This window comes from Microbacterium sp. (assembly GCF_026393345.1).
GTDB lineage: Bacteria > Actinomycetota > Actinomycetes > Actinomycetales > Microbacteriaceae > Microbacterium.
Window position 1 is genome coordinate 1 of the sequence record NZ_JAPLAI010000035.1, and the last position, 56,250, is coordinate 56,250.

53 protein-coding genes, 1 tRNA gene and 1 pseudogene (1 of these 55 only partly in view) are annotated in these 56,250 nt (G+C 70.4%); 19 read left to right on the plus strand and 36 right to left on the minus strand.

Annotation, left to right across the window (positions count from 1 at the left end; genetic code table 11):
* Window positions 1-91 precede the first annotated feature (91 nt).
* Window positions 92-957, minus strand: a pseudogene (locus tag NT132_RS04835) (extracellular solute-binding protein); the annotation flags it as partial.
* A gap of 16 nt (window positions 958-973) precedes the next feature.
* Window positions 974-2,014, minus strand: coding sequence for a LacI family DNA-binding transcriptional regulator (locus NT132_RS04840; protein ID WP_297785642.1), 1,041 nt, complete (start codon window positions 2,012-2,014; stop codon window positions 974-976).
* 173 nt (window positions 2,015-2,187) lie between these two features.
* Here NT132_RS04840 and NT132_RS04845 point away from each other — a divergent pair, with 173 nt between their 5' ends.
* Window positions 2,188-3,612 (plus strand): NAD(P)/FAD-dependent oxidoreductase, encoded by a 1,425-nt coding sequence (locus NT132_RS04845; RefSeq protein WP_297785644.1) that lies wholly within the window; start codon window positions 2,188-2,190, stop codon window positions 3,610-3,612.
* Between the two features lie 18 nt (window positions 3,613-3,630).
* On the opposite strand, the gene purH is transcribed toward NT132_RS04845, so the two are convergent.
* The 5 genes from purH to NT132_RS04870 are packed head-to-tail and all read right to left on the minus strand — an operon-like array spanning window position 3,631 to window position 9,253.
* Window positions 3,631-5,235 carry a bifunctional phosphoribosylaminoimidazolecarboxamide formyltransferase/IMP cyclohydrolase gene (gene purH / locus NT132_RS04850; protein WP_297785646.1) on the minus strand — a complete coding sequence of 535 codons (1,605 nt, stop codon included), beginning with the start codon at window positions 5,233-5,235 and terminating at the stop codon, window positions 3,631-3,633.
* Between the two features lie 26 nt (window positions 5,236-5,261).
* Complete coding sequence (purN, locus tag NT132_RS04855; protein ID WP_297785649.1) at window positions 5,262-5,855, minus strand: phosphoribosylglycinamide formyltransferase; 594 nt, start codon at window positions 5,853-5,855, stop codon at window positions 5,262-5,264.
* A 4-nt stretch (window positions 5,856-5,859) separates the two neighbouring features.
* Window positions 5,860-7,089 (minus strand): DUF6350 family protein, encoded by a 1,230-nt coding sequence (locus NT132_RS04860; RefSeq protein WP_297785652.1) that lies wholly within the window; start codon window positions 7,087-7,089, stop codon window positions 5,860-5,862.
* Between the two features lie 50 nt (window positions 7,090-7,139).
* Entirely contained in the window at window positions 7,140-8,705 is a 1,566-nt protein-coding gene (locus NT132_RS04865; RefSeq protein ID WP_297785655.1) for a polysaccharide deacetylase family protein, read from the minus strand.
* Window positions 8,702-9,253, minus strand: a complete 552-nt coding sequence (locus NT132_RS04870) for a hypothetical protein (RefSeq protein WP_297785658.1) — start codon at window positions 9,251-9,253, stop codon at window positions 8,702-8,704. The genes NT132_RS04865 and NT132_RS04870 overlap by 4 nt, the downstream gene beginning before the upstream one ends.
* A gap of 150 nt (window positions 9,254-9,403) precedes the next feature.
* On the opposite strand from NT132_RS04870, the gene NT132_RS04875 reads away from it, so the two are divergent.
* The gene (locus NT132_RS04875; protein ID WP_297785661.1) at window positions 9,404-10,840 is read left to right on the plus strand and encodes an NCS2 family permease; all 1,437 of its coding nucleotides are present in this window, start codon (window positions 9,404-9,406) and stop codon (window positions 10,838-10,840) included.
* A gap of 15 nt (window positions 10,841-10,855) precedes the next feature.
* Here the strand turns inward: NT132_RS04875 and NT132_RS04880 are convergent, their stop codons facing one another.
* From NT132_RS04880 to NT132_RS04895, 4 genes are all read right to left on the minus strand, one after another.
* Entirely contained in the window at window positions 10,856-11,296 is a 441-nt protein-coding gene (locus NT132_RS04880; protein WP_297785664.1) for a nitroreductase family deazaflavin-dependent oxidoreductase, read from the minus strand.
* Between the two features lie 83 nt (window positions 11,297-11,379).
* Entirely contained in the window at window positions 11,380-12,282 is a 903-nt protein-coding gene (gene sucD, locus NT132_RS04885; protein ID WP_297785667.1) for a succinate--CoA ligase subunit alpha, read from the minus strand.
* A 35-nt stretch (window positions 12,283-12,317) separates the two neighbouring features.
* A complete protein-coding gene (gene sucC, locus NT132_RS04890) occupies window positions 12,318-13,484 on the minus strand; it encodes an ADP-forming succinate--CoA ligase subunit beta (RefSeq protein WP_297785670.1) in 1,167 nt (388 codons plus the stop codon).
* Window positions 13,485-13,566: 82 nt separating this feature from the next.
* A complete protein-coding gene (locus NT132_RS04895; protein WP_297785672.1) occupies window positions 13,567-15,120 on the minus strand; it encodes an FAD-dependent oxidoreductase in 1,554 nt (517 codons plus the stop codon).
* 94 nt (window positions 15,121-15,214) lie between these two features.
* On the opposite strand from NT132_RS04895, the gene NT132_RS04900 reads away from it, so the two are divergent.
* The 4 genes from NT132_RS04900 (at window position 15,215) to NT132_RS04915 (ending at window position 19,505) form a co-directional block, all read left to right on the plus strand.
* On the plus strand, window positions 15,215-15,883 hold the full coding sequence (locus NT132_RS04900; protein WP_297785674.1) for a TetR/AcrR family transcriptional regulator: 669 nt from the start codon (window positions 15,215-15,217) through the stop codon (window positions 15,881-15,883).
* 106 nt (window positions 15,884-15,989) lie between these two features.
* Window positions 15,990-17,222, plus strand: a complete 1,233-nt coding sequence (locus NT132_RS04905) for an acyl-CoA dehydrogenase family protein (protein ID WP_297785677.1) — start codon at window positions 15,990-15,992, stop codon at window positions 17,220-17,222.
* A 91-nt stretch (window positions 17,223-17,313) separates the two neighbouring features.
* A complete protein-coding gene (locus tag NT132_RS04910) occupies window positions 17,314-18,465 on the plus strand; it encodes an AI-2E family transporter (protein WP_297785680.1) in 1,152 nt (383 codons plus the stop codon).
* An 8-nt stretch (window positions 18,466-18,473) separates the two neighbouring features.
* Window positions 18,474-19,505 (plus strand): ATP-dependent DNA ligase, encoded by a 1,032-nt coding sequence (locus NT132_RS04915; RefSeq protein WP_297785684.1) that lies wholly within the window; start codon window positions 18,474-18,476, stop codon window positions 19,503-19,505.
* 11 nt (window positions 19,506-19,516) lie between these two features.
* Here the strand turns inward: NT132_RS04915 and ligD are convergent, their stop codons facing one another.
* From ligD to NT132_RS04940, 5 genes are all read right to left on the minus strand, one after another.
* Window positions 19,517-20,536 carry a non-homologous end-joining DNA ligase gene (ligD, locus tag NT132_RS04920; RefSeq protein ID WP_297785687.1) on the minus strand — a complete coding sequence of 340 codons (1,020 nt, stop codon included), beginning with the start codon at window positions 20,534-20,536 and terminating at the stop codon, window positions 19,517-19,519.
* Window positions 20,537-20,602: 66 nt separating this feature from the next.
* The gene (locus NT132_RS04925) at window positions 20,603-21,592 is read right to left on the minus strand and encodes an SseB family protein (RefSeq protein ID WP_297785690.1); all 990 of its coding nucleotides are present in this window, start codon (window positions 21,590-21,592) and stop codon (window positions 20,603-20,605) included.
* A 51-nt stretch (window positions 21,593-21,643) separates the two neighbouring features.
* Complete coding sequence (locus NT132_RS04930) at window positions 21,644-24,100, minus strand: ATP-dependent helicase (protein WP_297785693.1); 2,457 nt, start codon at window positions 24,098-24,100, stop codon at window positions 21,644-21,646.
* Between the two features lie 55 nt (window positions 24,101-24,155).
* Window positions 24,156-25,586, minus strand: a complete 1,431-nt coding sequence (locus tag NT132_RS04935; RefSeq protein ID WP_297785696.1) for an HNH endonuclease signature motif containing protein — start codon at window positions 25,584-25,586, stop codon at window positions 24,156-24,158.
* A gap of 212 nt (window positions 25,587-25,798) precedes the next feature.
* The gene (locus NT132_RS04940; protein ID WP_297785699.1) at window positions 25,799-26,728 is read right to left on the minus strand and encodes a hypothetical protein; all 930 of its coding nucleotides are present in this window, start codon (window positions 26,726-26,728) and stop codon (window positions 25,799-25,801) included.
* Between the two features lie 158 nt (window positions 26,729-26,886).
* Here NT132_RS04940 and NT132_RS04945 point away from each other — a divergent pair.
* Together NT132_RS04945 and NT132_RS04950 are read left to right on the plus strand one after the other, a co-directional pair.
* Window positions 26,887-26,959 (plus strand) — tRNA-Met (locus NT132_RS04945).
* A 53-nt stretch (window positions 26,960-27,012) separates the two neighbouring features.
* On the plus strand, window positions 27,013-27,546 hold the full coding sequence (locus NT132_RS04950; protein ID WP_297785702.1) for a hypothetical protein: 534 nt from the start codon (window positions 27,013-27,015) through the stop codon (window positions 27,544-27,546).
* A gap of 16 nt (window positions 27,547-27,562) precedes the next feature.
* Here NT132_RS04950 and NT132_RS04955 read toward each other — a convergent pair whose 3' ends face one another.
* The gene (locus tag NT132_RS04955; RefSeq protein ID WP_297785705.1) at window positions 27,563-28,228 is read right to left on the minus strand and encodes a response regulator transcription factor; all 666 of its coding nucleotides are present in this window, start codon (window positions 28,226-28,228) and stop codon (window positions 27,563-27,565) included.
* Window positions 28,225-29,403: a histidine kinase gene (locus NT132_RS04960; protein WP_297785707.1), complete on the minus strand. Its 1,179-nt coding sequence runs from the start codon at window positions 29,401-29,403 to the stop codon at window positions 28,225-28,227. Before NT132_RS04960 ends, NT132_RS04955 begins: the two co-directional genes overlap by 4 nt.
* A 153-nt stretch (window positions 29,404-29,556) precedes the next feature.
* On the opposite strand from NT132_RS04960, the gene NT132_RS04965 reads away from it, so the two are divergent.
* The 3 genes from NT132_RS04965 to NT132_RS04975 are packed head-to-tail and all read left to right on the plus strand — an operon-like array spanning window position 29,557 to window position 32,048.
* Entirely contained in the window at window positions 29,557-30,273 is a 717-nt protein-coding gene (locus NT132_RS04965) for an ABC transporter ATP-binding protein (protein ID WP_297785710.1), read from the plus strand.
* On the plus strand, window positions 30,270-31,571 hold the full coding sequence (locus tag NT132_RS04970) for an ABC transporter permease (protein ID WP_297785713.1): 1,302 nt from the start codon (window positions 30,270-30,272) through the stop codon (window positions 31,569-31,571). Before NT132_RS04965 ends, NT132_RS04970 begins: the two co-directional genes overlap by 4 nt.
* Before the next feature lie 36 nt (window positions 31,572-31,607).
* Complete coding sequence (locus tag NT132_RS04975; RefSeq protein ID WP_297785716.1) at window positions 31,608-32,048, plus strand: DUF6069 family protein; 441 nt, start codon at window positions 31,608-31,610, stop codon at window positions 32,046-32,048.
* An 8-nt stretch (window positions 32,049-32,056) separates the two neighbouring features.
* Here the strand turns inward: NT132_RS04975 and NT132_RS04980 are convergent, their stop codons facing one another.
* Window positions 32,057-32,326 (minus strand): thioredoxin family protein, encoded by a 270-nt coding sequence (locus NT132_RS04980; protein WP_297785719.1) that lies wholly within the window; start codon window positions 32,324-32,326, stop codon window positions 32,057-32,059.
* Between the two features lie 22 nt (window positions 32,327-32,348).
* Window positions 32,349-33,008 (minus strand): NAD(P)H-dependent oxidoreductase, encoded by a 660-nt coding sequence (locus tag NT132_RS04985; RefSeq protein WP_297785722.1) that lies wholly within the window; start codon window positions 33,006-33,008, stop codon window positions 32,349-32,351.
* 79 nt (window positions 33,009-33,087) lie between these two features.
* Here NT132_RS04985 and NT132_RS04990 point away from each other — a divergent pair, with 79 nt between their 5' ends.
* Both NT132_RS04990 and NT132_RS04995 read left to right on the plus strand, forming a co-directional pair.
* Window positions 33,088-33,429, plus strand: a complete 342-nt coding sequence (locus NT132_RS04990) for a helix-turn-helix domain-containing protein (protein ID WP_297785725.1) — start codon at window positions 33,088-33,090, stop codon at window positions 33,427-33,429.
* 87 nt (window positions 33,430-33,516) lie between these two features.
* The gene (locus tag NT132_RS04995; RefSeq protein ID WP_297785728.1) at window positions 33,517-34,107 is read left to right on the plus strand and encodes a hypothetical protein; all 591 of its coding nucleotides are present in this window, start codon (window positions 33,517-33,519) and stop codon (window positions 34,105-34,107) included.
* A 7-nt stretch (window positions 34,108-34,114) separates the two neighbouring features.
* On the opposite strand, the gene NT132_RS05000 is transcribed toward NT132_RS04995, so the two are convergent.
* On the minus strand, window positions 34,115-34,516 hold the full coding sequence (locus NT132_RS05000) for a nitroreductase/quinone reductase family protein (RefSeq protein ID WP_297785733.1): 402 nt from the start codon (window positions 34,514-34,516) through the stop codon (window positions 34,115-34,117).
* 125 nt (window positions 34,517-34,641) lie between these two features.
* Here NT132_RS05000 and NT132_RS05005 point away from each other — a divergent pair, with 125 nt between their 5' ends.
* The gene (locus NT132_RS05005) at window positions 34,642-35,700 is read left to right on the plus strand and encodes an iron-containing redox enzyme family protein (RefSeq protein WP_297785737.1); all 1,059 of its coding nucleotides are present in this window, start codon (window positions 34,642-34,644) and stop codon (window positions 35,698-35,700) included.
* A gap of 35 nt (window positions 35,701-35,735) precedes the next feature.
* Complete coding sequence (locus tag NT132_RS05010) at window positions 35,736-35,942, plus strand: CDGSH iron-sulfur domain-containing protein (RefSeq protein WP_297785740.1); 207 nt, start codon at window positions 35,736-35,738, stop codon at window positions 35,940-35,942.
* Between the two features lie 4 nt (window positions 35,943-35,946).
* On the opposite strand, the gene NT132_RS05015 is transcribed toward NT132_RS05010, so the two are convergent.
* The 5 genes from NT132_RS05015 to NT132_RS05035 form a co-directional block, all read right to left on the minus strand.
* A complete protein-coding gene (locus NT132_RS05015; RefSeq protein WP_297785743.1) occupies window positions 35,947-36,570 on the minus strand; it encodes an NAD(P)H-dependent oxidoreductase in 624 nt (207 codons plus the stop codon).
* A gap of 58 nt (window positions 36,571-36,628) precedes the next feature.
* On the minus strand, window positions 36,629-37,711 hold the full coding sequence (locus tag NT132_RS05020; RefSeq protein ID WP_297785746.1) for an ABC transporter permease: 1,083 nt from the start codon (window positions 37,709-37,711) through the stop codon (window positions 36,629-36,631).
* Window positions 37,708-38,622, minus strand: a complete 915-nt coding sequence (locus NT132_RS05025) for an ABC transporter ATP-binding protein (RefSeq protein ID WP_297785749.1) — start codon at window positions 38,620-38,622, stop codon at window positions 37,708-37,710. Before NT132_RS05025 ends, NT132_RS05020 begins: the two co-directional genes overlap by 4 nt.
* 55 nt (window positions 38,623-38,677) lie before the next feature.
* A complete protein-coding gene (locus NT132_RS05030; RefSeq protein ID WP_297785752.1) occupies window positions 38,678-40,405 on the minus strand; it encodes a sodium:proton antiporter in 1,728 nt (575 codons plus the stop codon).
* Between the two features lie 86 nt (window positions 40,406-40,491).
* Complete coding sequence (locus NT132_RS05035) at window positions 40,492-41,478, minus strand: glycerophosphodiester phosphodiesterase family protein (protein WP_297785755.1); 987 nt, start codon at window positions 41,476-41,478, stop codon at window positions 40,492-40,494.
* Between the two features lie 161 nt (window positions 41,479-41,639).
* On the opposite strand from NT132_RS05035, the gene NT132_RS05040 reads away from it, so the two are divergent.
* Window positions 41,640-42,524 carry a Bax inhibitor-1/YccA family protein gene (locus tag NT132_RS05040; RefSeq protein WP_297785758.1) on the plus strand — a complete coding sequence of 295 codons (885 nt, stop codon included), beginning with the start codon at window positions 41,640-41,642 and terminating at the stop codon, window positions 42,522-42,524.
* A 71-nt stretch (window positions 42,525-42,595) separates the two neighbouring features.
* On the opposite strand, the gene NT132_RS05045 is transcribed toward NT132_RS05040, so the two are convergent.
* The 7 genes from NT132_RS05045 to NT132_RS05075 all read right to left on the minus strand — a co-directional run bounded on the left by NT132_RS05045 (window position 42,596) and on the right by NT132_RS05075 (window position 49,021).
* Window positions 42,596-44,017, minus strand: coding sequence for a glycosyltransferase (locus NT132_RS05045; protein ID WP_297785761.1), 1,422 nt, complete (start codon window positions 44,015-44,017; stop codon window positions 42,596-42,598).
* Window positions 44,014-44,295, minus strand: a complete 282-nt coding sequence (locus tag NT132_RS05050) for a hypothetical protein (protein WP_297785764.1) — start codon at window positions 44,293-44,295, stop codon at window positions 44,014-44,016. Before NT132_RS05050 ends, NT132_RS05045 begins: the two co-directional genes overlap by 4 nt.
* Complete coding sequence (gene guaA / locus NT132_RS05055) at window positions 44,292-45,872, minus strand: glutamine-hydrolyzing GMP synthase (RefSeq protein WP_297785767.1); 1,581 nt, start codon at window positions 45,870-45,872, stop codon at window positions 44,292-44,294. The genes NT132_RS05050 and guaA overlap by 4 nt, the downstream gene beginning before the upstream one ends.
* Before the next feature lie 22 nt (window positions 45,873-45,894).
* Window positions 45,895-46,362 carry a DUF3817 domain-containing protein gene (locus tag NT132_RS05060; RefSeq protein ID WP_297785769.1) on the minus strand — a complete coding sequence of 156 codons (468 nt, stop codon included), beginning with the start codon at window positions 46,360-46,362 and terminating at the stop codon, window positions 45,895-45,897.
* 52 nt (window positions 46,363-46,414) lie between these two features.
* Window positions 46,415-47,182, minus strand: coding sequence for an SURF1 family protein (locus NT132_RS05065; protein WP_297785871.1), 768 nt, complete (start codon window positions 47,180-47,182; stop codon window positions 46,415-46,417).
* Window positions 47,183-47,247: 65 nt separating this feature from the next.
* Entirely contained in the window at window positions 47,248-48,363 is a 1,116-nt protein-coding gene (locus NT132_RS05070; RefSeq protein WP_297785874.1) for a GuaB3 family IMP dehydrogenase-related protein, read from the minus strand.
* 37 nt (window positions 48,364-48,400) lie between these two features.
* Window positions 48,401-49,021, minus strand: coding sequence for a TetR/AcrR family transcriptional regulator (locus tag NT132_RS05075; RefSeq protein WP_297785772.1), 621 nt, complete (start codon window positions 49,019-49,021; stop codon window positions 48,401-48,403).
* Window positions 49,022-49,096: 75 nt separating this feature from the next.
* Between NT132_RS05075 and NT132_RS05080 the strand changes: the two genes are divergently transcribed.
* Window positions 49,097-50,548, plus strand: a complete 1,452-nt coding sequence (locus NT132_RS05080; RefSeq protein ID WP_297785775.1) for a DHA2 family efflux MFS transporter permease subunit — start codon at window positions 49,097-49,099, stop codon at window positions 50,546-50,548.
* Here the strand turns inward: NT132_RS05080 and NT132_RS05085 are convergent.
* The 3 genes from NT132_RS05085 to guaB form a co-directional block, all read right to left on the minus strand.
* Window positions 50,484-51,281: a TMEM175 family protein gene (locus NT132_RS05085; protein ID WP_297785778.1), complete on the minus strand. Its 798-nt coding sequence runs from the start codon at window positions 51,279-51,281 to the stop codon at window positions 50,484-50,486. The two genes, NT132_RS05080 and NT132_RS05085, sit on opposite strands and share 65 nt — an antisense overlap.
* A gap of 60 nt (window positions 51,282-51,341) precedes the next feature.
* Entirely contained in the window at window positions 51,342-52,205 is an 864-nt protein-coding gene (locus NT132_RS05090) for a DUF559 domain-containing protein (protein WP_297785781.1), read from the minus strand.
* A 295-nt stretch (window positions 52,206-52,500) separates the two neighbouring features.
* A complete protein-coding gene (guaB, locus tag NT132_RS05095) occupies window positions 52,501-54,003 on the minus strand; it encodes an IMP dehydrogenase (RefSeq protein WP_297785784.1) in 1,503 nt (500 codons plus the stop codon).
* A gap of 315 nt (window positions 54,004-54,318) precedes the next feature.
* Here guaB and NT132_RS05100 point away from each other — a divergent pair, with 315 nt between their 5' ends.
* Both NT132_RS05100 and NT132_RS05105 read left to right on the plus strand, forming a co-directional pair.
* Window positions 54,319-55,542, plus strand: a complete 1,224-nt coding sequence (locus NT132_RS05100; protein WP_297785876.1) for a branched-chain amino acid ABC transporter permease — start codon at window positions 54,319-54,321, stop codon at window positions 55,540-55,542.
* A gap of 4 nt (window positions 55,543-55,546) precedes the next feature.
* Window positions 55,547-56,250: the 5' portion of a branched-chain amino acid ABC transporter permease gene (locus tag NT132_RS05105; protein WP_297785787.1), read on the plus strand. Its footprint extends 277 nt past the window's final position; only the first 704 of its 981 coding nucleotides appear in the window; the start codon lies at window positions 55,547-55,549; the stop codon falls past the right edge of the window.

Consider the following 56,250-nt stretch of genomic DNA (forward strand, 5'->3'; position numbering starts at 1 on the left):
GTCAACGACCCGCTGGCCGACTGAGCATCGTCGCGGTCATCGCGCGAGCGGGAAGTCCGTCCCAATACGCCCGACTCCCAGCCACTCGGCGGTCCCCCACTACGGCTATAGCGCGAGTTCCAACTCCGCAACATGCCAGTCGGCGGCGTACGCGTCGGCGAACGCATCCCCCTGATAGGTCTCGTTCCCGGCGAGGCCCTCGTCGTAGAGGGTGTGCCAGAAGTCGGCCACGGCCTTGCCGTTCTCGTCGTCGAAGGTGGCCTTGCCGTCTTCGACGAGCTGGGTGCCGCCGCTCTGCGCGGCATACAGCGGATAGAAGTCGAACCAGGGCTGGAAGAACTCGCTGGTGGGGGCCGGGTTGATCGCGTAGGGGGCGACGCCGGCTTCGCTGAGAGTGCGCGCGGTGGCGAGGAACTCGTCGTAGGTCGACAGCGACGGGTTCTCCGGGTCGAGGCCGGCCTGCGCGAAGAGCGTCTTGTTGTAGAAGATCATCACCGGGTTCGATTTCCAGGGCAGCTGGTAGAAGTCGCCGTCCTCCGACCGGTACTGCTCGGCGAGGTCGCCGCTGCGTTCGGTGATGTAGTCATCGCCGTCCTCGAAGTCGGACAGGTCGACGAGACCGCCCTGCTTCTGGAACTGCGGCACCGCCGCCGGCGAGGTGTTGAACACCAGGCACGGGGCGTTCCCCGCGGCGATCGCGGCGCCGATCGTCTCCTCGCTGGAGGCACCGGCGGGGATCTCCTGCGCCGTGATCTTCTCGTCCGGATGGTCGGCGTTCCATGCGTCGACCATCTGGGAGCCCCAGGCGATCTCGGCGTCGTTGTTGGAGTACCAGATCGTGATCTCGCCGTGGGCGTCGAGATCGGCGGATCCGCCGGACCCGCCCCCGGAACAGGAGGTGAGCGCCAGCACACCGGCGGCGGCGAGGGCGGGAAGGGCGAGTATGCGTCGTTGCATGGGTGTTCTCCTTGGATCAGCCGCGGTCAGCGGCTCGGGGGGATGCGGGTCCGGTGGACTCGCGGATGCTCAGCGTGGGCTGAGGAAGATCGATGTGGGTGACCTCGCCGCCGTCGAGCCGGGCGAGGAGGGCGCGGGCGGCGAGCGTGCCCCACTGCCGGCTGTCGGTCGCGACGCTGGTGAGGGCGGGGTTCAGGTGACGGCCGAGCTCGGTGTCGTCGTACCCGGTCAGCGAGAGGTCCGTCGGCACGCGCAGGCCCCGGCGCGTCGCGACGCCCATGCCGGCGATGGCCATCTGGTCATTGGCGTAGACGATGCCGGTGGGACGGTCGGCGGTCTCGATCAGCTCTGCGGTCGCACGGGCACCGTCCGCGGCCGTGAAGTCCGTCGTGATCACCCGCGCGCGCACCCCGGCCGAGCTCGCGGCCTGCTCGAACGCCTCGCGGCGGCGGCGGGCGTGCAGCATCCCGTCGGGACCCGCGATGTGCGCAATGTCCCGGTGGCCGAGGGAGACCAGGTGGTCGACGGCGAGCCGGATGCCGACGCCGTCGTCGACCGCGACGGAGGAGAACGGGCTGGGGGCATCCGGCACCCCCAGGGTGACGGCTTCCAGTCCCAGCTCCGCGAGCAGGGGGAGACGGTCATCGTCGCGGCGGAGGTCGGCGAGCAGGGCACCGTCGATCCGGTTGTCGGCGACGAGGCGTCGATAGGCCGCCGCCTCATCGCCGCCGGGTGAGGCGACCGCGAGGACGAGCACCTGCCCGGTGACGGCGAACTCGTCTTCAATGCCCGCGATGAAGGACGGAAAGAAAGGGTCGGCGGCGATCACGTCGGCGCTGCGACCGAGGACCAGCCCGCAGGCGTAGGAGCGGCCGGTGCTGAGCGCGCGACCCCGCAGGTCGGGCGTCCACCCGAGGGCGTCGGCGGCGGCGAGGATCCGCTCGCGCGACTCTGCCGACACCCCGGCCCGCCCGTTGAGCGCGAACGACACCAGCCCCTTGCTGACGCCGGCCTCACGGGCGACGTCGGAGATCGTGACGCGAGCGCGTGGCGGCATGTCGACTCCTACGTATGGGCGGCGTCCGTGCCGTCCTAAACCGGTTCAGGCAACCTAAACCGGTTCAGACGCATTCGTCAAGCCCTTGTTCCCCGACACGCGACCCGGCGCAAGGGCTCGGACCACCGGATGCGGCGGGGCTAGCGTGGCAGCAACGACCCGGAAGGCGGACCATGACCGAACACGAGTACGACCTCATCGTCATCGGCGCGGGACCCGTCGGGGAGAACGTGGCCGACCGGGCCGTGCAGGGGGGCCTGCGGACCGTCATCGTCGAGAGCGAGCTCGTCGGCGGCGAGTGCTCCTACTGGGCGTGCATGCCGTCGAAGGGGCTGCTGCGCGCGGGTGCGGTGCTCCGCGCGGCGCGCGACGTGGACGGCGCGCGGCAGGCGGTCACCGGCGGCGTGGACGTCGCCGGTGTGCTCCGCCGTCGCGATACCCTCACCCACGACTGGAACGACGCGTCACAGGTGGAATGGCTCGAGGGCGCGGGGATCGAGCTGATCCGCGGCCACGGGCGGCTGAGCGGCCCGAAGCGCGTGGAGGTGACCGCGAGCGATGGCACCGTCACCACCCTCATGGCGAGGCATGCGGTGGCCGTCTGCACCGGGAGCGCGGCGCTCCTTCCCGACACCCCGGGGCTCGCGGCCATCGAGCCGTGGACGAGCCGCGAGGCCACGAGTGTGCAGCAGGTCCCGGCCTCGCTCGCGGTCATCGGCGGCGGTGTCGTGGCGAGCGAGATGGCGACGGCGTTCCTCGATCTCGGCACCGAGGTCACCGTGATCGCCCGCAGCGGCCTCCTCGGCGGACAGGAACCGTTCGCCGGCGAGCGGGTCGCCGCATCCCTGACCGAACGCGGCGCGCGCGTGTTCACCGGCACCGGTGTCACCGCCGCGCGGCGTACCGACGACGGCGCAGAGCTCGAGCTGTCGGACGGCACCACCGTGACCGCCGAGCGGGTGCTCGTCGCCACCGGCCGCATCCCCCGCACCACCGACCTCGGGCTCGACACCGTGGGCCTGGCGGCCGGCGACTGGCTGGAGGTCGACGACACCCTGCTCGTCCGCGGAACCGACTGGCTGTACGCGGTCGGCGACGTGAACCACCGGGCGCTCCTCACGCATCAGGGCAAGTACCAGGCGCGGGCCGCGGGCGACGTGATCGCCGCCCGCGCCGCGGGCACGGCGGTCGACGACACCCCCTGGGGGATGCACGTCGCCACCGCCGACCACGCCGCGGTTCCCCAGGTGACGTTCACCGATCCGGAGGTCGCGTCGGTGGGACTCACCGAGGCGGCCGCCGAGAAGGCCGGCCGCCGCATCCGGGTGATCGACTACGACCTCGGCTGGGTGGCGGGCTCGTCCACCCACGCCGACCACTACGCCGGCGCCGCGCGGGCGGTCGTCGACGAAGAACGCGGGGTGCTCATCGGCGTGACCTTCGTGGGCCCGGATGTGGCGGAGATGCTGCACGCGGCGACCATCGCGATCGTCGGCGAGGTGCCGCTGACCCGCCTCTGGCATGCGGTCCCCGCGTACCCGACGATCAGCGAGGTGTGGCTGCGGTTCCTGGAGGAGTACGGGCGCCCGCCAGCCTGACGGGCGCCCCGCGCGACTTCAGTGGTAGAAGTGGCGGTCGCCGGTGAAGTACATCGTCACGCCGGCCTCGCGGGCGGCCGCGATGACCTCGTCGTCGCGCACCGATCCCCCGGGCTGGATGATCGCGGAGACCCCGGCATCCAGCAGCACCTGGGGTCCGTCGGCGAACGGGAAGAACGCGTCGGATGCGGCGACCGATCCGGCCGCGCGATCCCCGGCGCGCTCCACCGCCAGGCGGCACGAGTCGACCCGGTTCACCTGGCCCATACCGATCCCCACCGTGGCGGAGTTCTTGGCGAGGACGATGGCGTTCGACTTCACGGCGCGGCAGGTCTTCCACGCGAACGAGAGGTTCGAGAGTTGCTCGTCGGACGGGCGTTCGCCGGCGACGAGCTGCCAGGTGTCCACGAGCGATTCGATCTCGTTGGGGAACCGGTCGGCGTCCTGCAGCAGCAGGCCACCCGAGACGAGGCGCACGTCCATGGGCTCCTGCTGCCAGTCGGTCGGTAGCTGCAGCACGCGCAGGTTCTTCTTCAGCCGGAAGACCTCCAGCGCCTCCGGCTCGAAGTCGGGGGCGACGATGACCTCGGTGAAGATGTCGCGGAGGTTCTCCGCCATCTTCAGGGTCACGGTCCGGTTCGCCGCGATCACGCCGCCGAACGCCGACACCGGGTCGCATTCGTGCGCACGCAGGTGCGCGCTGGCAATCGGATCGAGCGCGTTCGGGGCACCGACGGCGATCCCGCACGGGTTGGCGTGCTTGATGATCGCCACGGCCGGCTTCACCAGGTCGAACGCCGCACGCAGCGCGGCATCCGCATCCACGTAGTTGTTGTACGACATCTCCTTGCCCTGCAGTTGCGTGGCCTGGGCGATGCCGTGCCCGCCGGAGCGGGTGTAGATGGCGGCGCGCTGGTGCGAGTTCTCGCCGTAGCGGAGCGTGGCGAGACGCTCCGCGTTGATCGTGAGATGCGCGGGGAGGTCCTCTTCCACGAGGGTGCCCTCGGCGAACCAGGTGGCGACCGCGCGGTCGTACTGGGCGGTGTGCGCGAAGGCGCGAGCGGCGAGTTCCTTGCGCTGCGTCAGGGTGGTGCCGTCGGCGCCGAGCGCGTCGATGATCGCCGGGTAGCTCTCCGGCGAAACGACGATCGCGACGTTGGCGTAGTTCTTCGCCGAGGCGCGCACCATCGCGGGACCGCCGATGTCGATCTGCTCGACCACCGCGTCGCCCTCGGCGCCGGAGGCGACGGTCTCGACGAACGGGTACAGGTTCACGATCACGAGCTCGAACGGCTGGATCGACAGTTCGGCGAGCTGACGCTCGTGGTCCTCGAGCCGCAGGTCGGCGAGGAGGCCCGCGTGCACGCTCGGATGCAGCGTCTTCACCCGGCCGTCGAGCGACTCCGGGAAACCGGTGACCGTGGCGACATCGGTGACGGCGTGACCGGCCGCACGAATGGTCGCCGCGGTCGAGCCGGTCGAAACGATCTCGACGCCGGCGCCTGCCAGCGCCTCGGCGAGACGCAACAGGTCGGTCTTATCGCTCACGGAGACCAGCGCGCGCCGGATCGGCACGACGTCGCGGTCGCGGTACAGGGACGGATCGTGGCTGGGCCCGGCCATGGGGACCTCCTCGGATGGGGTGCGGATCAGGATGCGGCGGCTGCCGTCAGGTCGAGCTCACCGGTCGCGATTCGTCGCACGACGTCGATGAGCAGACGACGTTCGACCGGCTTGATGCGATCGTGCAGGCGCGTTTCGTCGTCGCCGGGCTCGATCGGGACGCGTTCCTGCGCAAGCAGCGGACCGGAGTCGACGCCGTCGTCGACGACGATGACGCTGGCACCGGTCTGCGGTACCCCGGCGGCGAGCGCGTCGCGCACCGCATGGGCACCGGGGAATTCGGGCAGGTACGCGGGGTGGGTGTTCACGAGGTGAGGCGACCATGCGGCGACCACGGCGGGAGGCACGAGCCGCATGAGTCCGCTGAGCACCACGAGGTCGGGCTGCCAGACGGCGAGTTGCGCGTTCAGTTCATCGCCCCACGCCTCGCGCTCGGCGGCCCCCCGCCACGGCACGACGAAACTCGGGATACCGAACTCCTCGGCGTGGGCGAGACCGGACGCCTCGCGATCCGACCCGACGACGATCACCCGCGCGGGGTATCCGGGGTCCGCGGCGGCCTCCAGCAGAGCCCGCAGATTGGAGCCGGCGCCGGAGATCAGAACGGCGACCGTAAGCACCCGGTCAGTCTAGCTGCGACCGGCCCACCGCATCCGTCCCTGTGCGGGACCGGGGCGCGAGCAGCAGGATGCCGGCGCCCAGGGCAACCTCGATCCCCACCGCGAGCGCGACAGCCCCCGGGGCGGGACCGACCTCGGCGAGCCGACCGGGGCCGAGGGAGCCGGAACCGAGGATGCACAGCAGCGCGACGATGCCGGCGGCCGCGGCCGCGATGCCGAGGGTGAGGGTGACCTGCACGCCGGCGGACTCGGCCTGGCGGGGTAGCCGCGAGCGGACGATCCAGCCGGCGAGCGCACCGGCGGCGACCGGGAGCAGCACGAGCACGTACAGCCACGGCGACGTCGATTCCGGGAGGGCGCCGAGCAGCGGGATGCCGGGCACCACGCCGAGCTGCGTCCCGGCGGCGGAGACCGCGGTGCCGGTACCGAGGGCGAAGCCGGGGCCGGCGACGAACGCGACCGCCCAGATGACGAGGACCGGCAGGTAGAGCAGTTGTGTGATCCCGAGGAGGACGACGCCCGCGAAGTCGAGGTTCGCTGCCTGCGAGAGGGCGACGATCTGCCCGCCGCGGAGCACTACGGCGAGCGTGGCGACGAGCGCGCCGGCAGCGACCACCCCGGTGACGGCGACCGCGGCGCCGCGCGCCAGCAGACCGGGCACCTCGGGCCACGCCCCGCGGGCACGGTCCAGCCTCCGGGCGAGCGCGTCGAGGGGGCCGTCGTCGCCGTCGCTCCACGCCGTCGTCACGGCGCCGGCGAGCAGGCCTACCGCGTAGAACAGCGCCGGAAACAGTACCGCCTGCCACAGATGCACGGCGGCGATCCCGCTCCGGCCGGTGACACCCACGGCCACCGCGAGAAGGGCGAACACGAGGGCGCCGGAGACGACGCCCGACACCCAGGCGCCGGCGCGCGCTGCGCGCACACCGGAGCGCGACGCGAACAACGCCGTGAACGCGCCGAACGCCAGCGGGGCGAGCGAGACGACGAACTGCGCCAGCGACGGGTCGATGCCGGTGGCGGCGAGGTACGCATCGGGGAGCGTCAGATGCAGCGGCACCGCATGGCCGAGCTGCCAGACCGCGGCGGCGGTCGGCCACAGTCCCGACCAGTCATCAGCTCCGAAGGCAACGAACCAGAGCACCATGAGCGGCGCGAACGCGGCGGCGACACCGACGGCCGCGGCGACGAGTGCGTCGAGCGCGGAGAGGAGGAGGACGAGGACGCGTTGCATGCCCCATCGACCCTACCCACGCTCACGGCGCCCCCTGGACGGCGCGCGGGTCAGCGGGCGCTCCGCCAGGTGCCCTGGGTCGGCAGCGTGCCGTCGAAGAGCTGCTCGAGGTTGACCAGGGTGAAGCCGCGGTCGGCGAGGCCGTCGTAGACCGTGCCGACGGTGCGCACAGTGTTCGGCTGGATGTCGTGCTGCAGCACGATCGATCCCGGTCTCGGCCGGTCGACGGCGCGGCGGACGAGCTCGTCGTCGGCGGAACCCTGCCAGTCGAACGTGTCGACGTCCCACAGGATCGCCGCCATCCCCGCCGCGGACAGCACCTGGGGGGTGGAGTCACCGTACGGCGGACGGAACACGGTGGGCGCCTGCCCGGTCGCGAGTCCGATCGCCGAGGTCGTGTCGCCCACCTGCTTCGCAACCTCCGCGCGGGTCAGCTCCGACAGATGGGGGTGGCTCCAGGTGTGATTCTCCACGAGGTTCCCCTCGGCGAGGGCCCGGGTCATCACGGCGGCATAGCCCGCGGCCTTCTGCCCCATGGCGAAGAAGGTGACGGATGCGTGGTGCGCCGCGGCCGCGTCGAGGATCGCGGGGGTGCCGTCGCTCGGGCCGTCGTCGTAGGTCATCGCCACGCACGGCAGCAGGTCGCAGTCGACGGTCTCGAAGCCGGCCGCGACCGGAGCGGGTGCCTGGAAGGGGGCGGATGCGGATGCCACCAGCTGCGCGCCGAACTCGGTGAGCAGCGGCGCCGACACCGCGGGCGGCACCGCGATCGTCATCGGCTCGTTCGTCGCGGGGATGCCCAGCTGCTCGAGCTCCGGCGCCGTGAACCCCGCGGGGAGGGTGACCCGGAGCGACCCGTCGGCGGCCGGCACGGTCTCCGCGAGTGCCGCCGTGACCAGAGCGAGCTCTTCGGGGCTTGGCGGCCGGACGGCGACGAGGCTCAGCGCGCCCGCCGAGCGGCGGATCGCCTCAACGGTGTCGTCCCACAGCGTCGCGGATGCCGCATCCGTCCACAGCTGGGTCGCCGTCACCGTCCGCCCGGAGGCAGTGTCGGCGTAGAGCAAAGTCTGCGTGTCGGCGCCGACGGCCTCGGGCGTGCCCGTGACCACCCGGATCCGCTCGCCGACGACAGTGCCCGCCGCCGACACGATGTCGCAGGCGACGGCAGTGCCGGTGCCGGCGGCCGGTCCGATCGCGGGGTCGGCGAGGATCTCACTCGCCGGTCGCAGGGTCGAGCCGCGCACGCAGGAGCGGGCGCCGAGCCCGGCACCCTGCGGGAACACCGCCGGCGCGTATGCGACGCCGATCGCCGCACCGCGCGCGGCGACCGCGTCACGGACGATCCGGGCGGTCGCCTCACCGAGCGCGGAGTCGCCGGGCAGCCGCATCCATCGCGCCTGGACCCCGACGGTGTCGTTGCGGATCCGCTCGCCCACGAGGTTCGTGGCGACCGTGGCATTGAGGGGTTCGGGCGCGGGGACGACCGTCACGGGCGCGTCCTCCCAGGCCGGCGGCGTCCAGCCGGGATCGAGCTCGGGCGCGCAGCCGGTGAGCAGGGCGAGGCCCACGATCGCCCCGGCGACGACGTGCAGCCTGCGGGTGCCGGGGGACGTCACGGCACGACCGGCGGCAGCGCGGTGCCGTTGATGAGCTGCGCGAGCACGCGTGTGTACGGCCGTACATCGCCGTCCTCCGCGTGCGCGGTGAAGACGACGGCGGGGGACGAGCCGGCGTCACCGACGGCCACGGTGAGGGTATCCCCGATCGTCCGCAGATGCACCGCTTCCAGACCGCTGCCGAGCGTCTCGGTGGCACGGACGCCCCTCGGCTCCCGCGCCGCCAGCGCCGCATCCGGAGTGAGCCGTTCCAGGCTGATCGTCACGGCGAGTCCGCCGTCGGGGCTGAGGAGCACCACCGCGGTGTCGTCGAACGGCGGGTGCTGCACCGCCCATCCTGCCGGAACCGTAACCGCCGCCTCCCCCACCGCGACGACCTGGTCGCGGGTGGCGACGTCGGTCGTCAGGTTCGCCGCGACCCGCGGGATCACGGTGAACCATGCCACCGCTGCGATGACGGCGATCACCGCCACCGCCACCGCGGTGATCGCCAGCGCCGTGCGCCACCGGGTCTTCGCCCGCGTGACGGAAATGACCGTCTGTCCCACGTGTCCCACTCCCCCGGGCCTCGCCCCCTCGCAGGACCCGTCGGGAGTCTAGGCGCGCCTCGGCCTGTCGCCGCTGACCGCGGGCCGGAGATAACCCGCGTGTCGGGGCGCCCTCGGGAGCAGGTACCGTTTTCTGAGGGGAGGAGAACCATGCACCCTGATACATCCGTCCGACCGGGCGCCATCGACCGCTTCTTCGAGATCAGCCGCCGCGGGTCCACCGTCGGGGCGGAGGTCCGGGGAGGCCTGGTGACCTTCGTCGCGATGGCCTACATCGTGGTGCTGAACCCGATCATCCTCTCCGGCACCGCAGACATCGCCGGGGGCGAACTCGGGTTCGGCCAGGTCGCCGCGACGACCGCCCTGACCGCGGGCGTCATGACGATCCTCTTCGGCCTGGTCACCCGCCTCCCGTTCGCGTTCGCGGCGGGGCTCGGCATCAACTCGTTCCTCGCGGTCAGCGTGATCGGCGAGGTCACCTGGCCCGAGGCGATGGGCCTCGTCGTCGTCAACGGCCTGCTGATCGTGCTGCTGGCGGCGACGGGCCTGCGCCGCCTCATCTTCGATGCCGTGCCGATGGCACTGAAGACCGCGATCTCGGTCGGGATCGGCCTGTTCATCGCGTTCATCGGCTTCGTCGACGGCGGGTTCGTCACCTCCACCGGGTCTTCCTCCCCGCCGGTCGGGCTCGGCGTGGCCGGCTCCATCGCAACCGTCCCGACGCTGCTGTTCACCCTCACGCTGCTGCTCATCGCCGTCCTCATGGCGCTCCGGGTCCGCGGCGGCATCCTGATCGGCCTGGTGGTCGGGACGATCGCCGCGATCGTGGTCGAGGCGATCTGGCGCCTGGGCGCCCAGGCCGGTGACGACGGGAACCCGCAGGGATGGAGCCTCACGGTGCCCGCGTTGCCGAGCCAGTGGATCAGCATCCCCGATCTGAGCCTCGTCGGGCAGGTGAGCTTCGGTTCGTTCGAGCGGATCGGCGTGCTCGCGGCGACCATGCTCGTCTTCACGCTGCTGTTCACGAACTTCTTCGACGCGATGGGCACCATGACCGGGCTCTCCCGTGAGGCGGATCTCGCGGATGCGGAGGGCAACTTCCCGCGGCTGCGCTCGGCGCTGATCGTCGAGGGGGTCGGCGCGGTCGTCGGTGGCGCCACCTCCTCCTCCTCCAACACCGTGTTCGTGGAGTCCGGGGCGGGCATCGGCGAGGGCGCGCGCACGGGTCTCGCAAACGTCGTCACGGGCGTGCTGTTCCTCGCGGCGATGTTCCTGTCGCCGCTGACCACCATCGTCCCCACCGAGATCGCCGCGGCGGCCCTGGTGATCGTGGGCGCGCTGATGATGGCACAGATCCGTCACATCGATCTGACCGACCTGCCGACCCTCATCCCGGTGTTCCTCACGATCACCGTGATGCCGATGACCTACTCGATCGCCAATGGCATCGGCGCGGGGTTCATCAGCTGGGTGCTGGTGCGGGCCTTCACCGGCGACATCCGCAAGATCAGCCCGCTGCTGTGGATCGTCGCGGCCGGTTTTGTGGTGTTCTTCGCCCGCGGCCCGCTGGAGCTGCTCTTCAGCTGAGCCGGCAGCGGCGGGTCAGGCGTCCTGCGGCTCCAGCAGGAAGACGGCGATCTGCCGGTCGGTGCGGGTCTGGTAGTCCGCGTAGGACGGCCAGACGGCGACGGCACGGTCCCACCACAGCGTGCGCTCCTCGCCGCTCAGCTCACGGGCGGTGTAGTCGCGCCTGACGTCGCGGTCTTGCAGCTCGACCTGCGGGTGGCGGCGGATGTTGGCGCCCCAGGCGGGTTCGTCCGGCGACCCGCCCTTGGAGGCCAGCACGGCGTAGCGGCCGTCGTGCTCGACGCGCATCAGCGCGGTCTTCCGCAGCGCCCCGGTCTTGGCGCCGACCGTGGTCAGCACGATGATCGGCACCCCGTGGAACGTGTTCGCCTCGGTCCCGCCCGACGCCTCGAAAGCATCGGCCTGGGTGCGGGCCCATTCGGCGGTGGACGGCAGATACTCCCCTGACAGCGGCATCCCGCCACGCTACCGCGCCGGGGACGACGACGGCGGATGCCGGAGCTCACGAGGAGCCCGGCATCCGCCGTCGTGGGGGTGCGTCAGAGCGACGCGATGATCTCGCGCATCAGGGTCGCGGTCTCGGACGGGGTCTTCCCGACCTTGACGCCGGCGGCCTCGAGGGCCTCCTTCTTCGCCTGCGCGGTACCGGCGGAGCCGGACACGATCGCACCGGCGTGACCCATGGTCTTGCCCTCGGGGGCGGTGAAGCCCGCGACGTAGCCGACGACCGGCTTGGTGACGTGCGCCTTGATGTAGTCGGCCGCACGCTCTTCGGCGTCGCCACCGATCTCACCGATCATGACGATGGCCTTCGTCTCCGGGTCTGCCTCGAACGCCGCCAGGGCGTCGATGTGGGTGGTGCCGATGATCGGGTCGCCGCCGATGCCGATGGCGGTCGAGAAGCCGAGGTCGCGCAGCTCGAACATCATCTGGTAGGTCAGGGTGCCTGACTTCGACACAAGGCCGATCGGGCCCTTGCCGGTGATGTTCGCCGGCGTGATGCCGAGGAGCGCCTCACCGGGGGTGATGATGCCGGGGCAGTTCGGCCCGATGATGCGGGTCTTGTTGCCCTTCTCGATGGCGTAGGCCCAGGCCTCGGCGGTGTCGCCGACCGGGACGCCCTCGGTGATGACCACGAGCAGCGGGATCTCGCTGTCGATGGCCTCGACCATGGCGTCCTTGGTGAAGGCAGGCGGCACGAACGCGATCGACGCGTTGGCGCCGGTCTTCTCGATCGCCTCGGCGACCGAGCCGAACACGGGGAGTTCGACGGTGTTGCCGTCCGCATCCACGTGCGAGACGGTCGTGCCGGCCTTGCGCGCGTTCACGCCGCCGACGACGTTCGTGCCGGCCTTCAGCATGAGTGCCGTGTGCTTTGTGCCTTCGCCGCCGGTGATGCCCTGGACGATGACCTTGGAGTCTTTGTTGAGATAGATCGACATGTCCTGTGTTCCTTACCGAATCCGGATGCGGCGAGTCAGGCGTTCGCCAGCTCGGCGGCCTTGTCAGCGCCCTCGTCCATACCGGCGGCGAGGGTAACGAGCGGGTGGTTGGCGCCGGCGAGGATCGCGCGGCCCTCATCGACCTGGTTGCCGTCGAGGCGGACGACGAGCGGCTTCGTGGCCGTGTCGCCCAGGATCTCGAGGGCCTTCACGATGCCCTCCGCAACCGCGACGCAGGAGGTGATGCCGCCGAAGACGTTCACGAACACGCTCTTGACCTGCTCATCGCCGAGGATGACGTCAAGGCCCGCGGCCATGACAGTCGCCGAGGCGCCGCCACCGATGTCGAGGAAGTTCGCGGGCTTGACGCCGCCGTGGTTCTCGCCGGCGTAGGCGACGACGTCGAGCGTCGACATGACGAGCCCGGCGCCGTTGCCGATGATGCCGACCTGGCCATCGAGCTTGACGTAGTTGAGGCCCGATGCCTTGGCCTTGGCCTCCAGCGGGTCCGCCGCGTCCTTGTCCTCGAGCGCTTCATGCTCGGGGTGGCGCACCTCGGAGGCGTTGTCGTCGAGCGTGACTTTGCCGTCGAGGGCGACGATGTCGCCGGACGCGGTCTGCACGAGCGGGTTGACCTCGACGAGGGTGGCACCCTCGCCCTTGTAGACGTCGTAGAGCTTGACGAAGACGTCGGCGACCTTCTCGACGAGGTCCTCGTCGAACTTGCCGGCGCGGGCGATCTCGATCGCCTTCTCCTTGTCGATGCCGCGGAGGGCGTTCACCTCGACGCGGGCGAGCGCCTCGGGACGCTCGACCGCGAGCTCCTCGATCTCCATGCCGCCCTCGACCGAGGCCAGGGAGAGGTAGGAGCGGTTGGCGCGGTCCAGCAGCACCGAGAAGTAGAACTCGCGCTCGATCTGGGCGCCCTGGGCGACCATGACGCGCTTGACGATGTGTCCCTTGATGTCGAGACCAAGGATCGCCTTGGCTGCCTCGTACGCCTCATCGGGGGTCTTGGCGACCTTGACGCCGCCGGCCTTGCCGCGTCCGCCGGTCTTGACCTGAGCCTTCACGACCACGACGCCGCCGATCTTCTCGGCCGCTGCCTTCACCTCCTCGGGGGTGTCGGCGACGATGCCGGCAAGCACCGGCACCTCGTACTTCTCGAACAGATCACGGGCCTGGTACTCGTAAAGATCCACAGTGCAGTCCTTCGGTGGGGCGAATGTGGTGTGGTGACGCGGAAAAACGTCTCGACGTCGAGATAAATCGACCTCGTCAAGCCTACCCCTCCGACGGAGGGGAATCCGCCGACGGCGCCTCCGCGAGGACCGCGAGGTCGGATACCGCGGGGCCTTCCAGGCGAGTTCCGTCGGGCGCGAAACGTGAGGCGTGCAGGGGACAGTCCCAGGTGCACTCGCCGTCGTTCCATCGGAGCACGCCGCCCAGGTGTGGGCAGACCGCGGAGACCGCGCGGGTGCGTCCCCCCACGGTGGAGACGCCGATGGGGCGACCCGCCCGCGACCCGACGGTGCCCTCGCCGTCGGCGGGCTTCGGTACCGGGGCCGGATGCGTGAGGGCATCGCCCCACCCCTGCGCCGCGGCGACGCCGACCTTGGCGTTCTCGGTGGCCCCGCGCGCGAGGTCGGACGGCGCCGTCATGCGCGTGCCGAGGGCGCGTGCCCACGTGGGCAGGTCGGCGACCGCCACACCCTGGATCTCGGCGGCGATCCGAAGCGCCGCAGCTGGCCCGTTCGTCAGCCCCCATTTGGCGTAGCCGGTGGCGAACCGGATGCGGCCGCCGCCGCGGGGCATCGTCCCGATGAAGGGCACGAGGTTGTGCGATTCGTAGTCCTGGGCCGACCAGCGGAAGCTCTCGCGAGCGCCGGGGTAGTACGACTGCGTCCATGCGACGAGGTCCTCATACTGCGCGCGTTCGGACTCCGCCCGCCCCACCGGGTGGCCGTTGCCGCCGACGACCAGCCGGGTGGTGCCGACCGCGCCGTCGTCGGCGCTCACGGGGCGCACGGAGCGGCTCGGTGCGTCGACCGAGAGGAACATGCCTCCCGGCACCTCGCCGGTGGGCACCTCGAACGAGACCACGTAGGAACGCTGTGCGGAGAGCTTCGCGAAGTACAGCCCGCGATCGGCGATCGGTGTGCCGGTGGCCAGCACGATGTGGTCGGCGAACACCGACCCGGCGGCGGTCACGACGTGGGGGGACGGCAGCACCGCGGTGCGCGTGACCCGCGTCCGGGTGTGGAGGGTCCCGCCGGCGGCGAGGAACGTCTCGGCGAGCGCGGTCGCCAGTGTGTCCGGATCGAGCGCGATCTGGTCGTCGAGCGCGATCGCCCCGGCGACGGGGAACGGCACCGCATCCCGCTCGGCGGCTCGCGCCATCCTCACATCCAGCCCCGCCTCCCTGGCCGCGGTGAACTCATCGCGCACGCGACCCATGCCGGCGTCCGTGTGGGCGTAACTGAAAGCCGTGCGGCGCACGAACGGCACCCCCGCCGTCTCGGCGAACTCGCGCACCAGTTCCTGCCCGTCGCGGTTGGCGTCGACGTAGGCGTGGACGAGCGATGCCGGATGATGCGCGCGGATGCTCGACAGGCGCGAGCCCTGCAGCAGCGAGACCTTGCCCGTGTTCGCCCCGGTAGCGAGCGCCGCCACGTCGCCGGCGTCGATCACGGCCACATCGCGGCCGTCCTGGGCGAGCAGCATCGCGGTGAACAGGCCGGTGATTCCGGCGCCGACGACCACGACCTCGTGACGTGCGCCGTCTCGCAGCGGGCTGGACGCGACCGGACGATGATCGGCTCTCCACAGTGACGTCATGGCGGCAGTCAAGCGGTGACCGCCCACCCCCGCCCGGGGCTTGACAGCTCGGCGGCATCGGAGCAGCCCGGCGGATGAGTAGGCTGCTGTCGTCATGAGCGAGACACCGTCCCCGTCCGCCGCGCGCACCGGCATCGTCGCCGCGGCGCTCGATCTGTTCGCCCGCCAGGGGTTCGAGGCGACGACAGTCGACCAGATCGCGCAGGCCGCGGGCATCTCCCGGTCGACCTTCTTCCGCCAGTCCGGCGGCAAAGACGACGTCGTCTTCGCCGATCACGAGCTGCTGCTCGAGCAGCTGCGCGAGTTTCTCGACGCCCCGCATCCGAACCCGTGGGAGGCGGTGTGCGAGGCGTCGCTGCAGGTGTTCCGGCACTTCGCCGCCGACCCCGAGCTGGCCCGCCGCCGTTACGCCGTGGTGCGCCAGGTACCGGCGCTCCGTGAACGCGAGATCGTCACCGTGTTCCGCTACGAGCGCCTGTTCGACGAGTATCTGCGTCGCGCGCTGCCGGGTCTGGATCCGCTGGATGCGGTCGGATTCGCCGCCCTCGTCACCGCCGTGCACAACCACGTGCTGCGCCAGCTCCTGCGCAGCCCCAAGCGCGTACCGGTGTCGGTCCTGCGCAAGGCTCTCGACCAGGTGAGGGACCGGTTCGGCGTGGGCACCGCCTCTGCGCCCGCGGCGGACGACATCGTCGTCGCCGTGTTCCCCCGCCGCATGCCGCCCGCCGAGATCGCCCGGCGGCTCCAGGACGAGCTCGACTGAGCCTTCACCCCCGCTGGGACGCGGTGTCACAAGTGGCGGCACCGGATGCCGCGGAGATACCCTGAGCACGGCGCACGGTTGCGCCGATCCCCGACACAGGAGCGACATGAGCGACGAGGCGACGTATCCCGGTGAGCGCGTGAAGGCGTATGACGTCACGACGCGCCGCGACACGGACTACTACGCCGTCTTCGCCGACATCCCGGATGCGGACCGCGCCGTGTGGGAGCGCGCCAAGGGCTACGTCGACGAGGTCGGCGACCGGATGGTCGCGGCCTGGGATGCGGCCGAATACCCGCTGGATCTCGCCACGCGCCTCGGCGAACTGGATCTGCTCAACGACGGCATCGACCACCCCGACCTCACCCTGTTTTCGCCGCTGGCCGCGGGCCTGGTGAACATGGAGGTCTCCCGCGGCGATGGCTCGCTCGGGACCGTTATCGCGGTGCAGGGGGGCCTGGCACTTCGCACCCTCGCGCTGTTCGGTAGCCCGGAGCAGCAGGCACAGTGGCTGCGGCCGCTGGCTCGCGCCGAGGTGCTCGGTTCCTTCGCCCTCACCGAACCCGACCACGGCTCCGACTCGGTGTCGCTCGAGACCGTCGCCCGCCGCGAGGGCGACGAGTGGGTGATCCGCGGCACCAAGAAGTGGATCGGCAACGGCGCCTCCGGTGGCATCACCTTCGTGTGGGCCCGGGTCGACGACCCGGATGCCCCGGAGCACGGCGCCGTGCGGTGCTTCCTGGTCGAGCAGTCCACCCCGGGGTACACCGGCACGGTCATCACCGGGAAGGCGTCGCTGCGCGGCATCTTCCAGGCGCACATCGTGTTCGACGACGTGCGTGTGCCCGCGGATGCGGTCCTCCCGGGGACCCGCAGTTTCAAGGACGCGTCGACCGTGCTTTACTCCACCCGATCCGGCGTGGCGTGGTCAGCGCTCGGGCACGCGACCGCCTGCTACGAGGCGTCGCTGGCGTATTCCCAGCAGCGCATACAGTTCGGCAAGCCGCTCGCGCGGTTCCAGATGGTGCAGGAGCGCCTGACCCAGATGCTCGAGGAGCTGACGGCGATGCAGCTGTACTGCCGTTGGATGGCCGATCTGGAATCGGCGGGTGCGCTGAAGCCCACACAGGCATCACTCGCGAAGTATCACAACACCCGCGCCGCCCGCCGGATCGCGGCGGCCGCGCGGGATCTCCTCGGCGGCAACGGCATCCTGCTCGAGAACCGGGTCATGCAGCACATGGCCGACATCGAGGCGATCCACACCTACGAGGGCACGGAGAGCGTGCAGGCCCTGCTCATCGGCCGGGACATCACCGGCATGAGCGCCTTCGCCTGAGCCCGCGCAGGCGGTGCGCGATGCGGCTACCCCGGGGCCACCGCATCCGCAACCCTGGCCCGGTGTGCCCGCGCGGCAGTACGGTCGCAGCATGGGATTGTTCCGCCGCGGGCCACAGCAGATCGAGCTGACCACCAAAGACGTCGAGCTCACGGCCAAACGGGCGCCGTGGAGCCTGTGGTCCGATACGTTCGGACAGCTCGCCATCCGCGCCGTGCAGCTGATCGTCGTCGTCGCGGTGGCCGGGGCGATCATCTTCGCGATCCAGTCGCTCACGCTCGTGACCATCCCGCTCGTGATCGCGCTGATCCTCGCCTCCGCGTTCGCCCCTGTCATGCGCTGGATGCGGCGGCACGGGGTGCCGTCGGTTGTCGCGACGCTGCTCACTCTGCTCGCCGTCGTGGTGCTGCTGGGCGCTGCCTCGTGGCTCATCGTGTGGGCGGTCGAGAATCAGTGGGACGACCTTTACGCGCAGGCGGAGGACGGCGTCACGGAACTGCTCGCCTGGCTGCAATCGCTCGGTTTCTCCCCTGACCAGAAGCAGATCGACGAGTGGATCGCGTCCGCGCAGGAGTTCGTGACCAGTTCGCAGTTCGGTTCCGGGGCGCTGGCCGGAGTCAGCGCGGTGGCGAACTTCGTGACCGGGTTCGTGCTGCTCGTGACGATCCTCTTCTTCTTCCTCAAGGACGGTCCGCAGATGTGGGAGTTCCTGCTGCGCCCGTTCCGCGGCTCCCACTACCGCCGTGGCCGGCGGATCGGCGACAAGACGGTCACGGTGCTCGGCTCCTACGTCCGCGGCACCGCGACCGTCGCATTCGTCGACGCGGTCGGTATCCTCATCGGTCTGCTCATCCTGCAGGTGCCGCTCGCCATCCCGCTGGCCGTCCTGGTGTTCGTGCTCGCGTTCATCCCCATCGTCGGTGCGACCCTCGCCGGCATCCTGGCGGCCCTGGTCGCCCTCGTCGCCAACGGCTGGGTCAATGCCCTGTTCGTCGTCGGCGTCGTAGTGCTCGTGAATCAGCTGGAGGGCAACTTCCTGCAGCCCGTCCTCATGGGCCGGTCGATGAAGCTGCACCCGTTCGTCATCCTCGTCGCGTTGACGGTGGGGACGGTTCTCGGCGGCATCATCGGTGCGATCCTGGCGGTGCCGATCACGGCGGCCGCGTGGGGTGTGGTGCAGGTGTGGGACGGTACCGACACCCCCGCCCGCTGGGCACGCCAGAAGCGCCCCGAGCACGTCTAGGAGCGCAGATGCGTTACGAGATCCCCGCGCCGATGCTGGCGAAGTCCGTACCCGCCGTACCGACCGAAGCCGGTTACCTGTACGAGCCGAAGTGGGACGGTTTCCGGGTGCTGGCCGCGTGGGACGGCGACAGCGTGGAGCTCGGCTCGCGCGGCGCGAAGCCGTTGACCCGCTACTTTCCGGAACTCGTCGCGGCGCTCCCGGAGGTCCTCCCCGGCCCGTGCCTCATCGACGGTGAGATCGTCGTGGCCCGCGGCGAGCCGGGGGCGGAGCGCCTGGATTGGGAGGCGCTGAGTTCCCGCATCCACCCCGCCGCATCTCGGGTCGCGCTCCTCGCGGCCGAGACGCCGGCGATGCTCATCGCCTTCGACCTGCTCGCCGAGGGCGACGACCTGCTGCAGGACGTGCCGTTCGGCGAGCGCCGGGCCCGGCTGGAACGGCTTCTGGCAGGCGTGCCGCATCCGGTGCACCTGACCCGCACGACGGCGGACGCAACTCTCGCCGAGCGGTGGCTCGCGGAGTTCGAGGGGGCGGGACTCGACGGCGTCGTCACGAAGCGGACGGATGCGGTCTACTCCCCCGGCGCGCGCACGATGCTGAAGATCAAGCACGTGCGCACGGCCGATGTGGTGCTGCTCGGCTATCGGGTTCACAAGAGCGGGCAGGGGGTCGGCTCGCTGCTGCTGGGCCTCTACGACGCGCAGGGTGTGCTGCGGAATGTGGGCGGGGTGTCGGCGTTCAGCAACGCCCGGCGGCTGTCGCTCGTGGAGGAGCTCGACCCGTGGGTGGAACGGGATGCGGCGGGGGTGGCGGTGACCGGTGAGACCGACCGGTCGCGCTTCTCGGGCTCGAAGGACGTGTCGTTCGTCCGGCTGCGGCCGGAGCGGGTGCTCGAGGTGCGGTACGACCAGCTCGAGGGCAGCCGGTTCCGCCACACCGTCCAGTTCGAGCGGTGGCGGCCCGACCGCGAGCCGCAGTCCTGCACCTTCGCGCAGCTGGAGCAGCCGGTCGCGTACGACCTGGGCGACGTGTTGGGCTGAGGCGGGCGGGGTCAGTCGTGCCGGCCCCGGCTTGGCTGCACCCGCGGCGGTTCGCCGGGCATCTTCGGGAATTCCGGTGGGAACGGCATCTCACCGAGGCCGTTCGAAAGGTCCCGTTCCCACCACTCCAGCAGGGTGCCGATGCGACCCGGTTCGGCGCCGAAGGTCTCCCACGGGTCGCCGACCGCATCCAGTCGTTCCGGGATCGACCGCACCGTGAAGGCGGTGGGGTCGACCTCGGGCAGTTCATCCCAGGTGATCGGTGTCGACACGGTCGCGGTCGGGAGGGCGCGCGGGCTGTAGGCGCCGGCCATGGTGCGGTCACGGTTCGTCTGGTTGAAGTCGACGAAGATGCGCTCGCCCCGCTCCTCCTTCCACCACGCGGTGGTGACCTTGTCGGGCAGGCGCCGCTCGAGTTCACGGCCCGCGGCGATAGCCGCGTGGCGGACGTCGAGGAACTCGTGCGTCGGCTCGATCGGGCAGAACAGATGGATGCCGCGGTTGCCGCTCGTCTTGATCCACGAGGTGAGGCCGGCCTCGGCGAGCACGTCGCGCATCACCGGTGCGACCGCGGCGGCCTCGGCGAACGCGGTGCCGGGCTGCGGGTCGAGGTCGATGCGCAGTTCCACCGGGTTGTCGGTGTCGGCGGTGCGGGAGGCCCAGGGGTGGAACACGATCGTGTTCATCTGCACCGCCCAGACCGCGGAGCCCGGCTCGGTGAGGACGAGTTGCGGATGCCGCCGCCCACTGTTGTAGGTGACCGTCACCGCCTCGACGAAGTCCGGGGCGCCCTTCGGCGGGTTCTTGGAGAAGAAGCTCTCACCGCCGACGCCGTCGGGGAACCGCTCGAGTGACACCGGTCGGTCGCCGTTGGCGCGCAGGAACGGCTCGGACACGGCGATCATGTACTCGGCCAGCTCGCGCTTGGTGATCCCGAGTTCGGGCCACAGCACCCGGCTCGGACTCGACAGGCCGATCTCGCGATCGCCGTGTGGGCCGGGGACGGTGAGGGTGATGCGCTCGGACGCCATGGCCTCACCCTAGGGTCGGCGCCGCCGCATCCTCCACCCCTTGCGCTGAGGGCAGGCGCCGCGAGCTCAGGCGAGGGCGATGAGCGGGGCGAGGTCCTCGCGGGAGAGCCGCATCCACGGGCCACGCGGGTTGACGATCAGGCCGAGGAGTCCCTCGTCCCCCGCGAGCGCCTTGGCGAGCTGGTCGGGACCGATGCGGACCGACTGGTCACCGCGGCCGAGGACGTGCAGTTCGAGCGGGTGCGAGAAGACCTCGAGCATCCGGTCGCCCTCGGGGGTGCGGACCTCGGAGACCCCGATCTTTCCGTCCTCGTTACGGCGCGCGGCCACCCACACCGGCGAGGTGGTGAGTGCCTGCACGAGCGCGGTGATCGCCGCATCCGACCGCTCCCCCACGAGCGCGGACTTCACGGCCTGCGTCTCGTCGAGGTCGGTAAGCGCCTTCTCGAGCAGGGCGCGCGGGAGCACGGCCGCCGCCGGTCCCGACGCATGGTCGAGCGCCAGGCCGCCGAAATCGCCGTCGACGACGTGTCGCAGCACCTGCAGGACGGGCAGCGCGACGGCCGAGGTCGCCGCGTCGCCGTCGGCGCGGACCGCGGCCTGGATCGCTTCGCCGCCGGAAAAGGCGAGCACGTACTTCTTGTCGGCGATCGTCGCGACAGCCATCGGCAGCCCCTGGTTCGCGGCGAGGAGCTCCCGCGCATCACCGCGTACCCGCACATACACGCGGCCCTGCAGCAACTGCCGGGCGACGTTGAGGATCTCGGCCGGTTCCGGCTTCGGGGGCAGCACGCCCAGCGCATCGGCGAGCAGCGTGTTCTCGGGCAGCCCGGGAACCTGCCGACGCGGCGTCGGCGTGGCCGCGGGAGACGGCGACGGGGTCGGTGCCGGCTCCTCCGCCAGGGATGCGGGCTTGTCGGGCGAGCCGTAGGTGGTCACCGAGATGGCGACGTCGGGAACACTCTCCGCGGGGGCTTCCGGCCCCGGAGACTCCTCGACCGGCGCCTCGACGGCGGGCTCGGCGGACTTCTTCGGGCGACGCGAGAACAAAGCCATCGGTCCAGCCTACGCGGGACCCCGCGCACCGAAAGTCGAGTCGGCGTCGCGCTACAGCTTCTCGATCGGGGCGATCTTGATGAGGAGCTTCTTCGCTCCGGCGGAGTCGAAGCGCACGTGCGCGACCCGCTTGGCACCCTCGCCGGTCACCGCATCCACGCGGCCCTCGCCGAAGTCCTCGTGCCGGATGCGGTCGCCCACGGTGAGCTCCATCTCGCTGTTGTCGCGCACCTTGGCGGGGATCCGGTTCGGGAACCGGTCGAGCGAGGTGGACTTCGGCTTCAGTGCGGGGATCTCCTCGCGACGCCCGCCCCAGCCACCGCCGCTGCCACCACTACCGCTGCCGCCGCGCCGGGCGTTCAGAGCACGCGACTGCGTCCCGCCGCGCGAGTTCACATCGCCCGGCGACTGCCGCCAGTCGATGAGCTCGGCCGGGATCTCCTGCAGGAAGCGGCTCGGCATGGCGACCGTGACCTCGCCGAACTGAGCACGGGTCATCGCGAGCGACAGGTAGAGGCGCTTGCGCGCGCGGGTCACGCCGACGTAGAACAACCGCCGCTCCTCGGAGGGGCCGCCCGGTTCGTTCGCCGAGATGCGGTGCGGGATGAGGTCTTCCTCCACGCCGGTGAGGAACACGGCGTCGAACTCCAAGCCCTTTGCGGTGTGCATCGTCATGAGCGACACCGAGCCGGATGCGTCGTCGAGGTCGTCCGCATCCGCGACCAGGGTGACCTCGGTGAGGAAGTCGATGATCGTGCCCTCGGGGTTGTTCCGCGCGAACTCGCGGGTGACCGCGATGAGCTCGTCGAGGTTTTCGAGGCGTGCTTCGTCTTGCGGGTCGCGGCTCGCACGGAGGGCGTCCATGTAGCCGGTCTTCTGCAGCAGCAGGCTGAGCCCCTCGGCGACGGCGGTGGGCGGCGCGAGTTCGCCGGAGGCGGGGAGCATCAGCGCGGTCGCCTCGACCAGCACCGCGTCGAGCTGCGCGATCGCGGCCTGGATCTTCGGGCCGACCCCGAGCGCAGCGGGGTTCGCGAGCGCATCACGGAAGGTGATGGCGTTGTCTTCGGCGTAGCGGGCGATCGCCGTCTCGGTCACGTCGCCGATGCCGCGGCGGGGCCGGTTCAGGATGCGGCGCACGGCCATCTCGTCGGCGGGGTTCGCGACCGCGACGAGGTAGGCGAGGGCGTCCTTGATCTCGGCGCGCTCGTAGAACTTCGTGCCGCCCATGATCTTGTACGGCAGCGCGGAGCGGATGAAGATCTCTTCCAGCGCACGGGACTGCGAGTTGGTGCGGTAGAACACGGCGATGTCGGAGTAGGCCATGCCGGCCCGGTGCAGTGCGTCGATCTCGTCGGCGACGAACTGCGCCTCATCGTGCTGCGAATAGCCGGTGAAGCCGATGATGGGGTCGCCCGCGCCGACATCGGTCCACAGCTTCTTGTCCTTGCGGTCGAAGTTGTTGCTGATGACCGCATTCGCGGCGGAGAGGATGTTCTGCGTCGACCGGTAGTTCTGCTCGAGCAGCACCACCTTCGCGCCGGGGAAGTCGCGCTCGAACTCGCTGATGTTGCGGATGTCGGCGCCGCGGAAGGCGTAGATCGACTGGTCCGAGTCGCCGACGACGGTGAGGGACGCGCCCTCGAGCTCGGGCGCGGCGTCGGCCTCGAAGATCATCATGCCGCCGGACGAGAACCCCTCGCCGCCGCTGCCGGTCACCGGCCGGGTGAGCTCGTGGATGAGGGCGTACTGGGCATGGTTGGTGTCCTGGTACTCGTCCACGAGAATGTGGCGGAAGCGGCGCCGATACACGTCGGCGATGTGCGGGAACGCGCGGAACAGGTAGACGGTCTGCGCGATGAGGTCGTCGAAGTCGAAGGCGTTCGATTTCTGCAGGTTCCGCTGGTAGTCGCCGAAGATCTGCACGAAGATGCGCTCGGCGGGGTCGCTCATATTCGCGGAGCGGGCGTAGGTCTCGGCGTCGCTGAGTTCGTTCTTGAGCTTGGAGATGCGACCCTGCACGGCCGCGGGGGTGAGGCCGTACGCATCCCCCTCGTGTTCCTTCACGAGCCGCTTGATGAGCGCGCGCGAGTCGCCCGAGTCGTAGATCGTGAACGCCGAGGTGAAGCCGAACTGCTGCGCCTCGCGGCGGAGGATGCGCACGCACGCGGAGTGGAACGTCGAGATCCACATACCGCGGGCACTGTCGCCGACCAGCTGCGTGACGCGTTCGCGCATCTCGCCGGCGGCTTTGTTCGTGAATGTGATCGAGAGGATCTGGCTCGGCCACGCCTCGCGACTGCGCAGCAGCGACGCGATGCGGTGCGTCAGCACGCGGGTCTTGCCGGATCCGGCGCCAGCGACGATGAGAAGCGCGGGGCCACGGTAGACCACCGCCTCACGCTGGGGCGGGTTCAGACCTGCGAGGAGGTCGTCGTCGGGACGCGCGTCTGCGGGGACGACAACGGGAACGGATGCCGCGGCGCGCGCGGCCGGGGAGGCCTCGGTCATGTCTCATCAAGTCTAGGTCGGGCCGCCGACACGGGCGACGGCCCCTGCGGCGTCGTCAGAAGGGTGCCCGATCGTCCGCGCCATTTCGCGCCGGGACGAAGTGCACCGTCGGGACGGGTGGGGTGTCGATGTAGATGCGGCCGAGCGGTGAGGTCCATTCGAGGATGCCGCCGCCGAGTTGCCTGACCCGCCAGGGAGTGAACTGTTTCATCGTGTGGTGGCGGTCGCAGAGGGATGCTTCGTTGTCGATGTGGGTGGGGCCGCCGAGGTGGTGGTCGACGGTGTGGTCGACGTCGCATCTGATCGCAGGCAGCCGACACCCCGGCCAGCGACAATGTCGGTCGCGGGCTTTGATGAACAGCCGTTGCGAGGCGCACGCGAGCCGCGCATCGCTGTGGAGCACGGTGCCGGTGATCGGGTCGGTGATCACCCGGATCCAGTGCCGTCCTGCGGCTGCGGTGCTGTCTGCGAGCCGACGGGCGGTGTCGGCGTCGATGGGGGAGCGCCCGACGAGGTCGACGGGAGCGTCGTCGGCTCCGAGGAGGGTGGTTGCGGCGACGACGACCTGGACCGTCGCGCGGATCGCGCCGAGGGTTCCCGGGCCGTCATCGGTGCGGGTGGGGTCGGCGGTGACGGCGGAGGTCAGCAGCATGTCGGCGAAGATGTCGAACTGCATCTGCGGGATCGTCCGCCCATCCGACGCCAGTAGCGCATCCTCGACGCTCGCTCCTTCGTCCGAACCCGCAGCCACACCTTCTGCGACGGAACTGGCCGCGGCGATGCCGAACGAGGCGCCCGCATTCGCGGCCTTCGTCCTCGCCTTCGCTTGCGCGCGGGCGTCTGCCAGAGCGCGGGCCTGCTGATGGGTGCGGTCGACGATCGCCTCGATGAGTAGGGTCGGTCCGATCACCGTCAGACCCGACATGCCGTCGGAGAGCGCGTAGGCGCGCAGGCTCCGCTGTTCGCGTGCCTCCGCGTGACGCTCCGTCAGGGTGCGCGGGTGCAGCCGCTCTGCGAGCAGGGCGAGCTCATCGCGCAGTCTGCTCGCGGACTCGTCTTCGGCTCGAGCGGCCGCGCGACGATCGAATTCTTCGCGCGCAGCGGGTGGCAGGGGCGTGCCGAGGTCGCTGATCAGATGGACATGCGCTCTCGTGATCGTCCCCTGCTCGTACGCGGCGAGGGTGGCCGGGAACCCCGACACGATCTGCGCGGCGTCGCCGATCTGCCGCTGGACCGAGCGATCGGAGAGGCGCGATGCCGCCGCAATCTCGGAGGCGATGGCGCGGAGTGCCATATCGCGCGCCTTCACTCGGCCGGGTTGTCCCACCGTCTCGGTCTCGGCCAGCTGGAACGCATCCGCAAGCAGCCGCCGTCGCTTGGCGTCAGTGGCCGCCGCTACTACGTCGAGCGACTGCACCCCCTGCACGATCTCGGCGAGGCGGTTGATCCCCGCGTCGCTGAGATTCGTGAAAACCTGCTCCCGCATCGCTGCCCCTTGTCGTCGTCGACAGCACGTGCGTGCTGCTCGATCGCCGGGGCACTCGGCGGATATTGGGTGATCAGAAGGTGTCTTCCGACCTGAGAACAGTCTCCCACCACCCTCCGACATTGCGATTCGTCGGCGGGCGCGACCCTGGCGGGGCGGCGCAAAGTCCGCGACGAGCGCTGAAAAAGGCGGTGCGATCGCTGAAGGTGGGCCTAGAGCCGGAGCGACCGACGGTGGACGAGGACCATCACGCCACCGATGATCGCGAGGACGGCGCCGATCGCGACGACCACCCAGGCGAGGGCATCGAGCGGCGGAGTCTGACCCGGCAGGAGTGCGAGAAGCGCGTGCGGGAGCAGCCCGAGTCCGTCGTCCCAGAGTGCGATGACACGTGACGGGCCGGCGGCGGCGACAACGGCGGCCGGGACGAGCAGCCCGACGCCGATCGCAGCGAGCAGGCCCCCGAGGGCATAAAACGTGCCGCCCTGCACCTGCAGCGCCCAGCCGGCGGCAACGAAGGCCCAGACGAACAGGGCGAACGCGACCGCGACGAACGCGATCCGCAGCACCGGGTTGCTCCAGAACTCGTGAGAGAAGCCGTCCGCGCCCGTGACCGACAGCGCCACCAGCGTGAGGGTGCAGCGGACGACCACGACGCCACCGACTGCCGCGATGACGGGCCACGGCGAGCGGTGCCCGACGACGAGCCGCAGCACCAGCGCGAACACGGTCCACCCGCCGATGACGAGGATGAGGTGAACGAAAGTGGTGGCGGAACTCTGCAGGATGCGGGTGGCCACGAGCAGAGCGACGGGCACGAGGAAGATGAGCCAGCGGTCGAGCGGCAGCAGTCCTAGCGTCGACTCGCGCGCGCGCCACGGGGTGGTGGCCGACAGCCAGGTCGCGCGGGCGGCCGCGGCGCCGGGACGACCGACGAGGCGGGTGTGCGCCGAAACGGCACCGATCGCGATCCACATCGCCGCGAGCAGCAGCAGGATGCGGGCCAGCCATTCGGTCGGCAGTGCCGGTTCGGTCAGCGGCCGGACGGGCTGCGGCAGGAGGCCGCCGATCACGCCACCGATGACCATCAGGACGGCGACGACGATGACCGCGAACACACCACGCCGCTGCGTCATTGTCATCCGTTCAGCGTAGTGCGCCCGTATCCGCCGGAAGACCCAGCGGGGGCGTCCGCAGACACCGGTTCGGTAACAGCGTCGCGCTGTCATCCGGCGTCACGTGCGGTCACGGTTCGTCAGAACGTGGCGGGTGTCGGAGCGGCTGCCTACGGTGGACACATCGCGGCGATCCGGGTGGTCCCGGGCACCGGTTCATACCCGGTCGTGTTGCGGGTTCGACTCCCGCCGTCGCGTCTACCGGCCGCACGCTCGCCGCCCACAGGGAGACACCGCCCTAGGCTGAACGGGTGGATGCGGCTGAACCGCGACTGCCGTTCGATCCGGCGTCGCTTTCCGTGCGGGAGCTTCTGGCCTCCTCCGTCGCCGTGCTCACGGAGCTCACACGGCGCGGACTCGTTCGTACTCGAAACTCTCCACTAGGCGATCTCGCCGAGTCGCTCGCGGTCCGCGCCTACGGCGGCGAGCTCGCCCCGAACTCCGAGAAGAGCTACGACCTCACCGCAACGGATGGTCGCCGCATCCAGGTCAAGGCACGGCTCGTCGACCCGCTCGACAAGCGGTCGCAGAATTTCTCGGCCTTCCGGTCATGGGACTTCGAGACGGCACTGTTCGTCCTGTTCGACGCGCACACGTACGAGATCGTCTGGGCTCGTGAACTCACCTGCGACGAAGCACGGTCGATCGGTCGCCATGTCGAGCACACGAATTCGTCCGCGATTCTGGTGCGAGGGGTCGCCGCCGCGGGCATCGATGTCACCGCCCGTCTGACCGACGCATTCGACCGCATCGACGAGCCCGCCGAGGCGTCCACGCCGTTGTGACACGTCCGGTCGCACCTCACACCGCGGGCCCCACCACCACCAGCCCGCTCTCGTAGGCGTAGATCACGCACTGCGCGCGGTCGTGGGCACCGAGCTTCGCCATGATCCGCTTCAGGTGGGTCTTCGCGGTGTGGGCGGAGATGAACAGTTCTGCCGCGATCTCGTCGTTCGACAGGCCCCGCGCGACGAGCACGAGGATCTCCTGCTCGCGCGCGGTGAGGTTCGAGGGATCGACGATCGCCGCGCGCGCCGGCGCGGCCTGCAGGTACCGGCCGATCAGCGCACGGGTCGCCACCGGGGAGAGCAACGCATCGCCCGCGTGAACGGCACGGACGGCGCGACCGATCTCCTCGGGTTCCGCGCCCTTGCCGATGAAGCCGCTGGCGCCGGCGCGGAGCGCGGCGACCACGTACTCGTCGTCTTCGAAGGTCGTGAGCACGAGCACCCGGGTGTCGGCGAGCGCCGGGTCGGCGCAGATGGCCGCGGTGGCATCAATGCCGTCCAGGACCGGCATCCGGATGTCCATCACGATGACGTCGGGGCGGAGCTCCCCCGCAAGGTCACGGGCCTCGGCCCCGTTCTCGGCCTCGCCGACGACATCGATGTCCGGTTCCCCGCGCAGCAGCTGCGCGACGGCCCGGCGGATGAGGGGCTGATCGTCGGCGATCACGACGCGGATCACGTGGCCGCCCCCGAGATCGGCAGCAGGGCGTCGACGCGGAACGTCCCGCCCTCGCGGGAGGCCTGCAGTGTCCCGCCGACGGCGGCGACCCGCTCCCGCATCCCGAGGATCCCACGCCCGGGTGTCGCATCGGTCACCGGGACCGTCGCGGCCGGATTGCTGACCACGATGCGCAGGCCCGCCGCATCCCGCTCGATGAGGACATGCGCGCGGGAGTCCGACCCGTGCTTCTGCGCGTTCGTGAGCGCCTCCTGGATCACGCGGTATGCCGTGACGTCGACGGCGGCGGGAAGCGCGGAGACATCGGCGTCCACGCGAGAGGTCACTCGCAACCCGGAAGCCTCGAAGTCGTCGGTGAGCGCCGCCACCCGGGTGAGGCTCGGGACGGGTGCCCGCGCCGCGCCGTCATCCTCGGCGCGAAGGCTCGACATCAGGTCCCCGATCTCACTCAGCACCCGCCGCGCCGCGGTGCGGACGGTCGCGAGCGCCTCCCGGGCGGTGTCGGGGTCGTCCTCCAGTGCGCGGCTCGCGACACCCGCGTTCAGGCTCACGACGGAGATCTGGTGCGCGACCGCGTCGTGGAGGTCCCGCGCGATGCGCAGCCGATCCTCGGCGACGCGACGGGATGCTTCGGCCTCCCGCGCCTGCTCCGCATCCAGGGCGCGCTGCGTGAGCCCGGCGATGAACGCCCGGCGCGACCGCACCGCATCCCCCGCCGCCCCGAAGAAACCGACCGTCAGCACGATCAGCGCGGTCAGCGGATACAGCGTGCTCCACTCCTGCACGAGCCCGAACGGCAGCATGACGACGATGACGCTGGGCACGGTGAGAAGGACGGTGCGCCGCGGGTATCGGGATGCGATGGTGAAGACGGCGATCCCGGTCGGCAGGGCGGAGAACGGCGTCAGCACGAGCGAGAACGCCGCCGCGCCAAAGCACGCCACACACGCGACCAGGACGACCCACGGCAACCGTCGCCGCAGGAACATCAGCCCGGCCGGCAGCACCGCGATCGCAGAGCCCCAGACCGGCGGTTCGACGCCGGCTCGTGCCAGCGGCCCGAGCGTCGTCGCGAGCACGACGATCGAGGCGAGCAGGTCCCGCGCCCACCCGGGTGGGCGCCCACGCGGCGGTCCCGCCACCGGGGCGGCGGAGGGCGACGGTGCGCTGTGCATGCCCCCAGTATCGACCGCACGCTCCGCCGGATGCGGGTCTCCGGCGCCGAATACCCCAGCCGGGGTAGCGGATTGCCCTGCCAGGGCGACGCGGACCCCTGCCCGCCAGGCGGAGGCTCGACCTACCGCCGAAAGCCCTTGAGGAGGCACACCATGCCCGCATCCGTCGTGACCCGCGACCGCAACACCTCCGTCCTGTCGGTCCGGGGGCTTCACCGCACCTACGGCCGCGGCCCGAACGCGTTCGAGGCACTCCGCGGGATCGACCTCGACATCCGACTCGGCGAGAGCGTCGCGATCGTCGGCAAGAGCGGCTCGGGAAAGTCGACACTGATGCATCTGCTGGCACTGCTCGACCGGCCGAGCGAGGGCACCGTGGTGCTCGACGGCCGGGATGTGCGCGAGATGTCGGGCCGCGAGCTCAACCGGGCGCGAAACAAGACGTTCGGTTTCGTGTTCCAGCAGTTCTTCCTCACCCCGAGCCAGACGACGGTGGAGAACGTGATGCTGCCGCTGAAGATCGCCGGGGTGGGCCGGCGTACCCGCCGCGAGCGGGCCCTCCGCACGCTCGACCAGCTCGAGCTCGGCGACAAATCCAAGAACCGTGCGGTGGACCTCTCCGGCGGGCAGAAGCAGCGCGCGGTGATCGCGCGGGCACTCGTCAACGACCCGCGGATCATTTTCGCCGATGAGCCGACCGGCAACCTCGACAGCGTCACCGGCGGCGTCGTGGAAGACATCCTGTTCGACCTGAATCGCAACCTCGGGATCACGCTCGTGATCGTCACGCACGACGAGGATCTGGCCGCACGCTGCGACCGCCGCATCCACATCCGCGATGGCCGCGTCGACGGGGAGGACGCCCGATGAACGCCGCAGACCTCGTCGCCACCGGCGTCTCGAACACACTGCGGGCGCGCGCTCGGACAACCCTGACGGTCCTCGCGATCTTCGTCGGCGCGTTCACCCTCACCCTCACGAGCGGACTCGGCACCGGCATCAACCGCTACATCGACGACACCGTCTCCGCCCTCGGCGCGAGCGATGTGATCACGGTCACGAAGGTCAGCGATGTCGACGCCGGCGCCACCGCATCCGGCCCACGCGAATACGACCCGGATGCCGTCGTCACCGGCCAGGGTCTGGCCCGCAACGCCGTCACCCTCATGACGGCATCCGACCTCGATGACATCGGTGCAATCGACGGCGTCCTCGACGTTGCACCGGTCACCTCGGTGCAGCTCGACTACGTCCAGTACGCCGAGGGCGCACCCTATGTCGCGGGCCTCACCGCACTGGTGGCCGGCCAGACGGTGCAGCTCGCCGCCGGGACCGCGCCGGACGTGGATGCGGCCGAGCTCGAGGTCACGATCCCGGTGAGCTACGTCGAGCCGCTCGGCTTCGACGACGCGGACGAGGCGATCGGCGAGACCCTCGACCTCACACTGACGGATGCGGCGTTCACCGCGCACACGGTTCCCGCGGTCATCGTGGCGGTCGCCGAGGAAGGGCTCACCGGCCCGGGAGGCTCGAGCCTCATCGCGAACACCGCCCTGCAGGATGAGCTCGCGACGCTGCAGAGTGCGGGACTACCGGCCGACCAGCTCGACCGATGGTCGTCGGCCACCGCGTGGTTCGACCCGGGCCTCACGACAACGCAGATCGACAACCTGAAGGCGCGCCTCGCCGACGCCGGATACACCGGCACGACGACCGCCGATCAGCTCGGCGCCTTCACCACGGTCATCGACACCATCGTGCTCGTCCTCAACGTCTTCGCCGCGATCGCCCTGCTCGCCGCGGGATTCGGGATCGTGAACACCCTGCTCATGTCGGTGCAGGAACGCACCCGCGAGATCGGCCTGATGAAGGCACTCGGCATGAGCAGTGCCCGGGTGTTCACCCTCTTCAGCATCGAAGCCGTGTTCATCGGGTTCCTCGGCAGCGCCATCGGCGTCGCGGCGGCGATGGTCGTCGGGACCGCTGCCAGCAGCATCCTCGCCGGTGCGCTGCTCTCCGCCCTGCCGGGACTCACGATCATCGCCTTCGACCCGGTGACGATCGCGCTCACGATCCTGCTCATCATGTTCGTCGCATTCCTCGCCGGCACTCTGCCCGCAGCCCGCGCCGCCGGGAAGGACCCGGTCGAGGCGCTCCGTTACGAGTAAGCCGCTCCACCCCATCGGAAATCACAGGAGGAAGACATGACCGTATCGACTCTCGGCTACCCGGCCCGCGTCGGCATCCCGCTCAGCGCGCTCATCGTCGCCGTCATCGGGAGCGCCGTGAACGCATTGATCGCGTGGGGCGGCGTGTCGCTCGGGGCGGCAGCCACCGGCGGACTGCTGCCCGCGGCCTACATCCCGGCCACCGTTGTCGCCGCGATCGGCGGCGCGATCGGCTGGCACCTGATCAACCGGTACGCGCGCGATCCGCGACGGGTGATGCGGTGGCTCGTTCCCGCGTTCCTGGTGCTGTCGTTCATCCCCGACGTCATCGTGGGTCTCAGTCTCGGCTGGCTTGTCACGGTGACGCTGATGGCGATGCACGTGGCCACGATCACGGTCGGGGTGACCACGTACTCCCGGCTCATGCCGCTCCACCCCGCCGGTGTTCCGGCACCGCCGGAAGGCTCACCGGCCTGATCGGCGGGTCAGTCCATCGCGAGCGCGGCGGCGCGGAGTATCTGGTCCATCGTCGGCACACCGCTCGCCCGGACGACCTCGCGCCCCTCACCGTTCCGGACGATGACGGTCGGGGTGGCGGCGATGTCGAGCTCCTCGGCCAGGTCCGGCTCGAAGGCGACATCATGCTCGGTGAGGCGGCTTTCGGGGATCACTCCCGCGGCCGTTTCGAGCAGCATCCGGGTCTGTGCGCATGCGCCGCAGAACGAGGATGAGAACAGCTCGAAGTGGACACTCACCCGGGTCACGCTACGCCCATGGTCAGGCCGCGGTCTGGGTGTGCCGCAGCGCCGCGAGCTCACGGCCGGACCGGACCGCCGCGGCCTCGGCGCCGGCCTTGATCTCGGCCGCCATATCGGTGAAGGCGTCGAGCGCCGGGTTGACCCCGACGAGGGTGAACTCACGCTGGACGACGCGCAGGTCGAGGCCCCAGACGTCTTCGAGTACCCGGCGAAGCCACGACGTGGAGTGGTCCCAGCCCTCCTTCGGGGTTCCGGGGCTGTAGTTGCCGCCGAGGACCGTGACGAGCGTGGCCGGCTTGCCACGGAGGGCGGTGCCCTCGGGGTTGATGCGGGGGTCGGTATAGGCGAGGTCGAACCAGGCCTTGAAGTGCTGGGACACCCCGAAGTTGTAGAGCGGGACGGTGAACAGCAGCGCGTCCGCGGTCACGAGCTCGTCGGCCAGGGTCGTGGCGAGGGCGATCGCGTCCCGCTGCGCCTCGGAGCGGTCGGCCTCGGGGGTGAAACCGCCGGTTACGGCGTTCGGCCACGCGGTGGCGGGGATCGGGTCGGCGGCGAGGTCGCGCCGGACAACGGTCGAATCCGGATGTGCGGCGACCCATTGTTCTTCGACGAGGTCCCCCAGCGCTCGGCTCGAGGACGTGGCGGGAAGGATGCTGGCATCCAGGCGGAACAGCGTCACGATGACTCCAATCGCATTTTGACTAGTCGCTCTGCTTTTCAAAGCGACTTTGGTGACACTAGCACGATAGACTCCCGCCATGGACGTGAACGAGGAGGGGCGGCACCAGTGCGACGCCACGGTGACCCTCGCGTTCTCGATCCTCGGCAAGCGGTGGAACGGCATGATCATCGACTCCCTCGGCGCAGGCCCGATGTCGTTCGTCGCGCTGCGCCGCGCCGTCACGGGGATCAGCGATGCCGTGCTCTCCGACCGGCTCGCCGAACTCGCCGACGCGACGCTTCTGACGCGCAGCGTCGACCCCGGCCCCCCGGTCGCCGTGACCTATGAGCTCACCCCGGGCGGCGAGCAGCTCATCCCCGTGCTCCGACAACTCGGTCAGTGGGCCGAGGCGAACCTCGTGGTGGGCCCGAAGGCCTGACCCCACCGCAGGCCGCTGCTGCGGTCCGTCCTCGGCGACGGTAGCGTGGCGCGCGCGGGCACCGCGTCCGCAGGCGGTCGAGACGTGATGCCGGAAGATCGAATCGAACTGTGGTGGCTGCCGGTCGGCGCGGGCGGTCATGTGGTGATCCACACGAGTGCGTGGTGGGAACACCTGCAGGCGCGGCGCGAGCGACGATCCCCGCAGCCGCTGTACCACGCGGCGCTCGAGGTGTTCCAGGGCGGGCACCGGCACCTCATCGAGATGACGCCGGCGTGGAGCGCGCCGGTGCACGAGCGGGGGGTCGTGGCCACCGGGCCGGTGGGGGCTCGATGGCTCGGGTTCAGCCGCTTCTTCCGCTACGAGGTGCGCTGCTGGGCGGACGGCATCCTGCCCGACCGGGAGTGGGCGGTGGCGTCGCCCGCGACGTTCCCGCTGGCGTCCGGGACGGCCGAGGCACTGATCGCGCGCGTCGGCCGGATCCCGGCGTACACCTGGGGGCGAGACGCACTCGGATGCGGGGACATGTGGAATTCGAACTCCCTCGCGTCGTGGCTGCTGCTCACGGCCGGCATCGATGCCGAACGCGTCGTGCCTCCGTCCGGGGGCCGGGCTCCGGGGTGGCGGGCCGGGCTCGTGGCCGGGCGTGAGGAGCGGGATCGGACGGCGGCGACCTGACCGTCGTTCAGCGACGTCGCAGCGCCAGCACCGGGATCACCCGGTCAGTCTTCTCCTCATAGGCCTTGAAGCCGGGGCTCGCGGTCGTGAACCGCGCCCAGGCGGCGTCGCGCTCCTCGCCCTCGAGGCGGGTGGCGCGCACCGGCACCACACCCTCCGGTGTCTCGATGTCGACGTCCGGGTGGGCGAGCAGATTGTGGAACCAGGCGGGATTGTCCGGGGCGCCGGCCTTGGATGCGGCGATGAGCCAGGTGTCCGTATCCTCGCGGATGGCCATCACCGGGGTGAGGCGTTCGACACCGCTGCGGGCACCGATGTGATGCAACAGCACCAGCTTGTCGCCGAATCTGTCGACCGTACCGCCGTTCGCACGGAACTGTTCGATGATCTGCTGGTTCCAGTCGCTCACGCGTCGCTCCTCCGTAGACCCGGCCGCGGCGTGGAAGCCTGTGGCGGGCACACCATGGGTAGCACTTCCCGTCACCGCACGGCAAGCCCGTCGCTCCGCGGTGGGCGGTGGGATGGACTGAGGACATGTCGTTGACTGCTGTGCCTCCGGCCGCCTGGTTTTCCGTGCCGTTCCGCGACCGCGGCCCGCTCAGTGCGCTCATCATGGCGGCGATCGACTCTCCCGAAGCCGCCTTCGACGCCATCCCGGAGGCGGCGGCCGAGGCCGCGTCGCGGACGCCCGATGCGATCCACGACGGTGACCTGCAGCTGGCACTGTTCGTCCTCTACGGTCTCGCGTACGGATCGTTCGGCCCGCTCGGCGCCGACGTGGAGTGGCATCCCGATCTGCTCCGCGCCCGCGCGATCCTCGAGGCGGTGTTCGAGCAGCACCTCCGCGACCGGGTCTCCCCGCCTGCACTCCCCTCGCAGGTGACGGCGGGCACGATGGCATCGACCCTGTTCGATCTGACGGCGCCGACGCCCGGACCGAGCCTCGCCCGCTTCGTCGAGAAGAAGGCCACGCCCGAGCAGATCCGCGAGATGCTCATCCTCCGGAGCATCTACACGCTGCGGGAAGCCGACCCGCACTCCTGGGCCATCCCGCGGCTCACCGGTCGCGCGAAGGCGGCGCTGGTCGAGATCCAGTCCGACGAATACGGCGGCGGACGACCCGAGCGCATGCACGCCGTGCTCTACGCCGACGCGATGCGGGGCGCCGGACTCGATGACGGTTACGGCACCTACCTGGACCGGGTCCCGGCCGTCATCCTGGCGCACCAGAACGTGATGTCGATGTTCGGCCTGAACCGGCGCCTGCTCGGCGCCGTGGTCGGGCACCTGGCGGCGTTCGAGATGACCTCGTCCCTTCCCAACCGGCGGTACGCCGACGGCCTCCGGCGGGCCGGTTTCGGGACGGATGTCACGGCGTACTTCGACGAGCACGTCGAGGCCGACGCCGTCCACGAGCAGATCGCCGGACGGGATCTCGCCGGCGGCCTGGCCGAGGATCAGCCCGCCCTCGCGGCGGACATCCTCTTCGGCGCCGCCGCGTGCCTGCTCATGGACGATCTCGTCGCCGAGCACGCGCTGCGGGCGTGGGAGTCGGGCGCGAGCGCGCTCCGGCCTGCCGCGGAGGCGTCATGACCGGATCGCGCGAACGAGACCGAGAGGATGCGACCATGACGGATCCCGAGGTACAGCTCGTCGTGTGCCCCGACGGGCCGCTGCTCGTCCGCGGAGCGATCGATCTCCGCGACGACGAGGGGAACCCGATCGTCTCCCGCCGCCGCACGGTCGCGCTGTGCCGCTGCGGGAACTCCGCGATCAAGCCATGGTGCGACGGCACGCACAAGCTCCTGCGGCCGCACGGCGGCCCGGCGTCCTGACCCGCTACCCGGCCGGGTACGGGTTCGAGCGCAGCAACTCCGCGAGGGCTGCCGCGTTGCGCGCGAGCGTGCGGGTCGCCGAGGCCACCGCTTCGGGCGTCTCGTCGAGGTCCTTGTAGTCGACCGACTGCATGGCCTCGCCGTTCCAGTACGTACCGCCCTGCGCCGGGATCGTGTACCCCACGTCGTTGAGCCCCTGGAAGAGGTCGGCGGTGATCTTGTGGGCGCCGTCCTCGTTGCCGACGACAGCGGTGACCGCGACCTTGCCGAACAGGTGTGGCCGCCCTTCCGCATCCGTCTCCGACAGCTCCGCATCCAGGCGTTCCAGCACGCGCTGCGCGACGGAGGACATGTGTCCCATCCACGTCGGGGTGCCGATCACGAGGATGTCGGCGGCGAGCACCTGCTCACGAAGCGTCGGCCACGCGTCCCCCTCTCCCATATCGGCGTCGACGCCGGGCTTCACATCGTGGTCGACGACGCGCAGCTGCGAGCCGACAACGCCGTGCAGGGCGAGTTCGCCCAGCACCTGCGACAGCAGGAGCTCGGTGCTCGAGGGCTCATCGCCCGGCTTCAGGGTGCAGTTGAGGGCGACGGCGCGCAGCGGGGTCTGTTCGGGGGAATCCATGCCGACACGCTAGACGTGGCATGCGGTGCCCCGGCCCGGGGTTGACAGGGCACCCGGATCAGGCGACGCGGGTGCCCGGCGGCAGGGTGCGAGCCGGGGTCCGGGTGCGCGCCCAGGCCCCCCACATCAGCAAGGCCGCGACGATCAGCTGCACCGCGAGGCCGACGAACCAGCTCGGCGTCGTGCCCTCGATCCTTTCCTGGGTCGACGGGTACTCGACGGATCCGGTATCGGTGCACCCGTCGGTGACGATCTCCGTCTTCGGCGGGATCTGCGCGAACCGCACGCTCGCGCGGATCTGCCCGAACAGATCCTCCGGCTCGCCCCGACGGTCGAACGTCGCGGGGGTCGCGTCGGCGAGGACGACGAACGGATTGGCGGCGAGAATCCACCACACCTGGTCGAACCGGGGCATGTCGTAACGGGAGGTCTGCCACTCGCTGCACACGTACTCCGGCTCGGTCATGTCACCGCAGCTCGGGTCGCCGGTACCCGGACCGCAATCGTAGACAGTGGTGTCCTCCAGCCACCGCGACTGCGACACCACCTCGGTGCGGACGGCCGAGCCACCGAGGAGGAAGGCGATGAGCGTGCCGATCACGAACGCCGCGACCACGAGATAGGTCGCGGCGACGGAGAAGAGCGGACGGGCGATGAGCGCCGACAGACCCACCCCGATCGCGGCGAACACGCCGATCTCGATCACCAGGATGAGCAGCGAGACTGCGAGGACCGGGACCGTCACCCCGCCACCCACCATGGCGATCACCATGAACGGCACCGCGACCACGACGAACGCGAGACCCGTGATCCACGCGGCGAGGAGCTTGCCGAACACGATGTCAGCGGTGGAGGCGAGGGTGACCTGGACGGGGGCGAGGGTCGCCGCATCCCGGTCGCCGTTGACGGCGTTACCGGACACGGTGGGCGACACCAGCACGACGAGCAGCAGCACGACGTACACGATCGTGGAATAGATGGCGCCGCCCGGCTCCGGACTCCACGACCAGGCGAGGAACGAGAGCCCGGTCACCGCGATGAGGATGACGGCGAAGACACCGAGCAGCACGTACCAGGCGACCGACCGCACCCGCTGGGCGAGTTCGAGCTGGACGATGGCCCACAGTCGTGCCGCGTTCACGAGGCGTCTCCGAGATCGAGGAACGCCTGTTCGAGCCTGCCGACCGCCGGCGCGAACTCGATGACCGGCACCCCTCCCGCCACGAGCGTGCCCAGCCCGTGTGCCGCGTCGGCGTCGGACGCGAACGGCACGGTGAGAGCGTCGCGGTCCGATCCCACGTCCTCGGGGGCGAGCCCGAGGAGCGCGGCCACGCCGGCCGCGGTCGGACGCTCGCCGGTCGCCCGGACCCGCCACCGCCGCATCCGCGTGCCCACGCCCGGCTCGTCGACCGATCGGCCCGCGAGGACGAAGGCGGCATCATCGACGAGTTCGTCGAGTTCGCTCAGCACATGGCTGGAGATGAGCACGGTGCGGCCGGCCGCGGCGAAGGAGCGAAGCAGCTCACGCAGGTCGATCCGCGCCTGCGGGTCGAGACCGGATGCGGGTTCGTCCAGCAGCAGCACCTCCGGGTCGTGCACGAGTGCCCGGGCAAGTCCCAGGCGCTGCTTCTGCCCGCGGGACAGCACGCGCGCGGGCGCATCGGCAAGATCGGCGAGCCCGACGCGCGTCAGCAGTGAGGCGGCGCGGTCGCGAGCGGCAGCGCGGGTCATGCCGTAGAGGCGCCCGGTGTACACCAGCGTCTCGCGAGCGGTCAGCGAGGCCCAGGCGCCGAGGGCGTCCGGCATCCAGCCGATGCGGGCGCGGGCGCCGGCGGGGTCGTCCACCGGGTCGATGCCCGCGACCCGGATGCTGCCCGCATCCGGTCGGAGGAGCGATGCCAGCATGAGCAGCAGCGTGGTCTTGCCGGCCCCGTTGGGTCCCACGAGACCGGTGATCCGGCCGGGGAGGGCGGTGAGGGTGATGCTGCGGACGGCCTCGACGCGGCCGAAGGACCGCCGTACGTCGATCGCTTCGATTCCTGCGGAGGTCACGCGTCCACCGTATGGGCACGCCCGGGCCGATGGGAAGAGCCGAGGTCGGGGCGGCTCAGTGGCCGGCGCCGCCCGGACGACGCTGCAGCCGGGTCTCCTCCTGGTCGAGCATCACCTGGGCCTCGGCGAGGATGCGGGAGGGGTACGTGCCCGCGGCCCGCAGCTCCAGCATCTTCTCGCGCTCGGCCGCGACGATCGCCAGCCGCAGCTCGCGGAAGATGCGGTGCGGGGTCTCGCTCTCCTCGCCGCCCCGGCCGGCGCGCTCCCACGCGGCCTCGGTGGCGAGGAATGAGGACTGTCGTGCGCGTTCGGCGACCTCGGGGTCGAGCTCGTCACCGCGATTGGTGACCTCGTCATGCAGGGCATCGAGGCCCGCGGCGCTGAGCGTCTCGAGCAGCTGCGCGAGTTCCTTGCGGTCCTCTTTGACGTCGATGCCCTGCACGCCGAGGATCTTGATGAGCCATGGCAGCGTGCCGCCCTGGAGCAGGATGCTGACGACGGCGACGGTGAACGCGATGAGGATGAGCTGCGGCCGGTAGGGCGTCTCGTCCGGCAGCGACTGCGCGGCGGCGAGCGTCACCACCCCGCGCATGCCGGACCAGCCGAGGACCACGCCACCGCGCCAGTCGATGTGCTCCTGTCGCAGCGTCTCGAGGTCGGCCCGGCGCCGCTCGTAATCGCGCTCCAGCCGGTTGCGGATCCGCGCTTCGCGCTTGGTCGAGACCGGATGCGTGCGGTAGTAGTACAGCGCGAGCAGGTTCCGGTAGGTCAGCTTCTCCGCCTGCCGGGACCGGCGTCCCAGGCCGTACACGAGCGGACCGATCCACAGGTACCGGATGAGGATGAGGGCGAGGGTCGCGAGCAGCCCGATGCCGATCGACTCGCCCGCGCCGAGCACGGTCGGGTCGACGTCGTCGATGAGGGTGCGGATCTCGAGCCCGATGAGGAGGAAGACACCGTTCTCCAGCAGGAACTGGATCGTGCGCCAGTTGATGCGGTCGCTGATCCGGGACTGCGGCGAGAATTTCGCCGGCGCCGCATGACCCGTGTAGAGCCCGGCGACGACGACCGCCAGCACCCCGGAACCGTGCAGCGCTTCGGCCGGCATGAAGGCGACGAACGGCACGGCCAGCGAGATCGCGGTGTCGAGCACGGGGTCGGAGAGCTTGGAGCGCACCCACACGGTGAGGTATCCCGCGATGAGACCGATGACGACCGCGATGGCGACCGCGTAGAGGAAGTCCGCGACGCCGGCCCAGGGCGACGCGAGCCCGCCCGCGGCGGCGGCGACCGCCGAGCGGAGGAGCACCAGGGCGGTGGCGTCGTTGACGAGCCCCTCCCCCTCAAGGAGGGTCAGCAGGCGTGGGGGTAGCCCCAGCCGGCGACCGATGGAGGTGGCGGCGACCGCATCCGGCGGGGCGATGATCGCGCCGAGCGCGACGGCCGCCGCGAAGTTGAGGTCGGGCAGCAGCGTGTACAGCAGGATGCCCGTGGCGAAGGCCGTGACGATCACGAGGACGACCGAGAGGCTTGCGATCGGCGCAAGGTTCCGCCGGAAGTCGACGATGGGGACGCTGATCGCGGCGGCGTACAGGATCGGCGGCAGGAGCCCGTCGAGGATGATCTCGTGATCGACCTCGATCTCGGGGACCCCCGGGAGGTACGACAGGCCGACGCCGACGACGACGAGGAGGAGAGGGGCGGCGATGCCGAGCTTCTTTGCGAAGGCGGCCACACCGACGATCACGGCCACAGCCACGATCCCGTATACGCCCAGTTCCATCGGGACCAGCTTATCCGGGGCTGCTGCGCCCCCGGACGGGCAGCCTGCGCGTGCGCCCGCGGGTGGGCGGGCCGGCAGGTCGCGGGTCAGCGGAAGAACGCCACCCCGAGGTCGGGATGGTCGACGAAGACCCCGTCGATGCCGGCGTCGCGGAGCACGGCCCACTCCGCCTGATAGTCGCCGAACCGCGACGGCTCGCTCCCCTCACGGAACTGCCGCACCAGGAACTTGTTCTCCGGTCGCGCGGTCCAGGCGAAGACCTCGAGACCGCGATCGTGCGCGTCGGCGACCACGCGTGACGGGCCGGTCACGCGGCCGAGTTTGTTCGGCTCGAGGATGACCTTCTTGTCCAGGCTGATCCCGTCGACGTGACCGACGAGGGCGTCGAGGCCCGCGGGCGACATCTCGTCCCGGTACGTGGGGGCGCCGGCACCCCGCGCCAGCAGGAGGTCGGCGGGCGATCCCTCGGCCTCCATCAGGTAGATGTACGCGGCGGGCAGCCCGCGTTCCTGAAGCGCCGCCAGCACGGTGGGCTCGAAGGACTCCACGATCAGCCGTTCCCCGTCGCCCCACCAGCCGGCCGCATGGAGGTCTCGTTCGATCAACGGCACGAGGTCGAGCCCGATCGCGGCGAAGTAGGCGGCGTGCTTGACCTCGAGCACCAGGCGCACCGGCCGGTCGGCCGCATCCAGCAGGGCCAGCAGGTCGAGCAGCCGGAGCATCGGCTCCTGATCGTCATACGCGGCGGAGTCGGGGCGCAGCTGCGGGATCCGCTCCCGGCACCGGAGCGTCGACAGCTCCGCCCAGGTGAAGTCCTCGGTGAACCACCCCGTGAGCTCATGCCCGGCGAACGCCTTGGTGCGCTTGCGATCGGCGAACTCGGGGTGGTCGGCGATGTTCGTCGTCGTGGAGATCTCGTTCTCGTGCCGGATGACGAGCACCCCATCGCGGGTGGCGACGATGTCGGGTTCGACCGCATCCACCCCCATGGCCAGGGCGAGCTCGTAGGAGGAGCGGGTGTGTTCGGGGCGGTATCCGGGAGCGCCGCGGTGCCCGACGACGAGGGGAGACATCGCTGCCACGCTACCCGAGCGGCGGCGGCGGATGCGGGGGTTGCGGCCGGCGCCACCGTCCCTCAAAGCCCACTCACAGCGATACACCGCGATCCCTTGCGGTCCCTCGGATAACCTGAAGGTGCAGCACCGTGCTGCCACCCGAGACCTGGAGCTGAGCGATGGCCTCTTCCAATCCTGCATTCAACAATCCCGCCTTCCAAGAGCGACGCGGCGGAGGCGTGGGGCTGACCCCGCCCGCAGCCCACGCGCCCGTCGACGCCGCCGCACAGGCGACCCTCGAGGGGGCCTACGCCGCGCCGTCCGCCGGCGCCGTCGACACCGGCCGGATGACGGTCGAGGACACCGTCCACAAGACCCTCGCCCTCTTCGGCATCCTGCTGGTCGGCGCCGTCGCCGGCTGGCTGTGGACGATGTCCCCCGTCACCGCCACCAACCCGGCGCCGTCGATGGCGCCGTGGCTGATCGGTGCACTCGGCGGCTTCGTGCTGTCGCTGGTCGTCATCTTCACCTCGCGCAAGACCGTGCGTCCGGCGCTGATCTTCGCCTACGCGGCCTTCGAGGGACTCTTCGTCGGCGGCATCTCGGCCTACTTCGAATACATCTGGCCCGGCATCGTGCTGCAGGCCACGCTCGCGACCGTCGCGGTCGTCGGGGTGACCCTGGCGCTGTTCGCCAGCGGTAAGGTGCGCGCGTCGGCCAAGGCCACGAAGATCTTCATGATCGCGATGTTCGGCTACCTCGCCTTCTCGCTGATCAACGTGGTGCTGATGATGTTCGGTGTGTTCAACGACCAGAACGGCGGCGCCTTCGGCATCTACAGCATGCAGGTCGCCGGCATCCCGCTGGGCCTCATCATCGGCGTCGTCGTCGTCATCATGGCGGCGTACTCCCTGGTGCTCGACTTCGACCAGATCCAGCAGGGCGTCCGCAACGGCGCCCCGCGGAAGTTCGGCTGGCTCGGCGGCTTCGGCATCATGGTGACCGTCGTGTGGCTGTACCTCGAGATCCTGCGGATGCTCGCCATCCTGCGCGGCAACAACTAGTACTCGCTGAATCGAAGGGGCCGTCTCACCGAGGCGGCCCCTTCGTCGTTCCCGATGTCGGACGCCGCGGGTCAGAGGGCGGCGGTGACCGCGGCGCCCAGCGCACGCATCGACGCCGCCGCATCCTTCTTGGCCGCGGCGGCACGACCCTCCGCCGACAGCCGGTTACGACGGTCGCGGTCGGTGACCACCGCAGCGAGGGCGGCCGCGAGCGCGTCCACGTCGCCGGAGGGCACCAGCATCCCGCCGCCGTCGGCGAGCGTATCGCGCGGTCCGTAGGGCATGTCGTACGACACCACCGGCACGCCGTGGGCGAGCGCTTCGAGCACGACGAGGGGTTGCCCCTCCGACTCGCTCGTGAGCAGCAGCACGTCGGCGCCACGCCAGCCGTCCTCGGGGTCGTCGACGTGTCCGGCGAGGTCGAGGTCAACGCCGAGGCTCGTGGCGAGGGCGGCGATCGCGTCCCGTTCCGCGCCGGTGCCGAACACCACGAGCCGCGCCTCCGGCACGCGGGCGACGGCGTGCACGGCGTGGTCGACGCGCTTGCGCGGAATGAGCGAGTTCAGCATCACGACGCGACCGGGCTCGGGACTCGCATCCCTGGGCGCGGGGGCGGGATGCGGCACGACGAAGGACCGGATGCGGTCGTAGCCGCGCCGCACCACGTCGTCGCGCTGCGTGGGGGTGAGCCAGAGGACGCCCTCGAACCGCTCGGCGACCGCGAGCCACCGCTCCCACGCCGCGTCCATCGGCGCATCCCAGGTGAAGGGGGCACGCACGTGGCAGGCGTGGGTGGTGTGCAGGATCCGCACGTCGGGGCGGCCGCGACCGGGGCCGTCGTCGACGAGGACTTCGCCGATCTGCCGCGACTCGCACAGCAGCACGACGGGGCGGTCGAGGCGAGCACGGGACTGTGCCGCGAGGTGGTCGACCCAGGCGCGGTAGAGCTCGCGGTAGCCGTGGAGCTCGCCCGCCACGGCGCCGTCGCGGGCGAAGACCCGCACCGGCGCGTCGAGGAGGTGCCATTCGGAGCCTCCGACGCCCCAGGGGATCTCGAGCACCGGCGCACCGTCGGCGTCCGTGATGACCCGCGTCTGCGGTCGTAATTCACGCTGATCCGGGGTCTCGCCCGCCGTGGGAGCGGTCTCGGGCCGATGCAGCCTGAATTCCGACCCGCCACCAGGCGGATCGGCCACGTCCCGGACCGCGGCGAGCAGCCAGGACCGGTCGGCGCGGGCGTCGTCGAAGAGGTTCCGCAGGTGCTCGGGCGCACCGAGCATCCCACGGCGCACCCATTCCGCGCGGTGCGCGTCATGTACGGCGGTGTCGGCGACGTCGACGGTGAGGAGCAGCGGCCACTCCCCCGTCGCCTCGGCGATGTCTCGCGCGCGGCGCATGACCGACACCGCGAAGCCGCCGTCGAGGCCCGGGATGAGCCGGCTCGCCAGCAGCAGATACGACGCGTCGGGCAGCAGTGGGGCGCCCGCGGTCACGACCGGGTCTCGATCCGGAACACCGGGAACCCCGGTGCGATCTCCCGCAGCCTCGCCTCGGACGAATCGGCAGAGACGCCCTCGAAGAAGCGGCCGACCTCCCATGCCCACACCGGGGTGGTGCGCATCTCGCCGCTGGCGCGACCGCGCACGGCGAGCACACGGCTGCCGGCGAGCGGCAGACCGAGACGGGTGAGCGTTCCGACGACACGGTTGAAGACGGCATCCGTCTTCGTGGGACGGATGAACCGTCCCTCACCGTCTGCTTCGGGGCTCACTCCCACTCGATCGTCCCCGGGGGCTTGGAGGTGACGTCGAGCACCACGCGGTTGATGTCGCGGACCTCGTTCGTGATCCGGTTGGAGATCTTCGACAGCACGTCGTAGGGCAGCCGGGTCCAGTCGGCCGTCATGGCGTCCTCGCTGGAGACGGGACGCAGCACGATGGGGTGACCGTAGGTGCGGCCGTCGCCCTGGACGCCGACCGAGCGGACGTCGGCCAGCAGCACGACGGGGCACTGCCAGATCTCGCCGTCGAGGCCAGCCTTCGTGAGCTCGGCGCGAGCGATCGCGTCGGCGTCCCGCAGGATCTCGAGTCGATCGGCGGTGACCTCACCGACGATGCGGATGCCGAGGCCCGGGCCCGGGAACGGCTGGCGCGAGACGATCTCCTCGGGAAGCCCCAGCTCGCGGCCGATCGCTCGCACCTCGTCCTTGAAGAGGGTGCGCAGCGGCTCGACGAGCTCGAACTGCAGGTCCTCCGGGAGCCCGCCCACGTTGTGGTGGCTCTTGATGTTCGCGGTACCGGCGCCGCCGCCGGACTCCACCACATCCGGGTACAGGGTGCCCTGCACGAGGAACCGGATGGGGTCGCCCTCGGCGGCGGCCTCCGCAATGAGATCCGACTGCACCTTCTCGAACGCGCGGATGAACTCGCGGCCGATGATCTTGCGCTTCTGTTCCGGGTCGCTGACCCCCGCGAGGGCGTTCAGGAACGTCTCCCGGGCATCGACCGTGATGAGGCGCACACCGGTCGAGGCGACGTAGTCGTTCTCGACCTGCTCGCGCTCACCCTTGCGCAGCAGCCCGTGATCGATGAACACGGCGGTCAGCTGGTCGCCGACGGCCTCGTGCACGAGCGCGGTGGACACGGCGGAGTCGACGCCGCCGGAGAGCGCGGAGATGACCCGGCCGGTGCCGATCTGAGCCCGGATTCGGTCGACCTGCTCCGCGATGACGTTGCCGCTGTTCCAGTCGGCGGGAAGACCCGCGGCCTTGTGCAGGAAGTTTTCGAGCACGCGCTGGCCGAAGTCGGAGTGCTTCACCTCGGGATGCCACTGCACGCCGTAGAGCTTGCGGGCATCGCTGCCGAACGCGGCGACCGGGGTCGCGGCGGTGCGGGCGAGCACCTCGAAGCCGGCCGGCGCGGTCTGCACCTGGTCGCCGTGACTCATCCACACGTTCTGCTCCGCGGGCTGGCCGGCCAGCAGCGTCCCCTCGGTGACGATGGTGGCGTCGGTGGCGCCGTATTCGCGCAGTCCGGTGTTGGCGACCTGGCCGCCGAGCGCCTGCGCCATCACCTGGAAGCCGTAGCAGATGCCGAGCGTCGGGACGCCGAGGTCGAACACGCCCTCGTCGATCGTCGGTGCCCCGGCCTCGTACACCGACGACGGACCGCCGGAGAGGATGAGACCCACCGGGTTCCGCGCCGCGATCTCGGTGGCGGTGGCGGTGTGCGGCACGATCTCGCTGTACACGCCCGCCTCGCGGACGCGCCGCGCGATCAGCTGCGCGTACTGCGCGCCGAAGTCGACCACGAGGACGGGTCGCTGGGAGGTTTCGGTTTGCTCTGTCACCGGGTGCTCTCTGTGGGACGGGTCAGGAAAGGTCGGAGGTCTGCGGCTGCGCGGCCGCCACGGCGTCGGCCGCTTCACGCTCGGCGAGGTAGGCGCGCACCTTCTTGGCGGTGGCGACCTCGAGGAAGAAGGAGAGGAGCGGGATCACGCCGCCGAGGGCCAGCAGCAGGAAGCGGGGGAACTCCCAACGCATCAGGCTCCACACCCGGAAGCAGGAGAACAGGTACACGACGTAGAACCAGCCGTGCGCGATGAGGATGAACATCGAGATGTTGAAGCCGTCACCGGTCGACTCGCCGAGGGCGGTGACCTCGGCCCACCACAGGAACCCACCGGACCCGCCGGCGAACAGTTCGTGGTGGAAAGCGTATTTGACGAGCATCTCTGCGACCAGGAGCAGGAGCATCGTTCCCGTGACGACGGAGCAGATCTGATAGAACCGCAACGCGCCGCGGATCGCCGGGAAGGTGGCGAGTTTGGGCTGCGGCATGGTCTCCATCCTACCGTGGGGGTGGCTGCGACTTCCCCGGGGAAGCAGCCCGTCAGGCCGCGGCGTCCTCGTCGAGTTCTTCGATCTCCTTCTCCAGCGCATCCTTCGCCAGCCGGTACCAGAGGTAGAACGCGAAGCCGGCGAACACTGCCCACTCCGCGGCGTAAAAGATGTTGAGCCAGTTGACGCCGGAGCCGGTCTGCGGCGCGGGCGACGAGATCTCGACGAGATCGCCGACCGCCGCATCGCTGACGAGGTATGGCCGATACACGTCGAGCGCCTCGATGTCGTGCCAGCGGCCGAGCAGGGCCGCGGGCGACATGCGGGTGAGTTCCATCGGATGCTGCGCGTCCGGTGCGATCGGGCCCTCATCGGACACGAGCCGGCCGGTGAGGCGTACGACGGCATCCGGGTCGGCCGTGGCCTGTTCGTCCAGGGCGGCTGCGGCGTCCTGCGCCTCCGCCTCGGTCTTCGCCCAGCCGAGCGCGACGGCGACGGAGGTCGGTTCCGTCGTGTCGTCGCGGCGGAACTGCGCGGTCACCCAGTAGCCGAGCGCCCCATCGTTGTACCGCGCGGCGACGACGATGAAGTCGCCCGGGACGAACGTCCCGGTGACCTCGACGCGCTGGCCGACGAGCGGGTCGTTCAGGTACTCGCCGGGCTGGACGACCTCGTCGATGGGCAGCACCTGCTCGGTGGCACCCTCGACGACCTCGTCCGTCTGCACCGCGCGGCCCAGCTGCCACTGTCCGAGCCAGGCGAACACGCCAGCGACCACGAGGCACAGCGCGAGCATGGCGAGCCAGCGCGGTCGCAGCATGACCTCGCGCAGCGTCGGCGGGAAGACCTCGGGATCGGCCGCGGCAGGAGTGACGGGGTCGCTGGTCACGAGCCGTACGGCGCGACGACGACCTCGACGCGCTGGAACTCCTTGAGGTCGGAGTAGCCGGTGGTCGCCATGGATTTGCGCAACGCCCCGATGAGGTTCGCGGTGCCGTCCGCGACGGGGGCCGGGCCGTAGAGGATCTCCTCGAGCGGCGCGACCTGTCCGATCTTCGCTCGGCGGCCGCGCGGCAGCTTCGGGTGATGGGCCTCGGGGCCCCAGTGGTATCCCTGACCGGGCGCATCGGTGGCACGGGCGAGCGCGACACCGAGCATCACCGCATCCGCACCCATGGCGAGCGCCTTGACGATGTCGCCCGAGGTTCCGACGCCTCCATCGGCGATGACGTGCACATAGCGTCCGCCGGACTCGTCGAGGTAGTCGCGGCGGGCGCCGGCGACGTCGGCCAGCGCCGTGGCCATCGGGGCGTGGATGCCGAGGGTCGCCCGGGTGGTCGAGGTGGCGCCGCCGCCGAAGCCGACGAGCACGCCCGCAGCCCCGGTGCGCATGAGGTGGAGCGCGGCGGTGTACGTGGCCGCACCGCCGACGATGACGGGCACGTCGAGGTCGTAGATGAACTTCTTGAGGTTCAGCGGCTCGGCGACCGACGAGACGTGCTCGGCGGAGACCGTCGTGCCGCGGATGACGAATAGGTCGACGCCGGCGGCGACCACGGTCTCGTACAGTTCCTGCGTGCGCTGCGGCGTGAGCGAGCCCGCGACGGTGATACCCGCGGCACGGATCTCGGCGAGGCGGTCACGCACCAGTTCCGGCTTGATCGGCTCGGCGTAGAGCTCCTGCATCCGGCGGGTCGCGCCGTCGTCGGGCAGCGCCGCGATCTCGGCGAGGATCGGCTCCGGGTCCTCGTACCGGGTCCACAGGCCCTCGAGGTCGAGGACGCCGAGCCCACCGAGCTGGCCGAGCGTGATCGCGGTGTGCGGGGACACCACCGAGTCCATCGGCGCAGCGAGCACCGGGATGTCGAAGTGGAAGGCGTCGATCGACCATCCGGTCGAGACGTCTTCCGGATTGCGCGTGCGCCGCGACGGTACCACTGCGATGTCGTCGAAGGTGTACGCACGGCGGGCCCGCTTGGCGCGGCCGATCTCGATGTCCATGCTCACTGTCCCAGCCTACCCGGGGGCGCCACCGGGCTCACCACGGCTCGTCGACGCGGGGCGCCAGGCGCAGGACCGCGGCTTTCTCCGTCGGGAAGCAGGCGGTGAACAGCTCCGCGATCCGGGGGTCGGTGTCGTTGTCGTCGGCCAGGCGCAGGCCGATGACCGTGTTCAGCATCATCCCCTCGGCGAGGAAGGCGTGGGCGCGCTCCGGGGTGAACCCGTGCTCGCGGAGGTACTGCCACACCCGGGCGTAGCCGTCGCGGGCGCGGGGCCCGATGACGGGATGGGCGCCGAGGAGGAACGCGTGCGACAGAGTCTGGTGGAGCCCGCGCACCTGCAGCAGATCGATGTAGCTGCGGCCGATACGGTGCTCGAGGCGCTCATCCTCGCCCGCGTCGAGCGGCGCCTCGAGCGCGGTGTCGAAGGCGGCCAGCATGCGGGCGAGCGCCTCCTCGATGGCCGCGAGGAACAGATTCTCCTTCGAGCCGAACAGTCGGACGACGTACGGCTGCGACACCTCGGCGGCACGGGCGACATCGTCGGTGGTCGTGCCGACGTAGCCCTTCGCTCCGAACACGGAGAGGGCTGCGAGCACGATCTGCGCGCGTCGCTCCTCGGAGCTCAGCCGGGCCTTCGGAGTCGCTGTCGTGGTCACGCTTGACATGTTATCAGTCGATTACTACAGTGTCGGGAGACTTAGTAATCATTCGATTACAACGAAGGAGCATCGGTGTCCCTCTCCCCCACTACCCGCAGGCCGTTCGGCCTCGTGGTGGCCGCCGCATCCGTCCCGATGTTCATGGCGACCCTCGACAACCTCGTCATGACCAACGCCCTGCCCGTGCTGCACGCCGACCTCGGCGCATCCGTGGCCGAGCTGCAGTGGTTCGTCAACGCGTACACGCTGGCGTTCGCCTCGACGATCCTCATCGCCGCCGCTCTCGGCGACCGCTTCGGGCGCCGGACGGTGTTCCTCATCGGCATCGCCGTGTTCGGGCTCGGGTCCGTCCTCGCCGCCCTCAGCACCGACCCGACGCAGCTGATCATCGCCCGCGCCGTGCAGGGCTTCGGGGGCGCCGGGGTCATGCCGCTGTCGCTCGCACTCATCTCCGGCCAGGTGGCGCCCGAGCGACGCCCCGTCGCCATCGGCCTGTGGGGCGGGATCTCCGGCCTCGGCGTCGCAGTGGGTCCGCTCGTCGGCGGCGCGGTCATGGAGGGCTGGAACTGGCAGGCCATCTTCTGGATCAACGTGCCGGTCGCGATCCTCGCGATCCCGCTGGCCCTCTTCGCCCTGTCCAACGACCGGGGCGCCCGTGGCCGGATCGACGTGCTGGGCGCGGCACTCGCGGGGCTCGGCGTCCTCACCCTGGTGCACGCGATCGTCCGCGGTAACGACGACGGCTGGGGATCTGTCGGTGTCATCGCCGAGATCGCCGCGGGGGTGGTGCTCGTGGCCGCGTTCCTCGTCCGCCAGGCGCGCGGTCGCTCGCCGCTCATGCCGCTGCGCCTCTTCCGTGATCGCTCCTTCACGCTGACCAACGTCGTGGGCTTCGCGTTCAGCTTCGGCACGTTCGGATCGATCTTCCTGCTCATCCAGTACATGCAGGTCGTGCAGGGATCGACGCCGCTCGAGGCCGCGCTGCAGACGACGCCGTGGACGATCGCGCCCATGTTCGTCGCCCCGCTCGCCGGACTCCTCGCCGGTCGCGTCGGGACCCGCGCACTCATGGTGACGGGACTGCTGCTGCAGGGCGTCGCCCTCGGCTGGATCGCGGTGATCATGTCGGTGACGCTCGACTACGCCGCGCTCGTCGCGCCGTTCCTCATGGCGGGCGTCGGCATGGGTCTCGTGTTCGCGCCCTCCGCGACCGCGCTGCTCGCCACGCTCGGGATGATCGACCACGCGAAGGCATCCGGCGTCAACTCGACGCTGCGGGAGATCGGCATCGCCCTCGGCACCGCCGTCATGACCGCCGTGTTCCTCGGCGCCGGTGGCGAGCTGCTGCCGGACCGGTACGTGGATGCGGCCCGCCCCGCGGTCCTCGTGGGAGCAGCGGTGCTGATCGTCGCCGCAGTCGCTGCGCTGTGGCTGCCCGCGGGGCGATCACCCCGTGCGGCTACGACGCCTCCGGCTGCTGACGCCCGAGCCGACGCCGAGCCCGAGCCCGCAGCAACCGTGTGAGCGGCCCGTTCAAGACGAACGCGACGAAGCCCCACGACCCCACCCAGGGCGAGGCGATCATGGCGAGCGCGGCGCAGATGATCGCGGCGAGCCCGTCCATCCCCTCGATCGAGCGCTCGCCCTGGTCGCCCTCGCGCATGAGGTGGCCGTTCCCGGACGCCGCCCATCGCCAGGACAGGTGCCCCGCGAGCGCCGCGAGGAAGAAGTTGATGGGCATCAGCATCCGTCCCGCGGAGAAGTCGGAGTACTCCGCGGTGAGGATGGTCGTGAACGGCATGAGCACGATGAACAGCAACCGCAGGTTGTTCAGCCACAGCAGGACGGCGTCGACCCGGACGATCTCGCGGAACTGCCGCAGGTGGATCACCCACAGGCCGCTCAGCAGCACGAAGCTCACCGCGAACGCGATGAGGTTGTCGCCGAGCGCCGCCAGCGCGTGCCACATCTCGGCGTCGGTCCGGATGCGGCCGATCCCGCTGGCCGTGAGATCGAGGACGAGCAGGGTCGCCGCGATCGCGAAGACGCCGTCGGTGTACGCCTCGGTGCGGGACACACCCAGCGTCGCGTCGGGCTTCGGCGAGCGCATCACACGCTCACTGTAGCGACGCGCGCCCCGCGTCCGCAGGGTCGGCGGCGAAGCCAGCGCGCTGCCGCGCACGGCAGCAGCGGCGGCGGCGGCGGCGGCGGCGGCGGCATGAAGTTCGCAGAATCGCTCGAACTTCGCAGCATCCACCCGAAATCCTGCGAACTTCGCGCGATTCTGCGGAGATGATGCCGCACCGCCGAGCGTGCTTTACCGTGCGAGGTGGAGGCCGGCGGCAACGGCCCGGCGGATCACCGCCGCCACTGCGGGCCAGTCATGCACCACCTGGGCATAGCTGAAACGCAGCACCGTGTACCCCCGCAACCGGAGCTCGGCGTCATGGGCGATGTCTCTGGTGCGTTGGGCGCTGTCCGAGTGGAATTCGTAGCCGTCGATCTGGACCACGAGCCGATCACCGATCACGAGGTCAACGGGCCGGCCGGCGAGTGTGACCTGCTGGCGCACCTGCAGCCCCCAGCGCCGCAGCGGTACCACGACCAACGTCTCGAGGCCGGAGTCGGACAGACCGCCGACGGCCTGGGCGAGCTCGCGGGCCGCGCGCGTACCCCAGCGCACGGAGCGGAGGTACTCGGCAGCAAGCCGTTCGACCCTCGCGGCGGACTCCCACAGCACCAGGGCGGTGTCGAAGGGCTCACACACCGCGATGTGCGCGAGCGCATCCTCGATGCTCGCCAGGAGCGATCCGAGAGGTACCGGAGCCACCGGCTTCGTCCAGTGGAGCGCGCCGTCCCAGCCGGCGGGCGTCCGCGCCGAACCGGATCCGGGGGTCATATGCAGATGCACGGCCCCGAGCGCGGATGCGGGGATCCACCAGGCCCGCCGGCGCGCGAGCGTCGTGCACGAGACCCTGCCGCCCGCCCGGGCTGCGGCGACCAGGTCCGGCGCCGCCGCGGGGAGGGCGACCCAGGCGCGACGGATCATCTCGGCCGGACCGTCGCGCACGAAGGACCGCAGCAGCGAGGTCCCGAATCCCGCCTGCCGTACCTCGTCCCGGTGGGCGATGGACCCGTGCGACACGAGCCAGTCGTAGAGTTCCGCTCCGCTGCGTTGCATTCCGGAATCGTGCTGCCATCGCCGACCGCTGCGAGCCGGCGACCATGAATCGGTGCGCAACGGCGCCCGACCGCATCCCTGGGGAGGAACGAACGCATCCGTCCGCCCCGATGCGTCACGCCCGAAGCTCTGAGCCGTCCGGCGCATGAACCGCGCGGACGCGGACACGAACCGCGGAATGCAACCGCGGGATGCGGGTCACAAACGTCGCAGAATCGCGCGAAGTTCGCAGAGATCAGCCCACATAGTGCGAAGTTCGCGCGATTCTGCGAAGTTCAGGAACCGCCGCCCGGGCTCAGCGCTTGTAGTTCGGCGCCTCGACGACGATCTGCACGTCGTGCGGGTGCGATTCCTTGAGGCCCGCGGCGGTGATGCGGACGAAGCGGCCCTTGGCCTTGAGCTCCGCGACCGTGCGCGCGCCGACGTAGAACATCGACTGGCGCAGGCCCCCGACGAGCTGGTAGGCGACCGCAGAGAGCGGGCCGCGGTAGGCGACCTGACCCTCGATGCCCTCGGGGATGAGCTTGTCGTCGCTCGGCACATCCGCCTGGAAGTAGCGGTCCTTGGAGTACGACGTCTTCTTGCCGCGGGTCTGCAGTGCGCCGAGCGAGCCCATCCCGCGGTACTGCTTGAACTGCTTGCCGCCCTGGAAGACGATCTCACCCGGCGACTCGTCGGTGCCGGCGAGGAGCGAGCCGAGCATCACGGTGTCCGCACCGGCGACGAGCGCCTTGGCGATGTCGCCCGAGTACTGCAGGCCGCCGTCGGCGATGACCGGGATGCCGGCCTCCCGTGCCGCCTGGTATGCCTCCCAGATCGCGGTGACCTGGGGTACGCCGACGCCCGCGACGATGCGAGTGGTGCAGATGGAGCCGGGACCCACACCGACCTTCACCGCATCCGCGCCCGCATCCACGAGCGCCTGCGCGCCCTCGCGGGTCGCGACATTGCCGCCGATGACGTCGATGTGCTCGAACGACGGGTCGGCCTTGAGGCGCCGAACCATGTCGATGACGCCGGCGGACTGGCCGTTCGCGGTATCGACGACGAGCACGTCGACCCCGGCGTCGCGGAGGGCCTCGGCACGCTGCCAGGCGTCGCCGAAGAAGCCGATCGCGGCACCGACGCGGAGGCGTCCATGCTCGTCCTTGGTCGCCAGCGGATATTTCTCGCTCTTGTCGAAGTCCTTGATGGTGATGAGGCCGGCGAGCTTGCCGTCGTCGTCGATGAGCGGCAGCTTCTCGACGCGGTGCTTGGCGAACAGGGCGATGACCTCGCCCGCGCTGATGCCGACCCGGCCGGTGATCAGGCCCTCGGTGGTCATGACGTCGCGCACCTGGGTGGTCTGGCGCTCGAACCCGGAGACGAACCGCATGTCGCGGTTCGTGATGATGCCGACGAGGCGCCCGTCGTCGTCGATGACCGGAAGCCCCGAGATGCGGTACTGCGCGCACAGCGCGTCGACCTCTTCGATCGTGGTGTCGGGCGTCGTGGTGATCGGGTCGGTGATCATTCCCGACTCGCTGCGCTTCACGCGGTCGACCATCGACGCCTGCTCCTCGATCGAGGCGTTGCGGTGCAGGATGCCGAGGCCGCCCTCGCGGGCGATGGCGATCGCCAGCCGTGCCTCGGTGACGGTGTCCATCGCGGCCGAGAGCAGCGGGGTTGCCACCGTGATCCGGCGCGTCACGCGCGAGGAGGTGTCAGCTTCACTGGGGATGACGTCCGTGTGCCCCGGCAGCAGCAGCACATCGTCGTAGGTCAGTCCGATGAAGCCGAACGGGTCGTGGTTGTCCATGAAGTCTCCTCCGCCGCAACGTACGGCTCCTGCGGTCGCGGGTGTCCGCCCGCGCGCGAATACCCGCTCTTATCGTAATTCGTTGCGAAGCGGAATCATTCCCGCCGAGGTGTCCCGGGAGTTGCGCGGTGGTAACACAGGGGCAACAATCGCTGGGTACCGTGCAGTGTCGCCGAACCCACCCGGATTTTTGGCGCTCGTCCCTAGTTGGAGGTGTCAGTGGCGATCACTCGGATATCGCACGCCGACAGGTTGCCGTCCCGCGCTCTTGCGTCTGTGCTCACCGGATTGTTCGCCATCGCGCTGGTGTTCGGCATGGCCAGTCCCGCCGCGGCCGACACCGATGACGGCGAGGATTATCCCTTCGCCATCTCGGGGAACGTCCGCGCCGCCGGCGAGCCCATCGCGGGTGCGACCATCACCGTGACGGGTGAGGATTTCACCAACGAGACCGAGACCGAGAAGAACGGCAGCTTCCGGGTGGGCGTACCCACCAAGGAGGGCACCTGGACCATCGAGCTCGACAAGGACAGCCTCCCGAAGGACGTGACCGTCCCGGATGACTTCGTCTTCGAAGAGGAGGTGGAGTTCGGCGCGACGAGCACGGTCACCCGGAACTTCACCCTCGGCGCCGCGGAGCGCACCACGACGAGCTTCTGGGATCAGTTGCTCTCGCGGTCGGTGAACGGCCTCAACTTCGGCCTCATGCTCGCCCTCGCCGCGATCGGCCTGTCGCTCGTGTTCGGTACGACCGGGCTCTCCAACTTCGCCCACGGCGAGATGGTGACCTTCGGGGCCCTCACCGCCCTGCTCTTCTCCGCCGGCCTCGGGCTGCCGATCTGGATCGCGATCCCCCTCGCGGTGATCCTGTCGGCCCTGTTCGGGCTCGGCATGGATGCGGGCATCTGGCGCCCGCTCCGACGAAAAGGCATCGGCACGGTCCAGCTGATGATCGTCTCGATCGGTCTGTCGCTGGCCCTCCGGTACGTCTTCCAGATGATCATCGGCGGCGGGACCCAGCAGCTCCCGGGCGGGTCGACCACCATCATCCCGGGGCTCGGCCCCATCCGGCTCACCGTCACCGATGTCGTGTCGATGGCGATCTCGATCGTGGTGATCGCCGCCTTCGCCTGGTGGCTGATGCGCACCCGGATCGGTCGCGCCACCCGCGCGGTCTCCGACAACCCGTCGCTCGCCGCGGCCAGCGGAATCGACGTCGACGCGGTGGTCCGGGTCGTGTGGGTGGTCGCCGCAGCCCTCGCCGGGCTCTCCGGGGTGCTGTGGGCGTACTTCCGCCCCGGTATCAAGTGGGACATGGGTACCAGCGTCCTGCTGCTCATGTTCGCCGCGGTCACCCTGGGTGGCCTCGGCACCGCCTTCGGCGCCCTCGTCGGGTCGATCATCGTGGGCATGCTCGTCGAGGTGTCGACGCTCTGGATCCCCTCCGACCTCAAGTACGTCGGCGCGCTGGTCGTGCTGATCGTCATCCTCCTGTTCCGTCCGCAGGGCATCCTCGGACGCCGAGAGAGAATCGGATAGCCACGTGAACATCGTTCAGATCCTCTCCAACACACTGGCGCAGATCCTCGCGCCGGCCACGCTCGGCTACGTCCTCGCGGCGATCGGCCTGTCGGTGCACTTCGGCTTCGCGGGCCTGCTCAACATGGGTGTCGCGGGCTTCATGGCCATCGGCGCCTACGGCTTCGCGATCTCGATCCTGACCTTCGGGCTGCCCTGGCCGTTGGCGGCACTGCTCGGCCTGGTGGCCGCGGTGATCTTCGCGCTGATCATGGGCATCCCGACGCTGCGGCTGCGCGGCGACTACCTGGCGATCGTCACGATCGCCGCCGCCGAGGTGCTGCGCCTGCTGTTCCTCACCTCCGCGTTCCGCAACTACACCGGCTCGGCCGACGGCCTCTCCGGGTTCCAGGCCGGCTTCCGTGCCAGCAACCCGCTGCCGCCCGGGAAGTTCGGGTTCGGACCGTGGACCTACCAGTCCGACCAGTGGTGGGTCATCATCGTCGGCGCGATCACGATCGCCATCGCGGTCACCATCGTGTGGCTGCTGATGCGAAGCCCGTGGGGTCGCGTCATCCGCGGCATCCGCGAGGACGAGGATGCGGTGCGCTCCCTCGGCAAGAACGTCTTCGCCTTCAAGATGCAGGCGCTGATCTTCGGCGGCGTGCTCATCGCCGCCGGTGGCATCGTCACCGCGATGGGCACCAACGTGAACCCGAACGTGTACGT

What these genes read in the sequence shown, in the direction of transcription:
- NT132_RS04840 (WP_297785642.1), bottom strand. Translation starts at nt 2,014, where the DNA reads ATGCCGCCACGCGCTCGCGTCACGATCTCCGACGTCGCCCGTGAGGCC.
- NT132_RS04845 (WP_297785644.1), top strand. Translation starts at nt 2,188, where the DNA reads ATGACCGAACACGAGTACGACCTCATCGTCATCGGCGCGGGACCCGTC.
- purH (WP_297785646.1), bottom strand. Translation starts at nt 5,235, where the DNA reads ATGGCCGGGCCCAGCCACGATCCGTCCCTGTACCGCGACCGCGACGTC.
- NT132_RS04860 (WP_297785652.1), bottom strand. Translation starts at nt 7,089, where the DNA reads ATGCAACGCGTCCTCGTCCTCCTCCTCTCCGCGCTCGACGCACTCGTC.
- NT132_RS04875 (WP_297785661.1), top strand. Translation starts at nt 9,404, where the DNA reads ATGCACCCTGATACATCCGTCCGACCGGGCGCCATCGACCGCTTCTTC.
- NT132_RS04880 (WP_297785664.1), bottom strand. Translation starts at nt 11,296, where the DNA reads ATGCCGCTGTCAGGGGAGTATCTGCCGTCCACCGCCGAATGGGCCCGC.
- sucD (WP_297785667.1), bottom strand. Translation starts at nt 12,282, where the DNA reads ATGTCGATCTATCTCAACAAAGACTCCAAGGTCATCGTCCAGGGCATC.
- NT132_RS04895 (WP_297785672.1), bottom strand. Translation starts at nt 15,120, where the DNA reads ATGACGTCACTGTGGAGAGCCGATCATCGTCCGGTCGCGTCCAGCCCG.
- NT132_RS04900 (WP_297785674.1), top strand. Translation starts at nt 15,215, where the DNA reads ATGAGCGAGACACCGTCCCCGTCCGCCGCGCGCACCGGCATCGTCGCC.
- NT132_RS04905 (WP_297785677.1), top strand. Translation starts at nt 15,990, where the DNA reads ATGAGCGACGAGGCGACGTATCCCGGTGAGCGCGTGAAGGCGTATGAC.
- NT132_RS04910 (WP_297785680.1), top strand. Translation starts at nt 17,314, where the DNA reads ATGGGATTGTTCCGCCGCGGGCCACAGCAGATCGAGCTGACCACCAAA.
- NT132_RS04915 (WP_297785684.1), top strand. Translation starts at nt 18,474, where the DNA reads ATGCGTTACGAGATCCCCGCGCCGATGCTGGCGAAGTCCGTACCCGCC.
- ligD (WP_297785687.1), bottom strand. Translation starts at nt 20,536, where the DNA reads ATGGCGTCCGAGCGCATCACCCTCACCGTCCCCGGCCCACACGGCGAT.
- NT132_RS04925 (WP_297785690.1), bottom strand. Translation starts at nt 21,592, where the DNA reads ATGGCTTTGTTCTCGCGTCGCCCGAAGAAGTCCGCCGAGCCCGCCGTC.
- NT132_RS04930 (WP_297785693.1), bottom strand. Translation starts at nt 24,100, where the DNA reads ATGACCGAGGCCTCCCCGGCCGCGCGCGCCGCGGCATCCGTTCCCGTT.
- NT132_RS04935 (WP_297785696.1), bottom strand. Translation starts at nt 25,586, where the DNA reads ATGCGGGAGCAGGTTTTCACGAATCTCAGCGACGCGGGGATCAACCGC.
- NT132_RS04940 (WP_297785699.1), bottom strand. Translation starts at nt 26,728, where the DNA reads ATGACAATGACGCAGCGGCGTGGTGTGTTCGCGGTCATCGTCGTCGCC.
- NT132_RS04960 (WP_297785707.1), bottom strand. Translation starts at nt 29,403, where the DNA reads ATGCACAGCGCACCGTCGCCCTCCGCCGCCCCGGTGGCGGGACCGCCG.
- NT132_RS04965 (WP_297785710.1), top strand. Translation starts at nt 29,557, where the DNA reads ATGCCCGCATCCGTCGTGACCCGCGACCGCAACACCTCCGTCCTGTCG.
- NT132_RS04970 (WP_297785713.1), top strand. Translation starts at nt 30,270, where the DNA reads ATGAACGCCGCAGACCTCGTCGCCACCGGCGTCTCGAACACACTGCGG.
- NT132_RS04975 (WP_297785716.1), top strand. Translation starts at nt 31,608, where the DNA reads ATGACCGTATCGACTCTCGGCTACCCGGCCCGCGTCGGCATCCCGCTC.
- NT132_RS04990 (WP_297785725.1), top strand. Translation starts at nt 33,088, where the DNA reads ATGGACGTGAACGAGGAGGGGCGGCACCAGTGCGACGCCACGGTGACC.
- NT132_RS04995 (WP_297785728.1), top strand. Translation starts at nt 33,517, where the DNA reads ATGCCGGAAGATCGAATCGAACTGTGGTGGCTGCCGGTCGGCGCGGGC.
- NT132_RS05005 (WP_297785737.1), top strand. Translation starts at nt 34,642, where the DNA reads ATGTCGTTGACTGCTGTGCCTCCGGCCGCCTGGTTTTCCGTGCCGTTC.
- NT132_RS05010 (WP_297785740.1), top strand. Translation starts at nt 35,736, where the DNA reads ATGACGGATCCCGAGGTACAGCTCGTCGTGTGCCCCGACGGGCCGCTG.
- NT132_RS05015 (WP_297785743.1), bottom strand. Translation starts at nt 36,570, where the DNA reads ATGGATTCCCCCGAACAGACCCCGCTGCGCGCCGTCGCCCTCAACTGC.
- NT132_RS05030 (WP_297785752.1), bottom strand. Translation starts at nt 40,405, where the DNA reads ATGGAACTGGGCGTATACGGGATCGTGGCTGTGGCCGTGATCGTCGGT.
- NT132_RS05035 (WP_297785755.1), bottom strand. Translation starts at nt 41,478, where the DNA reads ATGTCTCCCCTCGTCGTCGGGCACCGCGGCGCTCCCGGATACCGCCCC.
- NT132_RS05040 (WP_297785758.1), top strand. Translation starts at nt 41,640, where the DNA reads ATGGCCTCTTCCAATCCTGCATTCAACAATCCCGCCTTCCAAGAGCGA.
- NT132_RS05060 (WP_297785769.1), bottom strand. Translation starts at nt 46,362, where the DNA reads ATGCCGCAGCCCAAACTCGCCACCTTCCCGGCGATCCGCGGCGCGTTG.
- NT132_RS05065 (WP_297785871.1), bottom strand. Translation starts at nt 47,182, where the DNA reads ATGCTGCGACCGCGCTGGCTCGCCATGCTCGCGCTGTGCCTCGTGGTC.
- NT132_RS05070 (WP_297785874.1), bottom strand. Translation starts at nt 48,363, where the DNA reads ATGGACATCGAGATCGGCCGCGCCAAGCGGGCCCGCCGTGCGTACACC.
- NT132_RS05090 (WP_297785781.1), bottom strand. Translation starts at nt 52,205, where the DNA reads ATGCAACGCAGCGGAGCGGAACTCTACGACTGGCTCGTGTCGCACGGG.
- guaB (WP_297785784.1), bottom strand. Translation starts at nt 54,003, where the DNA reads ATGGACAACCACGACCCGTTCGGCTTCATCGGACTGACCTACGACGAT.
- NT132_RS05100 (WP_297785876.1), top strand. Translation starts at nt 54,319, where the DNA reads ATGGCCAGTCCCGCCGCGGCCGACACCGATGACGGCGAGGATTATCCC.